This is a genomic window from Kineococcus terrestris, from assembly GCF_041020755.1.
Classification (GTDB): Bacteria; Actinomycetota; Actinomycetes; order Actinomycetales; family Kineococcaceae; genus Kineococcus; species Kineococcus terrestris.
The window spans coordinates 1-54,409 of the sequence record NZ_JBEUEI010000024.1 but is presented as its reverse complement, the minus strand read 5'-3'; the positions used below and the strand labels follow the sequence as shown (position 1 = coordinate 54,409).

The 54,409-nt window shown below is 76.0% G+C and carries 66 protein-coding genes, 2 tRNA genes and 1 pseudogene (1 of these 69 cut by a window edge); 43 read left to right on the top strand and 26 right to left on the bottom strand.

The annotated features are described in order from the left end of the window. From AB8M62_RS14620 to AB8M62_RS14480, 29 genes and pseudogenes are all read left to right on the top strand, one after another. Positions 1 to 102: the 3' portion of a hypothetical protein gene (locus AB8M62_RS14620; protein ID WP_369070023.1), read on the top strand. 234 nt of this gene lie to the left of the window's left edge; the window shows 102 of its 336 coding nt (coding positions 235-336); its start codon lies beyond the left edge, outside the window; it ends in the stop codon at positions 100 to 102. A gap of 1 nt (position 103) precedes the next feature. Continuing rightward, on the top strand, positions 104 to 535 hold the full coding sequence (locus AB8M62_RS14615) for a hypothetical protein (protein ID WP_369070022.1): 432 nt from the start codon (positions 104 to 106) through the stop codon (positions 533 to 535). Between the two features lie 21 nt (positions 536 to 556). Continuing rightward, a complete protein-coding gene (locus AB8M62_RS14610) occupies positions 557 to 970 on the top strand; it encodes a phage virion morphogenesis protein (protein WP_369070021.1) in 414 nt (137 codons plus the stop codon). Beyond that, positions 970 to 1,488 (top strand): hypothetical protein, encoded by a 519-nt coding sequence (locus AB8M62_RS14605; RefSeq protein ID WP_369070020.1) that lies wholly within the window; start codon positions 970 to 972, stop codon positions 1,486 to 1,488. The genes AB8M62_RS14610 and AB8M62_RS14605 overlap by 1 nt, the downstream gene beginning before the upstream one ends. 3 nt (positions 1,489 to 1,491) lie before the next feature. Next, positions 1,492 to 2,616: a hypothetical protein gene (locus AB8M62_RS14600; protein WP_369070019.1), complete on the top strand. Its 1,125-nt coding sequence runs from the start codon at positions 1,492 to 1,494 to the stop codon at positions 2,614 to 2,616. Further along, the gene (locus AB8M62_RS14595) at positions 2,616 to 3,023 is read left to right on the top strand and encodes a hypothetical protein (RefSeq protein ID WP_369070018.1); all 408 of its coding nucleotides are present in this window, start codon (positions 2,616 to 2,618) and stop codon (positions 3,021 to 3,023) included. The genes AB8M62_RS14600 and AB8M62_RS14595 overlap by 1 nt, the downstream gene beginning before the upstream one ends. Then, the gene (locus tag AB8M62_RS14590) at positions 3,020 to 3,502 is read left to right on the top strand and encodes a hypothetical protein (RefSeq protein ID WP_369070017.1); all 483 of its coding nucleotides are present in this window, start codon (positions 3,020 to 3,022) and stop codon (positions 3,500 to 3,502) included. Before AB8M62_RS14595 ends, AB8M62_RS14590 begins: the two co-directional genes overlap by 4 nt. A gap of 74 nt (positions 3,503 to 3,576) precedes the next feature. Continuing rightward, positions 3,577 to 3,747, top strand: a complete 171-nt coding sequence (locus tag AB8M62_RS14585) for a hypothetical protein (protein WP_369070016.1) — start codon at positions 3,577 to 3,579, stop codon at positions 3,745 to 3,747. Positions 3,748 to 3,762: 15 nt separating this feature from the next. Continuing rightward, positions 3,763 to 6,093 carry a tape measure protein gene (locus tag AB8M62_RS14580; protein WP_369070015.1) on the top strand — a complete coding sequence of 777 codons (2,331 nt, stop codon included), beginning with the start codon at positions 3,763 to 3,765 and terminating at the stop codon, positions 6,091 to 6,093. Beyond that, entirely contained in the window at positions 6,093 to 6,806 is a 714-nt protein-coding gene (locus tag AB8M62_RS14575; protein ID WP_369070014.1) for a LysM peptidoglycan-binding domain-containing protein, read from the top strand. Before AB8M62_RS14580 ends, AB8M62_RS14575 begins: the two co-directional genes overlap by 1 nt. An 866-nt stretch (positions 6,807 to 7,672) precedes the next feature. Then, positions 7,673 to 7,927, top strand: a pseudogene (locus AB8M62_RS14570) (transglycosylase family protein); the annotation flags it as partial. A 69-nt stretch (positions 7,928 to 7,996) separates the two neighbouring features. Continuing rightward, positions 7,997 to 8,356: a C40 family peptidase gene (locus AB8M62_RS14565; RefSeq protein ID WP_369070034.1), complete on the top strand. Its 360-nt coding sequence runs from the start codon at positions 7,997 to 7,999 to the stop codon at positions 8,354 to 8,356. Positions 8,357 to 8,366: 10 nt separating this feature from the next. Next, positions 8,367 to 8,651 (top strand): hypothetical protein, encoded by a 285-nt coding sequence (locus AB8M62_RS14560; RefSeq protein ID WP_369070013.1) that lies wholly within the window; start codon positions 8,367 to 8,369, stop codon positions 8,649 to 8,651. Next, complete coding sequence (locus tag AB8M62_RS14555; protein ID WP_369070012.1) at positions 8,651 to 8,947, top strand: GPW/gp25 family protein; 297 nt, start codon at positions 8,651 to 8,653, stop codon at positions 8,945 to 8,947. The genes AB8M62_RS14560 and AB8M62_RS14555 overlap by 1 nt, the downstream gene beginning before the upstream one ends. Then, complete coding sequence (locus tag AB8M62_RS14550; protein ID WP_369070011.1) at positions 8,947 to 10,092, top strand: baseplate J/gp47 family protein; 1,146 nt, start codon at positions 8,947 to 8,949, stop codon at positions 10,090 to 10,092. The genes AB8M62_RS14555 and AB8M62_RS14550 overlap by 1 nt, the downstream gene beginning before the upstream one ends. Beyond that, positions 10,089 to 10,661, top strand: a complete 573-nt coding sequence (locus tag AB8M62_RS14545; protein ID WP_369070010.1) for a hypothetical protein — start codon at positions 10,089 to 10,091, stop codon at positions 10,659 to 10,661. Before AB8M62_RS14550 ends, AB8M62_RS14545 begins: the two co-directional genes overlap by 4 nt. Beyond that, a complete protein-coding gene (locus AB8M62_RS14540; RefSeq protein WP_369070009.1) occupies positions 10,654 to 11,316 on the top strand; it encodes a hypothetical protein in 663 nt (220 codons plus the stop codon). Before AB8M62_RS14545 ends, AB8M62_RS14540 begins: the two co-directional genes overlap by 8 nt. After that, complete coding sequence (locus tag AB8M62_RS14535) at positions 11,301 to 11,672, top strand: hypothetical protein (protein WP_369070008.1); 372 nt, start codon at positions 11,301 to 11,303, stop codon at positions 11,670 to 11,672. Before AB8M62_RS14540 ends, AB8M62_RS14535 begins: the two co-directional genes overlap by 16 nt. Further along, on the top strand, positions 11,669 to 11,890 hold the full coding sequence (locus AB8M62_RS14530; RefSeq protein WP_369070007.1) for a hypothetical protein: 222 nt from the start codon (positions 11,669 to 11,671) through the stop codon (positions 11,888 to 11,890). Before AB8M62_RS14535 ends, AB8M62_RS14530 begins: the two co-directional genes overlap by 4 nt. A gap of 76 nt (positions 11,891 to 11,966) precedes the next feature. Continuing rightward, entirely contained in the window at positions 11,967 to 15,047 is a 3,081-nt protein-coding gene (locus tag AB8M62_RS14525) for a fibronectin type III domain-containing protein (protein ID WP_369070005.1), read from the top strand. A gap of 75 nt (positions 15,048 to 15,122) precedes the next feature. Continuing rightward, a complete protein-coding gene (locus AB8M62_RS14520) occupies positions 15,123 to 16,211 on the top strand; it encodes a glycosyl hydrolase (protein ID WP_369070004.1) in 1,089 nt (362 codons plus the stop codon). Continuing rightward, positions 16,208 to 16,690 (top strand): hypothetical protein, encoded by a 483-nt coding sequence (locus tag AB8M62_RS14515; protein ID WP_369070002.1) that lies wholly within the window; start codon positions 16,208 to 16,210, stop codon positions 16,688 to 16,690. Before AB8M62_RS14520 ends, AB8M62_RS14515 begins: the two co-directional genes overlap by 4 nt. A 17-nt stretch (positions 16,691 to 16,707) precedes the next feature. Then, complete coding sequence (locus AB8M62_RS14510) at positions 16,708 to 17,082, top strand: hypothetical protein (RefSeq protein WP_369070001.1); 375 nt, start codon at positions 16,708 to 16,710, stop codon at positions 17,080 to 17,082. Further along, on the top strand, positions 17,079 to 17,906 hold the full coding sequence (locus AB8M62_RS14505) for a hypothetical protein (protein WP_369070000.1): 828 nt from the start codon (positions 17,079 to 17,081) through the stop codon (positions 17,904 to 17,906). Before AB8M62_RS14510 ends, AB8M62_RS14505 begins: the two co-directional genes overlap by 4 nt. Then, entirely contained in the window at positions 17,903 to 18,145 is a 243-nt protein-coding gene (locus tag AB8M62_RS14500; RefSeq protein WP_369069999.1) for a hypothetical protein, read from the top strand. The genes AB8M62_RS14505 and AB8M62_RS14500 overlap by 4 nt, the downstream gene beginning before the upstream one ends. Continuing rightward, entirely contained in the window at positions 18,145 to 19,038 is an 894-nt protein-coding gene (locus AB8M62_RS14495) for a peptidoglycan recognition protein family protein (RefSeq protein WP_369069998.1), read from the top strand. Before AB8M62_RS14500 ends, AB8M62_RS14495 begins: the two co-directional genes overlap by 1 nt. Before the next feature lie 13 nt (positions 19,039 to 19,051). After that, the gene (locus AB8M62_RS14490) at positions 19,052 to 20,410 is read left to right on the top strand and encodes a sialate O-acetylesterase (RefSeq protein WP_369069997.1); all 1,359 of its coding nucleotides are present in this window, start codon (positions 19,052 to 19,054) and stop codon (positions 20,408 to 20,410) included. Positions 20,411 to 20,426: 16 nt separating this feature from the next. Beyond that, positions 20,427 to 20,678 carry a hypothetical protein gene (locus AB8M62_RS14485; protein ID WP_369069996.1) on the top strand — a complete coding sequence of 84 codons (252 nt, stop codon included), beginning with the start codon at positions 20,427 to 20,429 and terminating at the stop codon, positions 20,676 to 20,678. A 46-nt stretch (positions 20,679 to 20,724) separates the two neighbouring features. Next, entirely contained in the window at positions 20,725 to 20,967 is a 243-nt protein-coding gene (locus AB8M62_RS14480; RefSeq protein ID WP_369069995.1) for a hypothetical protein, read from the top strand. A gap of 67 nt (positions 20,968 to 21,034) precedes the next feature. On the opposite strand, the gene AB8M62_RS14475 is transcribed toward AB8M62_RS14480, so the two are convergent. Continuing rightward, positions 21,035 to 21,631 carry a hypothetical protein gene (locus AB8M62_RS14475; protein WP_369069994.1) on the bottom strand — a complete coding sequence of 199 codons (597 nt, stop codon included), beginning with the start codon at positions 21,629 to 21,631 and terminating at the stop codon, positions 21,035 to 21,037. 262 nt (positions 21,632 to 21,893) lie between these two features. Between AB8M62_RS14475 and AB8M62_RS14470 the strand changes: the two genes are divergently transcribed. Then, on the top strand, positions 21,894 to 22,925 hold the full coding sequence (locus tag AB8M62_RS14470) for a zinc-dependent alcohol dehydrogenase family protein (RefSeq protein ID WP_369052524.1): 1,032 nt from the start codon (positions 21,894 to 21,896) through the stop codon (positions 22,923 to 22,925). 10 nt (positions 22,926 to 22,935) lie between these two features. Here the strand turns inward: AB8M62_RS14470 and AB8M62_RS14465 are convergent, their stop codons facing one another. Further along, positions 22,936 to 23,583, bottom strand: coding sequence for a hypothetical protein (locus AB8M62_RS14465; protein WP_369069993.1), 648 nt, complete (start codon positions 23,581 to 23,583; stop codon positions 22,936 to 22,938). 107 nt (positions 23,584 to 23,690) lie between these two features. Between AB8M62_RS14465 and AB8M62_RS14460 the strand changes: the two genes are divergently transcribed. The 3 genes from AB8M62_RS14460 (at position 23,691) to AB8M62_RS14450 (ending at position 24,312) form a co-directional block, all read left to right on the top strand. Further along, entirely contained in the window at positions 23,691 to 23,894 is a 204-nt protein-coding gene (locus AB8M62_RS14460; RefSeq protein ID WP_369052526.1) for a hypothetical protein, read from the top strand. Positions 23,895 to 23,962: 68 nt separating this feature from the next. After that, positions 23,963 to 24,145 (top strand): hypothetical protein, encoded by a 183-nt coding sequence (locus tag AB8M62_RS14455; RefSeq protein ID WP_369052527.1) that lies wholly within the window; start codon positions 23,963 to 23,965, stop codon positions 24,143 to 24,145. Positions 24,146 to 24,239: 94 nt separating this feature from the next. After that, positions 24,240 to 24,312: transfer RNA gene (locus tag AB8M62_RS14450), tRNA-Lys, on the top strand. A gap of 91 nt (positions 24,313 to 24,403) precedes the next feature. Here AB8M62_RS14450 and AB8M62_RS14445 read toward each other — a convergent pair. The 3 genes from AB8M62_RS14445 to AB8M62_RS14435 are packed head-to-tail and all read right to left on the bottom strand — an operon-like array spanning position 24,404 to position 26,929. Then, positions 24,404 to 25,267 (bottom strand): LLM class flavin-dependent oxidoreductase, encoded by an 864-nt coding sequence (locus AB8M62_RS14445; protein WP_373694954.1) that lies wholly within the window; start codon positions 25,265 to 25,267, stop codon positions 24,404 to 24,406. Between the two features lie 10 nt (positions 25,268 to 25,277). Continuing rightward, a complete protein-coding gene (locus tag AB8M62_RS14440) occupies positions 25,278 to 26,216 on the bottom strand; it encodes a metal ABC transporter permease (protein ID WP_369052528.1) in 939 nt (312 codons plus the stop codon). After that, positions 26,213 to 26,929 carry a metal ABC transporter ATP-binding protein gene (locus tag AB8M62_RS14435; protein ID WP_369069992.1) on the bottom strand — a complete coding sequence of 239 codons (717 nt, stop codon included), beginning with the start codon at positions 26,927 to 26,929 and terminating at the stop codon, positions 26,213 to 26,215. Before AB8M62_RS14435 ends, AB8M62_RS14440 begins: the two co-directional genes overlap by 4 nt. 83 nt (positions 26,930 to 27,012) lie before the next feature. Between AB8M62_RS14435 and aztD the strand changes: the two genes are divergently transcribed. The 3 genes from aztD (at position 27,013) to AB8M62_RS14420 (ending at position 29,870) form a co-directional block, all read left to right on the top strand. Then, on the top strand, positions 27,013 to 28,386 hold the full coding sequence (gene aztD / locus AB8M62_RS14430; RefSeq protein ID WP_369069991.1) for a zinc metallochaperone AztD: 1,374 nt from the start codon (positions 27,013 to 27,015) through the stop codon (positions 28,384 to 28,386). A gap of 65 nt (positions 28,387 to 28,451) precedes the next feature. Next, the gene (locus AB8M62_RS14425) at positions 28,452 to 29,294 is read left to right on the top strand and encodes a metal ABC transporter substrate-binding protein (RefSeq protein ID WP_369069990.1); all 843 of its coding nucleotides are present in this window, start codon (positions 28,452 to 28,454) and stop codon (positions 29,292 to 29,294) included. A gap of 90 nt (positions 29,295 to 29,384) precedes the next feature. Further along, the gene (locus AB8M62_RS14420; RefSeq protein ID WP_369069989.1) at positions 29,385 to 29,870 is read left to right on the top strand and encodes a hypothetical protein; all 486 of its coding nucleotides are present in this window, start codon (positions 29,385 to 29,387) and stop codon (positions 29,868 to 29,870) included. A 25-nt stretch (positions 29,871 to 29,895) separates the two neighbouring features. Here AB8M62_RS14420 and AB8M62_RS14415 read toward each other — a convergent pair whose 3' ends face one another. Continuing rightward, positions 29,896 to 31,296: a diguanylate cyclase gene (locus AB8M62_RS14415; protein WP_369069988.1), complete on the bottom strand. Its 1,401-nt coding sequence runs from the start codon at positions 31,294 to 31,296 to the stop codon at positions 29,896 to 29,898. 175 nt (positions 31,297 to 31,471) lie between these two features. Between AB8M62_RS14415 and AB8M62_RS14410 the strand changes: the two genes are divergently transcribed. Further along, the gene (locus AB8M62_RS14410; protein WP_369069987.1) at positions 31,472 to 32,122 is read left to right on the top strand and encodes a hypothetical protein; all 651 of its coding nucleotides are present in this window, start codon (positions 31,472 to 31,474) and stop codon (positions 32,120 to 32,122) included. Here AB8M62_RS14410 and AB8M62_RS14405 read toward each other — a convergent pair. The 3 genes from AB8M62_RS14405 to AB8M62_RS14395 form a co-directional block, all read right to left on the bottom strand. After that, on the bottom strand, positions 32,091 to 33,428 hold the full coding sequence (locus AB8M62_RS14405) for a cytochrome P450 (protein WP_369070031.1): 1,338 nt from the start codon (positions 33,426 to 33,428) through the stop codon (positions 32,091 to 32,093). The genes AB8M62_RS14410 and AB8M62_RS14405 overlap by 32 nt on opposite strands. Before the next feature lie 104 nt (positions 33,429 to 33,532). After that, entirely contained in the window at positions 33,533 to 33,826 is a 294-nt protein-coding gene (locus AB8M62_RS14400; protein ID WP_369052584.1) for a GroES family chaperonin, read from the bottom strand. Between the two features lie 91 nt (positions 33,827 to 33,917). Next, positions 33,918 to 34,208 (bottom strand): DUF3618 domain-containing protein, encoded by a 291-nt coding sequence (locus AB8M62_RS14395; protein WP_369052535.1) that lies wholly within the window; start codon positions 34,206 to 34,208, stop codon positions 33,918 to 33,920. Positions 34,209 to 34,490: 282 nt separating this feature from the next. Between AB8M62_RS14395 and bcp the strand changes: the two genes are divergently transcribed. Together bcp and AB8M62_RS14385 are read left to right on the top strand one after the other, a co-directional pair. Continuing rightward, positions 34,491 to 34,979: a thioredoxin-dependent thiol peroxidase gene (gene bcp / locus AB8M62_RS14390; protein ID WP_369052536.1), complete on the top strand. Its 489-nt coding sequence runs from the start codon at positions 34,491 to 34,493 to the stop codon at positions 34,977 to 34,979. A 76-nt stretch (positions 34,980 to 35,055) separates the two neighbouring features. Further along, a tRNA-Leu gene (locus AB8M62_RS14385) sits at positions 35,056 to 35,137 on the top strand. A 24-nt stretch (positions 35,138 to 35,161) separates the two neighbouring features. On the opposite strand, the gene AB8M62_RS14380 is transcribed toward AB8M62_RS14385, so the two are convergent. From AB8M62_RS14380 to AB8M62_RS14370, 3 genes are all read right to left on the bottom strand, one after another. Further along, positions 35,162 to 36,130 carry an ATP-grasp domain-containing protein gene (locus AB8M62_RS14380; protein ID WP_369052537.1) on the bottom strand — a complete coding sequence of 323 codons (969 nt, stop codon included), beginning with the start codon at positions 36,128 to 36,130 and terminating at the stop codon, positions 35,162 to 35,164. Between the two features lie 64 nt (positions 36,131 to 36,194). Beyond that, positions 36,195 to 37,328, bottom strand: coding sequence for a glycosyltransferase (locus tag AB8M62_RS14375; protein WP_369052538.1), 1,134 nt, complete (start codon positions 37,326 to 37,328; stop codon positions 36,195 to 36,197). Positions 37,329 to 37,573: 245 nt separating this feature from the next. Beyond that, on the bottom strand, positions 37,574 to 38,365 hold the full coding sequence (locus AB8M62_RS14370; protein ID WP_369052539.1) for a TetR/AcrR family transcriptional regulator: 792 nt from the start codon (positions 38,363 to 38,365) through the stop codon (positions 37,574 to 37,576). 122 nt (positions 38,366 to 38,487) lie between these two features. On the opposite strand from AB8M62_RS14370, the gene AB8M62_RS14365 reads away from it, so the two are divergent. Beyond that, a complete protein-coding gene (locus tag AB8M62_RS14365; protein WP_369052540.1) occupies positions 38,488 to 39,501 on the top strand; it encodes an NAD-dependent epimerase/dehydratase family protein in 1,014 nt (337 codons plus the stop codon). Between the two features lie 29 nt (positions 39,502 to 39,530). Here AB8M62_RS14365 and AB8M62_RS14360 read toward each other — a convergent pair whose 3' ends face one another. From AB8M62_RS14360 to rph, 5 genes are all read right to left on the bottom strand, one after another. Next, a complete protein-coding gene (locus AB8M62_RS14360) occupies positions 39,531 to 40,385 on the bottom strand; it encodes an anti-sigma factor (RefSeq protein WP_369052541.1) in 855 nt (284 codons plus the stop codon). Then, positions 40,382 to 40,954: an ECF RNA polymerase sigma factor SigK gene (gene sigK, locus AB8M62_RS14355; RefSeq protein WP_369052542.1), complete on the bottom strand. Its 573-nt coding sequence runs from the start codon at positions 40,952 to 40,954 to the stop codon at positions 40,382 to 40,384. Before sigK ends, AB8M62_RS14360 begins: the two co-directional genes overlap by 4 nt. Positions 40,955 to 40,991: 37 nt before the next feature. After that, positions 40,992 to 42,464: a molybdopterin-dependent oxidoreductase gene (locus AB8M62_RS14350; RefSeq protein ID WP_438822174.1), complete on the bottom strand. Its 1,473-nt coding sequence runs from the start codon at positions 42,462 to 42,464 to the stop codon at positions 40,992 to 40,994. 95 nt (positions 42,465 to 42,559) lie between these two features. Next, the gene (gene rdgB, locus AB8M62_RS14345; RefSeq protein ID WP_369052543.1) at positions 42,560 to 43,258 is read right to left on the bottom strand and encodes an RdgB/HAM1 family non-canonical purine NTP pyrophosphatase; all 699 of its coding nucleotides are present in this window, start codon (positions 43,256 to 43,258) and stop codon (positions 42,560 to 42,562) included. Positions 43,259 to 43,307: 49 nt separating this feature from the next. After that, positions 43,308 to 44,108, bottom strand: a complete 801-nt coding sequence (gene rph / locus AB8M62_RS14340) for a ribonuclease PH (protein ID WP_369052544.1) — start codon at positions 44,106 to 44,108, stop codon at positions 43,308 to 43,310. A gap of 207 nt (positions 44,109 to 44,315) precedes the next feature. On the opposite strand from rph, the gene AB8M62_RS14335 reads away from it, so the two are divergent. Beyond that, a complete protein-coding gene (locus AB8M62_RS14335) occupies positions 44,316 to 44,741 on the top strand; it encodes a hypothetical protein (protein WP_369052545.1) in 426 nt (141 codons plus the stop codon). Here AB8M62_RS14335 and murI read toward each other — a convergent pair. The 3 genes from murI to clpS all read right to left on the bottom strand — a co-directional run bounded on the left by murI (position 44,659) and on the right by clpS (position 46,469). Further along, positions 44,659 to 45,474: a glutamate racemase gene (gene murI, locus AB8M62_RS14330; protein ID WP_369052546.1), complete on the bottom strand. Its 816-nt coding sequence runs from the start codon at positions 45,472 to 45,474 to the stop codon at positions 44,659 to 44,661. The two genes, AB8M62_RS14335 and murI, sit on opposite strands and share 83 nt — an antisense overlap. Before the next feature lie 83 nt (positions 45,475 to 45,557). Next, the gene (locus AB8M62_RS14325) at positions 45,558 to 46,151 is read right to left on the bottom strand and encodes a DUF2017 domain-containing protein (protein WP_369052547.1); all 594 of its coding nucleotides are present in this window, start codon (positions 46,149 to 46,151) and stop codon (positions 45,558 to 45,560) included. Between the two features lie 15 nt (positions 46,152 to 46,166). Further along, positions 46,167 to 46,469 (bottom strand): ATP-dependent Clp protease adapter ClpS, encoded by a 303-nt coding sequence (gene clpS, locus AB8M62_RS14320; RefSeq protein ID WP_369052548.1) that lies wholly within the window; start codon positions 46,467 to 46,469, stop codon positions 46,167 to 46,169. A 90-nt stretch (positions 46,470 to 46,559) separates the two neighbouring features. Between clpS and AB8M62_RS14315 the strand changes: the two genes are divergently transcribed. After that, complete coding sequence (locus tag AB8M62_RS14315) at positions 46,560 to 47,837, top strand: nicotinate phosphoribosyltransferase (protein ID WP_369052549.1); 1,278 nt, start codon at positions 46,560 to 46,562, stop codon at positions 47,835 to 47,837. 40 nt (positions 47,838 to 47,877) lie between these two features. Continuing rightward, on the top strand, positions 47,878 to 48,516 hold the full coding sequence (locus AB8M62_RS14310) for a nicotinamidase (protein ID WP_369052550.1): 639 nt from the start codon (positions 47,878 to 47,880) through the stop codon (positions 48,514 to 48,516). A gap of 13 nt (positions 48,517 to 48,529) precedes the next feature. Here the strand turns inward: AB8M62_RS14310 and AB8M62_RS14305 are convergent, their stop codons facing one another. The 6 genes from AB8M62_RS14305 to AB8M62_RS14280 form a co-directional block, all read right to left on the bottom strand. Next, positions 48,530 to 49,396 (bottom strand): RDD family protein, encoded by an 867-nt coding sequence (locus tag AB8M62_RS14305; RefSeq protein ID WP_369052551.1) that lies wholly within the window; start codon positions 49,394 to 49,396, stop codon positions 48,530 to 48,532. A 124-nt stretch (positions 49,397 to 49,520) separates the two neighbouring features. Next, complete coding sequence (locus tag AB8M62_RS14300; RefSeq protein WP_369052552.1) at positions 49,521 to 49,979, bottom strand: SRPBCC family protein; 459 nt, start codon at positions 49,977 to 49,979, stop codon at positions 49,521 to 49,523. A gap of 25 nt (positions 49,980 to 50,004) precedes the next feature. Continuing rightward, a complete protein-coding gene (locus tag AB8M62_RS14295) occupies positions 50,005 to 51,771 on the bottom strand; it encodes a DEAD/DEAH box helicase family protein (RefSeq protein ID WP_373694955.1) in 1,767 nt (588 codons plus the stop codon). Positions 51,772 to 51,887: 116 nt separating this feature from the next. Further along, positions 51,888 to 53,312 (bottom strand): MFS transporter, encoded by a 1,425-nt coding sequence (locus AB8M62_RS14290; RefSeq protein WP_369052555.1) that lies wholly within the window; start codon positions 53,310 to 53,312, stop codon positions 51,888 to 51,890. After that, entirely contained in the window at positions 53,312 to 53,626 is a 315-nt protein-coding gene (locus AB8M62_RS14285) for a DUF3039 domain-containing protein (RefSeq protein ID WP_369052557.1), read from the bottom strand. The genes AB8M62_RS14290 and AB8M62_RS14285 overlap by 1 nt, the downstream gene beginning before the upstream one ends. Positions 53,627 to 53,699: 73 nt before the next feature. After that, positions 53,700 to 54,287 (bottom strand): YqgE/AlgH family protein, encoded by a 588-nt coding sequence (locus tag AB8M62_RS14280; RefSeq protein WP_369052558.1) that lies wholly within the window; start codon positions 54,285 to 54,287, stop codon positions 53,700 to 53,702. Between the last annotated feature and the right edge of the window lie 122 nt (positions 54,288 to 54,409).

The window sequence follows — 54,409 nt, the reverse complement described above, 5'->3', positions numbered from 1 at the left end:
TCCAAGGACGAGTGGGTCGCCTACGCGGTCGCGCTCGGCGCCGACCGGGCCACCGTCGAGGCGCTGAGCAAGGACGAGATCCTCGCCGAGTACGGGGGCTGACGTGAGCGACCAGACCGGTGACGCCCCCCAGCGCCTGAAGGACCTCTTCGACCTGAAGCAGGTGCAGGCGCTGCTCATCGAGCGGCCGCCGCAGGCCCTGACCGGGCGTCCCGAGCTGGTCGACACGCTGGCCGCCGGCATCATCACCGAGGTCGCCGCCGTCGTCGGCGACCCCCCGCCGCTGGAGAAGGCCGAGCGCGCCGCCTGGTGCGTCGCGCTCGGCACCGCGGCCGCCCTGGAGCGGTCCCTGTTCCCCTCCCAGCAGAACGGGGCCGAGTCGCGCGCGGAGGCCCTGCGCGCGAACTACCTGGCCGTCAAGGCCGAGCTGGCCGGCGCCGCGGGCAGCCCCGGCGGCGGGCCCGCAGCCCGGCCCCGGTTCTCCTTCCCGCCCGCCACCGCGTGGCCCGACACCCGCACGGGCCGGGCCTACTGACCAGCCGAGGAGGTGAGCGGCATGCTGCGCCTGCACCTCACCTCCGACGCCGAGCAGGCCGGGCAGGAGCTGCTCGAGCGCGCTCGTGACGCCGAGGACCTGCGCCCGGTCGCCGAGGACGTCCTGGACGTCCTGCAGCGCGCCTCGGCCCGGCAGTTCGCCACCGGCGCCGGGTGGCCACGCAGCGAGAAGGCCGGCGGCCTCACCCTGGTCAAGAGCGGGCGGCTGCGGGACTCCCTGACCCGCGGCACCTCCTACACCCGCACCCGCGAGGGCGCCGGGTCCGTGGAGATCGAGACGACGGTCCCCTACGCCGAGTACCTGGCCGCCGGGGCCCGCGGCATGCCCGCCCGCGACCCCGCCCGGGTCGACGAGTGGCGGGTGCGCCGTGACGTCGCCGAGGTCCTCGCACGGCACCTGACCGGAGGCTCGTGATGGCCACCACCGCCAGCGACGTCCTCGAGCCGGTCAAGGACCACCTCGAGGTCCACCTGAGCGCCTTCCTGCCGCCCGACCTCCCGCTGCCCGCCCTGTGGCGCACGCTGCCCGACCCCGACCGGATGGACACCGTCTCCTACCCGGCCGTGGCCGTGGCCACCAACGGCACGAGCGGCGAGTTCCAGCGCCGCGGCCGCGTGCTGGAGGCCACCTGGCCGGTCGTGGTCGCCGTGTGGGTGCAGAGCTACGGCTACGACGAGACCACCACCGCCGTGCACGGCTACGTCGCGGCTCTGCGCGACTGCCTGCGCGCGGCCGTCCGCACCGACTGGCGCCTGGTCCGCGAGGACTACACCGACCTCACCGACCCCGACCACGGCCTGACCCTGGGCGGCGGCCGCGTGTTCCTCAACGTCACCGCGCCCCTGGCCGACCCTCCGGCCCTCACCGAGCCCCCCGGCGCGTCTCTGCCGGTCCTCACGCAGCACTCCACCACCGTCACCCCGAAGGAGTAGGCCATGCCTCGCCCCCAGGTGGTCGTCTCCGTCGCAGCGGCACCGCCGCGGCGCGGCATCGACTCCGACACCGGCCGCACGTTCCTCATCTGGCCCGGCACCACGGGCCCGCAGAACCCGGTCCGCTGCCGCGCGGCGACCGAGGCCACGGACGCCGGCATCCCCCAGCCCTACGCGCAGTACGTCGCCGACGCGCTTGCCGAGGGATCCCCTGAGGTCATCGCCGTGCGCGCCGACATCGCCGCCCTGGACGCCGCCGGCGCGCAGGTGTCGGTGTGGGCCAACGCCCTGGCCAAGGCCGACGTCGCCACCTACGGCATCGGGCAGGTCATCATCCCCGGCGTCGCCTCCCAGAACGCCCACGACGCCCTCCTCGCGCACGCCGACGCCACGAACCGCTGCGTGCTCCTGGACGGCGACGTGGACTCCACCGTCGCCGAGCTCACCGCCTTCGCCGCTGCGCAGGAGGCCAAGCCCGGCGCCGTGCGCGCCGGCCTCATCGCCGGGTGGGTCAGCGCCGTGGGCACCGCCGGCGTCGACCGGCAGATCCCCGGCTCGGTCATCGTCGCCGGCCTCGTCGGCCGCCGCGACGGCCTCCTCGGCCACGCCGGCGGTGTGCCCGCCGGCAGCCAGAACGGCGCCGGCATCTCGCGCCTGGCCACCAACGTCTCCCTGACGTTCACCGACGCCCAGCAGGACGTCCTGGCCGACAACGGCATCAACCCGCTCGTGCGCCGCCCCGGGCAGGTCCTGCTCGGCAACTGGCGCTCCCTGAGCGCGGACAGCCGCTGGACGCAGCTGCAGTTCGGGCGCCTGGCCATGCAGATCGGCAACGGCGCCGCCGGCGTCCTCGACGAGTTCCTCTTCCGCACCATCGACGCGCGCGGGCAGCTGGCCAACGAGATCGAGGCCGCCGTCGTGTCGCTGCTCGCGCAGCTGGAGGCCTCCGACGCCCTCTACGGCACCAACGGCTCCAGCTACCGGGTCGTCGTCTCCGACTCGCCCGCCGACGCCGCCGCCGGCCTGGTGCGCGTGTCCATCGAGGCCGCGTTCAGCAAGTACGCCGAGCGGCTCGTCTTCGACGTCGTCGTGCAGCAGCCCGGCGCGCTCACGGAGGAGGTGGCCTGATGGCCAGCCAGGACAACTACCAGGTCGTCGTCTCCTACGACGGCCGCCCCGCCGGCACGTGGGACTCGCACTCCGGCGGCGGCAAGACCCACGACAACCAGACCTACCGCCGCGGCGGCATGGGCGGTCGCGTCGCGCAGCCCTCCCAGGCCACCTACGACGACCTGACCATCAGCCGGCTGGCCGGGGACGACCCCGCCCTGGAGCGGCGCATGCTCACCGACCCGATCTCGCGGGCGATGACGGTCACCGTCTACCCCCTGGGCGTCGACGGCGTGCGCGACCCCCGCCGCCAGCCCACCGTCTACCGCGGCCGCTTCGCCGGGTGCACCCCGCCCGACAGCGACTCCAACGGCACCGACACCTCCGTCTTCGAGGTCACCATGACCGTGGAGGACGTGCAGTGACCCACGAGCACCCCCACTCCCCGATGGCCGGGCTGCTCGCCGCCGCCGAGCGGCGCGTGCGCACCCGCGAGGTGGGCCTGTCCATCCCGGAGACCAACGTCGTCGTGCGCTACCGCGCCGCCGATCAGAAGGAGCTCGCGCGCCTGTCCGGGCCCGTGCAGAAGGCGCAGCAGTCGGGCAACACCGAGCGGACCGCCAAGGCCAACGTGGCCTTCGCCAAGAAACTCATGGCCTCCACCTGCACCGGCATCTACCTGCGCGACGACGCCGGCCAGCTGGTCTCCGCCGACCCCGACGGCGACGCGCCCACCTTCGACGCGCGCCTGTGCGAGCTGCTGGGCAAGGACGTGCCCGAGCAGGGCAGCGACATCGTCGGCTACCTGTACACCGACGTCGACGTCCTCCTGGTCTCCGCGCACCTGCAGGAGTTCGCCACCGGCGGGGAGATCGAGGTCATCGAGGCGCTGCCGGGAAACTGAGCGGCGACCCGGCCGTCGAGACGGCCGCGGTCGCCCTCTCCCTCGGCTGGGCCGACCCCCTGGCCCTGCTCGCCTTGGACCCCGTCCGGTTCCAGATCGCCGCCGCGGTCATCACCCGCGCGCAGGAGCTGACCAACCGGCGGGCCAAGGCCGAGCTGGACTACGGCGCGGCCCAGACCGCAGCGCTCACCGTCCGCCCGCTGGCGCGGCACCTGACCCGGCTGGTGCGCGCCATGACCCCCTGACCTGGAGGTGCCGACGTGGCGGAGATCAGCATCCGGCTGGCCGTGGAGGGACGCGACCGCGTCTCGCGCGGCCTGCGCGACACCGCCGCCGACGTCGAGCGCGTCGACACGCGCCTGTCGCGGGTCTCCCGCTCGGCGCTCGGCGCGGCCCGCGGCCTGGCCGGCCTGGCCGGGCGCGGCATCGCCTCCGGGGTCCGGGCCACCGCCACCGGCGTGGGCCTGCTGGCCACCGGGCTGGGCACCCTGGCCACCGCCGGTGCCGCTGTCGGCCTGAAGACGGCCGCCGACATGGAGCAGGCGCAGATCGCGTTCACCACCATGCTCGGCTCCGGGGAGCGGGCGCAGGCCTTCCTGCAGGACCTGTCGAACTTCGCGGCCAAGACGCCGTTCGACTTCCCCGGCCTGCAGACCGCCGCCTCCTCGCTGATCTCCGCCGGGATCGACGCGAACAAGGTCATCCCCATCATGACCAGCCTGGGCAACGCCACGTCCGGGATGGGCACCGGCGCCGAGGGCGTGCAGCGCGCGACCGTCGCGCTGCAGCAGATGAACGCCGCCCAGCGCATCACCGGTGAGGACCTGAACCAGCTGCGCGACGCGGGCATCCCCGTGTTCGACCTGCTGGCAGCCGCGACCGGCAAGTCCAAGGAGGCCGTCGCCGAACTTGCCCAGGCCGGCAAGCTCGGCAAGACCGAGCTCGAGCAGCTCATGGGCGCGCTGGAGTCCGGCGCCGGGCTGGAGAAGTTCAACGGCCTCATGGAGGCGCAGTCGGAGTCCCTGTCCGGCATGGTCTCCACCTTCAAGGACACCGTCGGCATGGGACTGGCGCAGGCCATGCAGCCGGCCATCCCGCTGGTCAAGACCATCCTCGGGGACGCGAACACGCTCGTGGCCGGCGCCCTGCCCAAGGTCATCGACGGCGTCGGGAAGGTCACCGCGGCCCTCGGCGGCGCCTACGAGATCTTCGTGCGCGGGGACTTCAACGGCGGCTGGTGGAGCCAGCTGGGCATCGAAGAGGACTCCGGGGTCATCGACACCCTCTTCAAGATCCGTGAGACGGCGCAGGGCCTGTTCACCATCCTGTTCCAGGGCGACTACAGCACCCCGATCTGGGGGCAGCTGGAGGACTCCGAGGTCGTCGGGATCCTGTTCTCCATCCGCGAGGCGGCCATGAACCTGCCCGCGGTCTTCGACCAGGTCCGCGGCGCCCTGGCCGGCGTGGACTTCTCCCGCATCGGCGAGGCGCTGCGCTCCTTCGGCCAGGCCGCCGGGGACAGCTCCGCGCCGATGGACGCCCTGAAGGTGACCGCCTCCGCGCTGGGCACCGTCCTCGGGTTCGTCTCCGAGCACGCCGACACGATCATCCGCTGGATGCCGGCCCTGGTCGCCGGATTCGTCGCGTGGAAGGTCGCCCAGCAGGGCCTGCTGCTCGTGCAGATCGCCGGGCTGCCCATCAAGGCCGCCGAGGTGGCCGCCGCCTTCGCCACGGCCGCCGCGAACCTGGCGCTGGCCATGTCCTACCGCTCGATGTCGACGACCCTGCTGCTCATCAACGGCATCACGCCGGTCACCACCCTGCAGCGCATCCGCGACACCGCGGCCACCGTCGCGCACCGGGTGGCCACCATCGCCAGCACGGCCGCCACCCGCGCCGCCGCGGCCGGCACCTGGCTGCTGAACGCGGCCCTGACCGCCAACCCCATCGGCCTGGTCATCGCCGCCGTCGCCGCGCTCGCCGCCGGCCTGGTGTGGTTCTTCACCAAGACCGAGATCGGGCGCCGCGCCTGGGACTCCCTCACGGGCGCCTTCCGCTCCGCCATCGACTGGATCAAGGGCACCGCGGTGCCCGTCATCAAGGCCGGCTTCGCCATGGCCGTCGACTTCGCCAAGGGCAAGTTCGACTCCATCGCCGGGGCCATCGGCTCCTTCGTCGGCAAGCTGCGCGACGCCTGGGACTGGGTCAAGAAGCTCGGCGACCGCCTGAGCAACAGCGCCCTCGGCCAGGCCATCGGCACCGTCTCCAGCGGCATCAGCGGCCTGTTCGGCGGCGGCCGCGCCACCGGCGGCCCCGTGCGCCGCGGCACCACCTACCTCGTGGGTGAGAACGGCCCCGAGCTGTACACCGCCGGCGCCGCCGGGCAGATCACCAGCCACGAGAACCTCCTGCGGGCGGTGGCCCCGGCCACGATCGACCCCGCGCCGCTGTCCCTGACCCGGGAGGACTACGGGCTGCCCTCCGGCGCGCAGCTGCCCGCCCGCCGCATCGAGGTGCCCGTCATCCTCGACGGCCGCGAGATCGCCCGAGCCGTGTACGACGACGCCAACCGGCAGATGGCGAGGGGATGATGGCGGCGGTCGAACGGCGAGAGCGCACCCCGCAGCGGCTGACCTCGGTGACCCTGGCGCCGGCGGACTCCCCGCTGGCGCCGGTCACCGTGGAGCTCATCGGCGCGGCCCGGCTCAGCCCGCCGAACTCCACGTGGGACGAGGTCGCCCGGCCCCGCCGGCAGAGCTACCTGGAGTGGACCGGCTACGGCATCCAGCGCCAGAGCTTCACGTGCCTGTTCGCCGGAGAGCTGCGCGGCGACGAGCTGGCCGACATCACCGCCGAGACGGTCAAGCTGCACCACCTGGCCATCCCGCCCGGCGCGCGGACCCCGCCGCCGCTGGTGCGCCTGTCCGGGCCCCTGTACGGCATCGGCCCGGGCGACCTGTGGGTCATCGAGTCCATCACCCCCGGCGCGCCGTGGCGGCGGGACTCCGACGGGCGCGTGTGCCTGAACACCTACGAGGTGGCCCTGGCCCAGCACGTCGCCCACGACGTCATCACCAACTCCACCAAGGCCGCCGCCACCTCCCCCGCCCGGGAAGCCGCCGACCGGCAGGGCGCCCCCGCGCCCGGCCCGGCCCGCACCTACACCGTCGTGGCCGGCGACACCCTGTCCGGGATCGCCGCCCGCCTGCTGGGTGCGGCCTCGCGCTGGCCGGACATCGCCAACCTCAACGGGGTCCGCGACCCCCGCAGCATCCGTCCCGGGCAGGTCCTCAAGCTGCCCTGACCTCACCGGGAGGGCACGTGCTCGCCGACCTCGACCTGACCGGCCTGCGCCTGGTCGGCGCCGACTACGCCTCCGACCTGACCGAGGCGATCAGCTCCCCGCCACGGCTGGACCGCAAGGTCGACGGCGGCTCCACCCTCACCCTCGAGGTGGCCGACTACCGGCGCCTGCTCATCACCAGCCGCAGCATCGCCGGCAAGGCCTACGCCGACGTGTCCGGCCTGCGCTTCGAGCTGGTCGCCGTCGCCAAGCGCGACAACGTGGTCGTCCTCACCTTCGAGGACGCCGTCACCGTGCAGATGAAGCGCCCCCGCGGGCCCCTGCTCATCCCCGCCTCCACCTCCACCCGCGCGCAGATCGCCCAGCGTCTGTGCAGCGAGGCCGGGGTGCGTGTCAGCGTCGACCCCGCCGCCCGCGGCGTCGTCAACAGCGAGGTCAAGCGCGAGCAGGACGGCTCCTCCTGGGAGCTGCTCAAGCAGCTGGCCGGCGACGTCGGCTGGCGCTGCTTCTCCGACGGCTGGCAGGTCCTCGTCGGCTCCGACGAGTGGCTGGCAGGCCTGTCCCAGCCGCTCGCGCTCAGCGAGGACTCCGACGTCGTGCTGTCCCCCATCAACTTCGAGATGGACGTCGCCCAGCCCGCGTCCAAGGCCTCCTTCACCGTCGCCGCCGAGCGGTGGGCCCTGCCACCCGGCCGGGCGGTGCGCCTGTCCCGCCTCGGGTGGGCCGACGGCGACTGGCTCGTCTCCTCCTTCGAGCGCTCCCTGACCAGCCCCCGCGGTTCCGTGGACCTGGTGCGCCGGCAGCTGGTGCTCGCCGAGCCGCCCCCGCAGAAGGTCGACGGCGCCGACCCGGGCGAGGAGGGGTTCCTGCCCGAGGACAACGGCGACATCAGCGCCGACCTGGCGCGGCTGCGCCAGTGCGAGTCCGGCGGGAACTACCGCACGAACACCGGCAACGGCTACTACGGCGCCTACCAGTTCGACCTGCGCACCTGGCGCGGGCTCGGCTACTCCGGCTACCCGCACGAGGCAGCCCCCGCCACCCAGGACGAGGCCGCCACCAAGCTGTACCAGCAGCGCGGGTGGAAGCCCTGGCCGGCGTGCAGCAAGAAGCTGGGCCTGGTCGACCGCCGCTCCAGCGGCAAGGTCGTGGGCACCGCCACCAGCACCGGCAACGCCGACCGCGACCGGATGCTCGCCTTCGCCCTCTCCCAGCGCGGCAAGCCCTACGTGTGGGGCGGCAAGAACGGCCGGCCCGGCTACGACTGCTCCGGCCTGGTCGCCGCGGCCACCGCCCACGCCGGCCGCCAGCTGGCCGGCGGGTCCAAGCAGCAGTTCGCCACCTGCAAGAACCAGGGCCGCCTCATCTCCGTCGCCGAGGGGCTGCGCACCCGCGGCGCGGTCCTGTTCCGCATGACCGGCGACCCCACGCACGTCGCGTTCAGCCTCGGCGACGGCTCGACGATGGAGGCGCGCGGCAAGTCCACCGGCGTGAACGTCTTCGGCGGCGCCGCCAAGCGCACCTGGACGCACGCCGCCATCTGGATCTGAGGAGGCCCGCGTGCCCAGCCCCTTCGAGCAGGCCGTCCTGCGCCGCCCCACGGCCCCCGCCCCGGCGCCGGTGCAGACCGGGCGGGTCACCCGCTCCGACTCCACCGGCGTGTGGATCACCACCGCCGGGCAGTCCGAGGCCCACCCCTCCGGCCCCTGCCGAGGCGGGCACCGCCCCGCCCTGGCCACCGTCGACGGCACCCCGCGGCTGCAGCGCGAGCAGCTGCCCGTCGGCGTGACCGTCGCGTTTGTCTCCACCACCACCGGCCCCTGGATCCTCGCCTGGGAGGGCTGATGCGCCACCTCAAGCTGCCCCTGACGCTGGGCGCCGGCGGGCAGCTGTCCACCGTCGCCCAGGACAGCTCCGCCGACATCGCACAGTCCCTCGGCGTGCTGCTGGCCACCCGCCCCGGGGAGCGGCTGTCCGTGCCCGGCTACGGCACCCCCGACCCCCTGTTCCAGGGACCGGACCTGAGCGCCACCCACGCCGCCGCCAGCGAGTGGGAGCCCCGCGGCGCCGACTTCACCCTCACCGTCGACGGCCCGCTCGAGCAGCGCACCGTCACCATCACCGCCGGAGGCGACACCTGATGGCCGGCTACGTCGACTTCCCCTTCGCCGAGGACCCCGACGACGTCACCCGACGCATCCTCGACGGCCTGGCCGCCCGCATCCCCGGCTGGACCCCCGGCGGAGAGGGCACCCTCGAGGTCGCGCTCGCCGAGGAGATCGGCCGCGAGGTCGCCGACCTGCGACGCCTGGCCGTCGACGTCGCCGCGGCCGCCGTGCGCCAGCTGGGGCAGACGCTGTTCGGGGTCACGTACCTGCCCGGCGCCGCCGCCACCCTCCAGGCGCGCATCACCTCCAGCGTCCCGGGCATCACCATCCCCGCCGGGTTCACCGCCGTGGGCGTCACCGCCGACGAGGTGCCCGTCGCGTTCACCCTGCCCGCCGACGTCAAGATGGCCACCGGCACCTCCACCCGCGCGGTCACCCTCGTGGCCAGCGACACCGGCACCTACGCCAACGGCGTGCCCACCGGGCCGCTGACCATCGCCACCTCCACCCCCAGCATCACCTCAGTCGTCGCCGAGACCGGCCCCTCCGCCGGCGGCGCGGACCCCGAGGCCGACGCCGACTACCTCGACCGGCTCGTCGCCACCCTCTCGACGCTGACCCGCACCCCGATCCTGCCCGCCGACTTCGCCGTGCGCGCCAAGGACGTCGCCGGCGTGCACCGCGCCGTGGCCCTCGACGGGTACGACCCGGACACCGGCGCCACCAACGCCGAGCGGACCGTCACCGTCGTCGCCGTCGACGAGGCCGGCCAGCCCGTCGGCGCCCCCGTGCGCGCGGCCGTCACCGGCCTGCTCGCCGGGCTGCGCGAGGCGAACTTCGTCGTCAAGACCGCCGCACCCACCTACACCGCCGTCAACGTCGTCTACCAGGTGCGGGCCCTGCCGGGCTTCGCCCCCGCCGACGTGCAGGCCGCCGTCACCGCCCGTGCCCGCCAGTACCTCTCGCCCGCGGTGTGGGCCGGCGGCGCGCAGGAGCCGCCCGTGTGGCGCGACGAGCGCATCGTCTACTACCTCGACCTGGCCGCCGAGCTGGACCGGGTCACCGGCGTCGACCGCGTCGTCTCCCTGACCGTCAACGGCGCCGCCGCCGACTTCACCCTGCCCGGCCCGGCCGGGCTGCCCTCCGCGGCCTCCACCATCACCGGGACCGTCTCGTGAGCGCGGCCGACCGCGTCATGGACGCCCTCGGCCCCGGGCTGGCCGAGCGGGCCGGGCCGCTGCTGCGCGTCCTCGTCGAGGCGCTCACCGAGCCGCTCGACGACGTCGGCGACCTCGTCACCGGCGAGGACGGCTGGGCCAGCGCCTTCGACCTGGTAACGACCCCCGCACCCGGGTGGCTGGGCCAGCTGGCCGGGGTGCCGCCCACCGGCGGCAGCGTGGACGAGCAGCGGGCCGCCGTCGCCTCCCGCGGCTACGCGCGCGGCACCGTGGACGCGCTCGCCGCGGCCGCCCGCGCCACCCTGACCGGCGGGCGGCGGGTCACCATCACCGAGCGCGCGGACGGCGCGTACCGCCTCGAGGTGACCACCTACGCCCCCGAGACCCCGGACAAGGACCGCACCCGCGCGGCGCTGCTGGCCGTCAAGCCCGCCGGCCTGCGCCTGGCCTACGACGCGCCCATCGGGCAGACGTGGCGGGACCTGCAGAACACCGGCCGCACCTGGGCGGACGTGACCGCGTCCGGCATGACGTGGGACCAACTCGAGAAGGAGCTGCCGCATGGGTAGCACGACCCCCTACGGGCTGCGCTGGCCCGAGCCCAGCGCCGGCGCCAACGGCCCCCAAGCCCTCCGCAACCTCGCCGAGGACGTCGCCCCCCGCCTGCACCGCGCCGAACCCCTCACCCCGGCGCAGATCACCGCCATCGCCTCCCCGCGCATCGGGCAGCTGGTGCTGAACACCGACACCGGGCGCGTGCAGTTCTGGAACGGCACCGCCTGGCGCGCCGTCGGCGGCGGCGCCAGCGGCAGCTCCGTGCTGGGCGCCGTCGTCATCCCCGCCAACAACGCGACGACGTGGCTGACGCTCAGCGTGTTCCTCGGGCTGGGCTTTGACGAGGTCACGTTCATGATCGCGTCTAGCGTCATCGGCGCTGGCATCTATGGACCGGGCGCGCAGTTCACAGCCAGCGCCGACGCCTCACGAGCCTTCGGCATCTCGGTCGCCGGGAACACCACCACAGCGCCCGTCATGTTCGCTGCCACCAACTCCAGCGACTTCGTGCCGGTCCCGGTCAGCCCTAGCAGCGGCGGCAGCGCTCAGATCGAGACGCGGAACATCCGCATCGACGCCGACGGTTACCTCCGCTTCGAGATGCGGAACCAGACCTCTGCAACCGTCACCGCCAGCACCAACTTCCGCGTGACGTGGAGGGCCCGCTGATGCTCCTGGCCTACGACAAGAGCACCGGAAAGGTGCTGTGGAACTCTGGCACGAACAGCGCTTTCCCCGACGGCCCGCCCGACGAGGTCGCCTACCGCGCCACCAACGTCAGCGTCGGTCTGCTGCGCCTGAACGACCTGGCCGACGCCCAGCTCGTCGCGCTCGTCATGACCCAGCCGACCCTCGTCAAGGACGGCAAGGTCGTCATCGGCGAGAGCACCTACACGCCGATCCGGGAGAACCCCGACCCGGCCCGCCCGCCCCTGCCCCTGGACCAGCAACTCGCGCGCATGCAGGCCGAGATCGACCAGCTGCGCGAACTCGTCATGCTCACCACCCTCGGAGGACTCTCGTGACCTGGTTCGACACGCTCCTGGGCGCCCGCTACCGCGGCGCCTGCTCCGACGCCATGCTCGCCGCGGCCGTGCGGCTGAACCTCATCACCGCCGAGGAGGCCGAGCTCATCAAGCAGGTCCCCAACGGCGGCTTCCGCCTGGCCGCCAGCCCCGCCCCGGTCCCCACCGCGGCTGCCCCGGCCGAGCCGGGCGCCAGCGAGTCGACGCCCACCAACTGACCGCCCGCCCCGGACAGCCCGCCCACCACCTCGTGGGCGGGCTGTCCGGCGTGCCCCCACACCACGAGGAGTCCCCATGGCGCTCGGCGCTGACGGCAAGCTCACCCTGGTCGGCGACGTCGACCTGCCCGGCAGCACCGCTGCCGCCGGCACCCTGACGGTCACCCCTTCGGCCACCTTCACCGCCGCCGACGGCAAGACCTACCCGGCCCTGGCCCGCGACTTCCCCCTGGACGCCACCGACGGAACCTTCGGGGTCAAGCTGCCCCCCACCCCGCCGGGCATCACCTACGACCTGCAGCTGGAGGTGCGCGACACCAGCGTCGTGCCCTCCCGGCGCACCACGGAGCGCAAGCACACCACCCTGGCCGCCGAGGACGGCGACGCCGACGGCATCGTGCAGTGGGCCGCCCTGCAGCCGCTCCAGCCGGCTGCCGCCGCCCCGCAGGGCTTCCTGACCCGGGAGCGCGCGGACACCCGCTACCTGCTCAAGGGCGACCTGCCCGAGCTGACCGGCGTCGTGCGCACCGTCAACGGCCTGGCCCCCGACGCCGCCGGCAACATCACCGTCGTCGGCGACGGCACCGCCGACCTGTCCGGCCTGGCCACCAAGACCGAGCTGACCAGCGGCCTGTCCAGCCGTGCGCTCGTCGGGCACACCCACACCAGCGCCCAGGTCACCGACTTCACCGAGGCCGTCCAGGACGCCGTCGCCGCCCTGATCTCCGGCGGCACCGGAGTCACGGTCACCTACGACGACGCGAACAACCGCCTGGTCCTCACCGCCGCCGTCAGCGGCGGCGGGACCACGGACCCCGAGGCCATCCGCGACACCATCGGCGCCGCCCTCACCGGCGTCGGCCTCGTCTCCGTCACGGCCAACGACGCCCTCGACACCATCACCATCACGACGACCGCCACTCAGAACAGCAGCGACGCGCAGCTGCGCGACCGCGCCACCCACACCGGCGCGCAGGAGATGGGCACCGTCACCGGGCTCATCGCCGCCCTGGCCGACAAGGCCAACGTCGCCGACTTCGTGCCCGTCACGGTGTACACGCGCACCGAGGTCGACGGCCAGCTGCAGGCCCTGCAGGCGCAGCTAACGCAGGTCAACCAGATGCTCGCGGCCAAGGCGGACGCAGAGCAGCTGGGCAACATCATCGACCGCGTCCAGCAGCTGGAGACCGGGGCCGGATCCACCAGTCGCGCACCGGCCGCACCGGCCGCTCTGACGTTCACCCTGACCGACAACACGGCCAACCTGTCGTGGAGCGAGCCCACCGACACCGGCACTGCCGCGCTCACCGGCTACGTGTACGGCCACGACGGCGGCGCCAGCGGCGCGCCGTGGACGTCGCCCCTGGTGCCCACCACGCAGACGACAGCCACCCTCGCCAACCTCACCGCAGGCGAGACCTACGCCGCTTTCGTGCGCGCGGTCAACGGCGTGGGTCCCGGCGCGGCGGCCACGACCAACATCTTGGTCCCCGCGGTCGGCGGCACCCGCATCGCCGACGTCCAGCCCTTCGTGCAGACCTCGCCCTGGAACCTGCCCATCGCGCAGTCCGCGACCTTCGAGCCGGTCGACTCCCCCGCAACGGTGGCGCTGCGCTCGAAGCGATCCGGCGCGGCGAACCAGGGCATCTGGGCGAACCAGACGCAGTCCTCGCACCCGGTGAACTACGCCGCCGCCAGCGACCCCCTGGTGTCCGTCACCGACCGCAACGACTCGACCCGCTCCAAGGCGAACGCCTTCCGCTCTCCGGCCGGCTCGGGAACCCTCGTCGCGAACGAGGGCTCCACCACCAGCGACCGGCACTCCCACACCGTCCAGCCGCCCGTGGACGGCATCCGCCGGATCGTGGCCGAGAACATCGGCGTCCAGCGCACCACCGACACCGAGTGGTCCGTCTCCCGCAACCACCGCGTCGACCTCTACGGCACCGGCCTCGGCCCGCAGAACGGCGTCAGGGCCTACGGCGGCTCGGCGCTCGGCGGGCTCATCCGCAAGGAGGACATCGCCGCCGGCGTCATCAAGCACCCCCTGGCCATCGCGCTTCGCGCTACTCAGCTGGGGTACATCAACAACACCGCCGGGAACTACGGCTACTACTCCTCCGGGTCGTTCACCTCCAGCGACGTCCCCGCCGGCTGGCCGGCCGGCACCAACCGCACCGGCTTCTCCGTCGCCAAGGGCTACAAGTGGCCCGCCACCGAGCAGGACTACGACGCCCCGAACTCCTACACCGGCGCCGTCTACATGGGCTCCTACGTGGCCATCCCGTCCAGCGTCGACCCCTACACACTGAACATCGGCACCACCGAGTCCTCCCCCGGCATCATCCTGTTCCGGGCCCTGCAGGACTACGGCGCCTACGTCACCGACCGCGCCGGCGACATGGCCTTCTACGTCGAGCAGGGCGGCACCACCGCCTTCCGCGACTCCCTGATCGCCAACAACGCGGACATCCTCAACAAGATCCAGGCAGTCCTGCGCGTCGTGCAGGTCAACGACCACGCCAACCCCAACGGCGGCCCCTTGGGCGCCCCCCGCCGCAAGCCGCTGGCGGATAGGCTCATCTCGCTGCCGCCGAAGACGTACACCGACGGCTTCACCACGACGTCGACGACGTCGATCCCCGGGTGGACGGGCTTCGACATCCAGGGCCTCGTCGACTCCGGCGGCGCGGGCCTGCCGGCGAGCACCACTGGCGCGGCGACGCGCTGGTTCGCGCCCGACGCTCAGCCGAACAGCGAGAACCAGTACGTCGACGTGGTCGTGGGGGCCCCCGGCACCGGCACCAACATCACTCCCAACCCCGGTGTGCGCTGCACCAAGTCGGGCACCTCCATCGGGGACGGCTACTTCCTGTCGTACAGCCACAGCAGCCAGGTCGTGCAGCTCCTCAAGCGCTCGGGTGGCACGCAGACGGTCGTGGCCACGCAGGCGCAGACCTCGCCGCCCACCCGGCTGCGTCTCACCGTCACTGCCGGTCGGCTTCGCGCCTACGTCAACGGTGCGACCACGCCTGGGATCGACATCACCGACTCCACCCCGCTGGTGGGTGGCTCCGTGTGGATGGGCCTGCGCTGGGCCGCCAGCGGCGACCAGAACATGCGCGCTCGGTCCGTCGCCTGGGGCGACGCCTCCTAGCCCCAACCACCGCCCGGGCCGTGCCACCACCCTCGTGGTGGCACGGCCCGCCGCCCGACGCGAGAGCGAGACCCCATGCCCGGGACCGTGCACCGCCTGACCCGCAGCTACGGCTCCATCCCCGCCGGCCAGCTCGTCATCCACCAGCCCGGCGGGCAGCCCACCCCCCAGCCGGAGTCCGACCCGCTGCGCCGAACCTTCCTGCTCGTGCACGCCCACGACACGGCAGCCGTCGGCGTCGACGCCATGGCCACCGAGGCGCAGCGCTCCTACGAGGGCGTCCTGCTGTTCAACGACGTCATCAGCCAGGCCTCGCAGATCTCGTCGCCGTGGTTCCTGCGCACCGACGCTCCGTACCCGCGCTGGTGGCGCACGCAGAACCCCACCGTCCGGCGCCGGTTCGTCGTCACCCAGGCGCCCATGGTCGGCACCGACGCGGCCTCCGTCATCAGCGGCTCACTGGACAGCGCCATCACCTCCTGCCTGGCGGCCATCCGCACCGCCTTCGGCGACCAGGCCATCGTCCGGCTGGGCCACGAGGCGAACACCCACGGCGCGCAGTACCCGTGGGGCAACACCCGCACCAGCGCCGCGGACTACAAGGCGGTCTGGCGGCGGTGGGTGAACCTCGCTCGCGCCGGCGGGTTCCCCTTCCAGTTCGAGTTCACCTCCATGCTCGACGGCACTCCCCTGGCCGACTGGTACCCCGGCGACGACATCGTCGACATCGTCGGCCTCGACGCCTACGGCTCCAAGTGGAAGAGCACCAACCCTAGCGAGAGCGAGCTGGTCGCGTGGGTGAAGACGCAGGCGCCGAACTCCATCGAGGACCTGACCGCCTTCTGCGCCAGCCACAACAAGCCCTTCGCGTTCAGCGAGTGGTCGATGTTCTCCTGGCAGAAGCCCTTGACCAACGCCAGCGGCGCGGCCGTGTCCGACTCGCGCGGCTCCGGCGACCACGCCTCCTACGTCGACGCGATCTTCGACACGATCGCCGCCTACCCGGTCACCTCCGGCTCCAACGTCTACTGCGCCTACCACTCCCTATGGAACGTCGGCGACGGCGGCGTCGGCACCACCCTCGAGGGCCGCGACGGGTCCCTGGCCATGCCGAACATCAGGGCCCGCTACTACCAGCGCGTCCGGGCGCTGCACCCGGCATGAGCCGCACCCGCCACCACGTCGACGTCGCGGGAGGCCTCACCGTCATCCGCCCGTCCTGGAGCGGGCGCTTCCACGACTTCGTGACCAGCCACCGCGGGCTCGTCCTGCTCCTGGCCGCCGTGGACACCCTCGTCGCCGGCTACCTGCTCCTGACCCCTGGCTTCTACTTCGCCGCGGAGGACACCTGGGCCGGCGCGCTCGACGTCGTCGCCGCGGCCGGCCTGACCCCGTCCACCGCCCCGCTCGGGATGCTCCTCGGCCTCGTGGCCGTCGGCACCTGGTGCGGCGTCCTCGGCGTGCCATGGATCGCGCGCCTGTCCCTGCTTCTGGCGCTCGCGCCGTGGGGCCTCATCGCCACCTCCTTCGCTGTCGCATGGATGCAGACGCGGATCGGGTTCATGACCGCAACCCTCTCGGGCGCGGTCGTCGTCCTCCACCTCGCGTCCGTTGGGCACTTCCCGCCCGGCCGTCGCCCCTGACCTGCCGGAGGGGTCCGATGCCCTTCGACCCGAACACCTTCGTCGTCCTGGGCGGCGCCATCGCGACCGTCCTGGGCGGTGTGGGCGCCGTGCTGGCCGGCCTGAACAAGTACCTGCGCGACCGCATCGTCTCCCTGGAGGCCGACCTGAACGGCCAGCGCGCCGAGCAGACCCGCGACCTCGCCGTCTGGGAGAAGGAACGCACCCGCCTGGAGACAGCCCTCGAGGTGTCCCGCCGCGAGACCGACGTCGCCCGGGCCAAGCAGGACGAGATCCGCCGCGACAAGGACAGCGAGATCGAGCGCATCACCGCCGCCCGCCGGGCGGACCGCCTGCAGCACGAGGCCGAGATGCAGGCGCGGGTGCGAGAGCTGGGAGGTGGTCTGCCGTGACGCTGCTGAAGGGCCTGCGCGGCTACCCGCGCCTGCTGTGGCTCATCGTCGCCGGCATCGCCCTCGTGCTCGCCGGCCTGGGCGCCGTCGTCGTCCTCGCCCTGACCAGCCAGCAGCGCAGCGACGAGCGCGATGCCTCCCAGGAGAGCGCCATCGCCGAGCTGCACACCCTGCTGACGGAGTCGGAGCAGAAGCGCGACCAGGCCGTCGAGGTCGCCGACCAGGCCAACGCCAACGCCACCGCCGCCGGCGCCAGCCCCGTGCCCGTGCCCGTCGAGGTCCGCGAGGGCGTCGCCGGTCCCCGCGGCGCGGCCGGGCCCCCCGGCCCCGCCGGCCGCGACTCGACCATCCCCGGCCCGCCAGGCCCACGAGGGGCGCCCGGCACCGACTCCACCGTGCCCGGCCCGCCCGGCCCCCGCGGTGCACCCGGCGCGGACTCCACCGTCCCGGGCCCGCCCGGCGCCCGCGGCTCCGCCGGCCGCGACTCGACCGTGCCCGGCCCCCGCGGTCTGCGCGGACCCGCCGGTCCGGTCGGCCCGCCCGGACCCGCCGGCAGCAACGGCGCCGACTCCACCGTCCCCGGACCAGCGGGCCCACCCGGGCCCGTCGGGCCCCCTGGGCCAGCGGGCAGCAACGGCGCCGATTCCACCGTCCCCGGCCCCGCGGGCCCGCCCGGTCCCGCAGGCCCACCGCCAGCCTCGTGGACCTTCACCGACGGCAGCACCACCTACCGGTGCACGCCGGCGCCCGACTTCACCGCCACCGCCCCCACCTACAGCTGCGCCGCCGAGGGCGGGCAGCCGAGCACACAGGAGCCGTCGTGAGCCTCACCTCGTACCAGGACGCCCGCCTCGCCCGCATCGAGGCCACCGTCGACCGCATCGAGCGGCAGTTCACCATCGCCCAGGCCTCCATCGCCGGCGACGGCCGCCTGGTCACCCTGCCCGACATGATCCGCGAGGTGCACCGGGAGCTGACCAAGCGCTGGGAGTTCGTGCCCGGCAAGCTGGACTCCCTCATCGCGATCATCGGCAAGCTCGCCCGCGGCGAGGTCGGCCGCTGATGCCCTACCTGCTGCAGCTGGCCGACGTCGCCCGCCGCACCGGCTTCCCCGTCGTCGAGCTCGACGGGTGGAAGACCCGAGGCCATGGGCCGATGGCCAAGGTCGAGAGCGTCGTGCCCCACCACGACGCGTCCGCCCGCGGCTCGACGACGTCCTGGCGCATCATCCGCGACGGGCACGCCGCGCTCGTCGGGCCCCTGTCGCACTACGCCCTCGGCCGCGACGGCACCATCCGCGTCGTCGCGGCCGGGCTGTGCCACCACGCCGGCAAGGTGCGCTCGCAGCTGTACGCGAACCAGCACGCCATCGGCATCGAGGCCGCCAACGACGGCCGCGGCGAGCCGTGGCCCCAGCGGCAGCTGGACGCCTACGTCGCCCTGTGCCGCGAGCTGTGCCGCGAGTACGGCCTACCGGCCAACCGCGTCGGCGGCCACCGAGAGATCTGCTCCCCCATCGGCCGCAAGATCGACCCCGCCGGCATCGACATGAACGCCTTCCGCGTCGCCGTCGCCCGCCCCGAGCCCGTCCCGCCGCCGGCGCCCGCCGCGCAGACGTACCCCTTCGAGTCCCCCGAGGAAGCCATGCACCAGGTCACCCTGCCCGCGACCGCCACCAAGCGGCTCGACGTCGTGCGCGTCCCCCAGGTCGGGCACGCCCTGTCGCTGGGCCCCAAGGGCCGCTGCTTCGTGTCCCTGTCCACGGCCCGCGACGCCCGCCTGGACCGCGTCGTCATCGCCGGCCCCGGCACCTGGCGCGAGTTCGTCGGCGAGCCCCTCAAGGCCGGCCTGCCGCGCATCTACGAGATGCCGCCCGGCGCCGTGCAGGTCGAGGTCGAGTACACCTCGCCGAACTCCCCCGTCGTCGCGCTCGTCGAGCCCCTGCCTGCAGCCTGAACAGGAGAAGTCGGTGGCGCGCATCTCCTCGCCCAACCACCCCGTCGCAGGCTCCGACTCCCGTGACCTCGGGTACGACCTCATCCTGCTGATGGGGCAGTCGAACATGCAGGGTGCCGACGGCAGCATCGACCCGCTGGTCGACGTCCCCGACCCCCGCGTGTGGGCCTACCCGTCCAGCGGCCCGGCCGCTGGGCGGATCGTCCAAGCATCCGACCCCCTGGGGCACCTGAACCCCAGCCAGTCCGGTGTCGGACCCGGCATGAGCTTCGCCCGCTGGTACGCCGGGACCATCCCCGGCAACCGGCGCGTCCTGCTGGTGCCGTGCGCGTCGTCCAGCACCGGCTTCACCGCCGGCAACGGCCCCGCCCGCTGGGACCCCCTCCTGCCCGACCGCGGCAACAACCTGTACGAGCGGACCATCACCCAGACCCGCGACGCGCTGCAGGCGGCGGGCAGCAACGCCCGCATCGTGTGCGCGCTGTGGGCGCAGGGTGAGGCGGACGGCGGGCTCACGTCGACCGCCTACCGCACCTACCTGGAGTCGCTGATCGACGGGCTGCGCGACCGCCTCGAGCGGCCCGAGCTGCCGTTCGTCATCGGCTCGATGCTGCCCGAGTACGCCGCTGTCGCGGACAACATCCACTCCGTCCACCGTGACACCGTCACCCGCAAGCCCTACACCGCGTTCGTTCAGGGCACCGAGGGCTACCTCCTCGACGACGGGCTCGGCGTCCACTACACCGCCGAGGGGCAGCGTGAGCAGGGCAGGCGCATGGTCACCGCTCTGATGGCGGCCCGCGCCAACGTCTCCCCCATCGCCGAGGTGCCGTCGAACCCCCCGCCGCCGCTGCCCGCGGCCGGCTTCGACCTCAGCAGCTGGTACGGCGCCGAGACGCTGAGCGTGCAGGACGGCGTCCTGCGGGTGCCTACGACGTCCGCCTACGGCGTCCACGCCGCGCCCATCGTCGACCTCACGCAGGTGTCCGTGACGTGGCGCGTCATCGGCAACCAGGCCGCGACCAGCGCTGACACCGTCATCGGCGTCACCCTCGACCCGAGCAACGGCAACAACATGATCGGCGTCCACATCGACTACAGCAGCAACCCGTGGACGCAGGCGTGGGTCGTCGCGGCCGGCGCCCGCACCAACTACAACGGCGCCAACCGCGCCCTCGGCTGGTACCGCGTCGCCACCGACGCCGCGCAGGTCGTCATCTCCTACTCCGCCGACGGCGCCACCTACACCGAGCTGCACCGGCAGGCCGCGCCCTTCGCGCTCACCGCCGTGCGCCCCGTCATCTCGACCGGGCACTGGGACGGCGCCGAGCCCGACGGAGTCCTGTCCATCGACTCCTTAACCATCGCCTGACCCCCTGGAGACCGTCATGTCCAAGACCACCAGCGAGCCCCTCGTCACCGCCGCCGGCATCTCCGCCGCCGTCGCCGCCGTCATCGCGTTGCTCGTCGCGTTCGGTATCGATCTCACCGAGGAGCAGACCGCCGCCATCCTCGGCGTCGTCGCCGTCCTGGCGCCCATCGCCGTGGCCGCCGCTGCGCGCGGGAAGGTCACCCCGACCGCGAACCCGCGGGCCGACGACGGCACGGCGCTCGCGCCGTCCACCGTCGACCTGGGCTGACCAGCACGCTCGGTAACGGCGCGGGTGCGGGCGCCGATGGAGGGGCATGACCCCCGAGGAGCAGAACGAGCGGCTCATGGCGCCCCTACGGCACCCCGTCGTCGCGCCCGCCGCCCGCGCCTACCGCGCCGTCACCGGCGTCGGCCTGGCCGTCATGGTCCTCGCGGGCATCCTGCTCGCCGCGGCCCTGCTGACCGCCTTCTGGTCGATCCCGGTTGCTGCGGTGCTCGCCGTGCCCGGCCTCGTGGCCGGCTACATCGGCTACCGGCTCTACACCGTGCTCACCTGACCGAGCACACCTGCACGACCAGCGCCCCCACCGCCCTGCTCGGGCCGTGGGGGCGCTTTCGTCGTTCTCAGCCCGATAGCTTGTCGAGCGTGGAGTCGATTACGTAGACCACACCACCCAGCGCGCTGATCGCCGAGCTGACGGCCACCAGGGCCTTGGAGACGTTGACGGTGAACTTGGAGTAGCTCTCGACTGCGTCGTTGCTGCCGTCTACGAAGCGCAGGAGCTTCCTGTGTACAGCGAGCAGCTGGCGGAGGACCTCAAGCACCCGAGCCCGAGCAGTCAGTAGTAGCGCTCGCCGCTCAGCCGGAGTGCCCGCCTGGTCTGCGTCCACCAGCTCGGCGTCGACCTCGTCCGTAACGCTACGGGCCGAGGCCAGCGCAGCCTCGACATCGTCGTCAACGTCCGGTGCACTCGCGATGAAGTCGAACGCCTTGGTCAAGGAGGCCCGCAAGGGCGCCAGGGGATCAGGCAGCTGGAGAAGGTCCCCGGTCGAGTACAGGTTCTGGAGTGCGTCGAGGGCCTGCTGGACCCCGCCGTCCCACAGCGGCGCCTCCTGCCAGCCGAGCAGCGCCTGCTCGATGCTCCGGTGGTGCGGCAGCAGCAACTCTGCGGTCAGCGAGCCCACGTGGCGCTCCCACTCGTCGATCGGGTCGTTGCTCACGGTCTTCACCATGCCACGGCACCCGACACAGCCTGCGTTTCTTCTTGCCTGGGCAACGGATGAGCGTCAACAACGGTCAGCGGATAGCGGTTAGCGGCGTCGAGGGATGCCCTCTGACCTGCGGTTCTGCTAGCTTCCCAGGTGACGAAGGGGTCCGCCAACGGGTTCAAGTCCCGTCACTCACCCCGCTCCGGAGGGGCGGTCCCGCGCGGGGCCGCCCCTCCGTCGTCGTCAGCGCTGCCGACCAGACAGGAGACCGCCCGTGCGCGCCGCCTTCCTCCCCGGGAACCGCGAGGTCGAGCTGCGGGAGGTGCCCGACCCCTCCCCCGGCCACGGGCAGGTGGTGGTGGCGGTGCGGGCCTCGACGATCTGCGGCTCGGACCTGCGGGCCATCTACCGCGAGCACCTGGGCGAGGGCCCGGAGGCGTACCAGGGCGTGGCAGGCGGGCACGAGCCGGCCGGGCGGGTCGTCGCCGTCGGCGAGGGCGTGCACCGGATCGGCGTGGGCGACCGCGTCGTCGTCTACCACATCTCCGGCTGCGGGCAGTGCGACGACTGCCGCCGCGGCTACCAGATCAGCTGCACCTCCGAGCGGCGCGCGGCCTACGGCTGGCAGCGCGACGGCGGGCACGCGGACCTGCTGCTGGCCGAGGAGCGCGACCTGCTCGTGCTGCCCGAGGAGCTGACGTTCCTGGACGGCGCGTGCGTGGCGTGCGGGTTCGGCACCGCCTACGAGGCGCTGTGCCGGCTGGGGGTGTCCGGGCGCGACCGGCTGCTGGTGACCGGGCTCGGGCCCGTGGGGCTGGCCGCCGGGCTGCTGGGCAGGGCGATGGGCGCCACGACGGTCGTGGGCACCGACCCCAGCCCGGCCCGGCGCGCGCTGGCCCTGGAGCTGGGCGCGGTCGACCACGCGGTCGCCGGCACCGACGAGGAGCTGACCGCCCTGCTGGGCGACGGCGCCGAGACGGCCGTGGACTGCTCCGGCAGCGGCGCCGGGCAGCTGACGGCGCTGCGGCACACCCGCCGCTGGGGCCGCGCCGCGCTGGTCGGCGAGGGCGGGCGGCTGGCGGTGGACGTCAGCGAGGTCCTCATCCACCGGCAGCTCACCGTCCACGGCTCGTGGGTGTCCTCCACGGTGCGCATGGGCGAGCTGCTGGCCAACCTCGTGCGCTGGGGCCTGCACCCGGAGCGGGTCGTCACCCACACGTTCGGGCTGGCCGAGGCCGACGAGGCCTACCGGGTCGCCGACTCCGGCGCGGGCGGCAAGGTCGGCGTCGTCTGGCCCGACGCCTGAGCGCGTCCGCTCAGACGCCCGTCAGCCCGCCGTCGGAGCCGGGCACCCCGCTGCCGCCGCGCAGGCGGCCGATCGCCAGCAGCCGCTCGCGCAGCCACGCCAGGTAGGCGGAGCGGTCCGCGCGCAGCGCCAGGCTGACGACGGGCACGCCCGCCACCTCCCACGCGTGCGCGCCCGCGACCGGCAGCACGACGACGTCCAGGCGGAAGGTGCGCAGCCGGCGGCCCAGCTCGCGCTCGACCTCGCCCAGCAGGTTCGTCTCGAACAGCGCGGTGGGCACCCGCCGCAGCACGTCGGCCTCGACCTGACGGGCGCGCGCGCACCAGGCGACGGCCTCGTCGGCGTCCAGCTCGACGAACCCGCGCAGCTCCGGCATCCCCTTCAGCCCCGGGTAGCGCGGCGGCAGGATCGAGGTGAGGGCCTGCGGCCCGCCGGGGAAGGCGCCGGCCCACCAGCGGGCCCACTGCTCCCCCGCGGCCCGCGCACCGGCCAGCTCGGCGCTCGCGCCGACGAGCGGTGCGGCCGGCGGGGCCAGCGGCGGCAGGTCCGGCAGCAGGTCCGACACGGGCGGCGCCAGCCCCGCCGCGTCGCGCACGTGCAGGGCGAGCAGCAGCGCCTGGGGCATCGACAGGCGCACGCCGGCACCCTCGCTGAACATCGCACAACTGTGCTCCGCACCGGCGCGCCCGTCCACCGGTGGGAGGACGCCCGGACCCGCCCGCGGGCCGATGCGGACCGCGGCCGCCCGCGCCTAGCGTTCCGGACGTGATCAGCGCACCCGGCCCCGTGACGTCCCGGCTGCCCGACCGCGAGCGCCGGCGGCGCCGGCGGCGGGCCGCGGCGGCCGTGGCGCTGCACCGCGGCCAGCTGACCCCGCCCGCGGCCCGACCGGGGAACCAGCCCGCCGGGCGGGCACGCGCCGTCACCGAGCGCGCGGGCGGTGCTCCGGACGGGTCGAGCCTGCGCTGACGGCTCAAGACGGTGTCCCGGGGCGACGACGTCCAGTCCGTCACACCACACGCTCCTCGGGAGGACGCATGACGCAGGACACGACGGGCCGCGACGCGGCGGACCCCGCGAGGGCGATGCTCTCCGAGCACATCCCGCTCTCGCTGATCATGGACATGGCCTCGCCGGAGGGCCCGCGCTCGGCGGAGCTGCTCGAGGCGGAGGGCCTGCCCGAGGACGCGTGGTGGGAGCGGGACGCCTCCCGCTCCTGACCCCCGCGACGACGGGCGGACCCCGGACGGAGCAGTGGCGGCGGGGGCGATTTCGTCCCCGCCGCCGGTGCCTGCTAAGGTCATGTCTCGTTGCGCGCCATTAGCTCAATTGGCAGAGCAGCTGACTCTTAATCAGCGGGTTCATGGTTCGAGTCCATGATGGCGCACCCTCGAGGCCCTGCGCCGCAGCGAGTTCCGACTCCTGCGGCGCGGGGCCTCCCTCGTTCCCGGTCCCCGACGGCTCCTGCTGCGGGCGGGTCAGGAGTGGGCGGCCAGGACCGCGTCGAGCGCGGCGCGCGGCACGCCCCGGCCGTCCTCGCGCGGCCAGTGCAGCGACACCTCGTCGAACCCGGCCTCCCCCAGCGCGGCGAGCAGGTCGGCGTACGCGGTGGGGCTGGTGAACGGCGCGCGGTCCAGCAGGTCGACCTGGGCGGTGCGGCGCAGGGGGCGCGTGCGGCCGGCCGCGGCGACGACCTCGTCCAGCGCGCGGTTCTGCGCGGTGACCGCGTCGAGGAAGCCCCGCCCGGTGTCGCGCACGTCGCCGTAGGTGATCCAGGAGTCGGCGACCGCTGCGGCCAGCCGCATCCCGCGCGGGCCGGCCGCGGCGACGGTGACGGGCACCCGGGGCCGCTGCACGCAGCCGGGCACCGTGCGCGCGTCGACCGCGGACCACCAGCGCCCGCGGTGGGTGGTGACCTGCTGCTCCAGCATCGTCACCAGCAGCCGCGTCCACTCCTCGAAGCGCTCGGTGCGCTCGCGCGCCGGCCAGGGCTCGCCGCCCAGGACGGTGGCGTCGGCGCCCTCCCCGCCGCGGCCGATCCCCAGCTCGAAGCGGCCGCCGCTGACGTGGTCGAGGGTGACGACCTCCTTGGCGAACGGCACGGGGTGGCGGAAGTTCGGCGAGGCGACCTGGGTGCCCAGCCGCACCCGGTCCGTGACCGCCGCCGCGGCGGCCAGCAGGGGCACCGCCCCGAACCACGGGCCGTCGCGCATGTCCCGCCAGGACAGGTGGTCGTACGTCCACAGCGTGCGCGCGCCGGTGGCCTCCACCTCGCGCGCCGCCGCGGTGAACGCGGCCGGCAGCAGGTCGGGCAGGACGATCCAGGACAGGTCGGGGACCACCGCCGGCACGCTAGCCGCCGGCGCCGGTCCGCACCGGGAGTTCGTCCGGGTCAGGTGCCGCGGGCGGGCGCACGTCCGCGCGGCGCGGGCGGCGGCCGGCGAGGCGCCCGTGCACCGCGCCGGTCACGACCACCACGGCCAGGGACGCCAGCGAGAGCAGGACGACCGTGCCGCCCGTGGGGGTGCCCGTCCAGTAGGAGGTCACCACCCCGCCGCCGCCGGCGAGGACGCCGCCCGCGCAGGCCAGGACGAGGACGCCCAGGGAGCTGCGGGCCACGCGCTGGGCGGCGGCCACGGGCAGCACGACGAGGGCGCTGATGAGCAGCAGACCGACGGTGCGCATGGACAGCACGACGGTGACGGCCACCAGGACCCCCAGCAGGCCGTTGACCAGGCGCACCGGGACGCCGGTGGCCCGCGCGTGCTCCTCGTCGCTGGTGACGGAGAACAGCCAGGGCCGCAGCACGAGGACGACGAGGGACAGCGCGCCGGCCAGGACGGCGAAGCTGACGAGGTCGGCGGTGCTGGTGGTCGTCACGGCGCCGAACAGGTAGCTCTCCAGCGTCGGCCCGCCCGGGGGCGCGTACCCCATGAGGACGACGCCGCCGGCGATGCCGCCGTAGAAGATCACGGCGAGGGCCACGTCGCCGCCCGTGCCGCGCCGGTGGCGCACGGCCTCCATCGCCAGGGCGGCGGCGCAGGCGGCGACGAGGGCCGTGGCCACGGGGGCCCAGCCCAGCAGCAGGCCGCTGGCCACGCCGGCCAGGGCGACGTGGCCGATGCCGTCGCCGACGAGGGCCATGCCGCGCTGGACGACGAAGACGCCGACCAGCGGGGCGGTGAGCCCGACGAGGACGGCGGCGACCAGGGCGCGCTGCATGAAGGCGTGCTCCAGGCCGGTCCACACCTGCCAGGCGGGCGGGTCGGCGAGCAGGGCGAGGGCGCTCACCGGGCCACCTCCGCGGGGACGCGCGCGTCGCTGGCGGCGGGCGCCAGGCGCCCGGCGGCCAGCTCGACGACGCGGTGCACGACACCGGACAGGGCGGGCACGTCGTGGGTGACGACGAGGACGGCGGTCCCGCGGTCGACGGCGGCGCGCAGCGCGCGGGCGAGCAGCTCGCGGTTGCGGGTGTCGACGCCGGCGGTGGGCTCGTCCAGGAGCACGACGGCGGGCCGGGAGGCCAGGGCGCGGGCGACCAGCGCGCGGCGCTGCTGCCCGCCGGACAGCTCCCCGATCCCGGCGCGGGCGTGCTCGGCCAGGCCGACGGCCGCCAGGGCCTCGGCGACGGCCTCGCGGTCGGCGCGGCGGGCCGCGCGGCCGAAGCGGGCCAGGGGGCCGCGGGCGGCGAGCCGGCCGGCGGCGACGACCTCGGCGACGGTGGCGGGCACGGCGGCCACGGTGTGCCGCTGCGGCACGTAGCCGACGGGCCGGGTGCGCAGGCGCACCTCGCCGCCCAGGACGGGGACGAGACCGAGGCAGCAGCGCAGCAGCGTGGTCTTGCCCGAGCCGTTGGCGCCGGTCAGGGCCACACACTCCCCCGGCGCCAGCGCCAGGTCCACCCCGCGCACGACGGGGACGCCCCCGTAGCCGGCGACGAGGCCGCGCACCGCCAGGGCGGGGGAGTCGGGGCGGACGGGCGGGCTACCGGTGGGAGGACGCACGGACGACAGGTTAGTCGATAACGATTCTCAGAGGTGTTAGCGTCTGCGCCGTCGAAGTCACCGGTCAGAACAGGAGCGTCCCCGTGCACCGCCCTCCCCTCCGCCGACCCCTCGCCCTGGCGGCGGCCCTCTCCCTCGCGCTGGTCGCCGGCTGCTCGAGCACCGGCACGACCGCCTCCCCCGAGCAGGCCGCGAGCGGGACCCCCACCGCGACCAGCACCCCCGAGCCCACCGAGGCCGCCGCCAGCCAGCCGCGCCTGGCGATCACGTACGACGGCGGTGTGCAGGTCCTCGACGCCACGTCCCTGGAGGTCCTCGGCGACTTCCCCTTCGACGGCTTCGCCCGCCTGAACCCGGCCGGTGACGGCCGCCACCTGCTCGTCAGCGCGCCCGGCGGCTGGCACTCCCTGGACGCCGGCGCCTGGGAGCAGGCGCACGGCGACCACTCGCACTACTACACGGCCGAGCCGCGCGTCACCGGCACCGTCTTCGCCGCCGAGGAGGGCGGCCACGTCGTCGCCCACGCCGGCCGCACCGTCCTGTTCGACGACGGCACCGGCCAGGTCGTCGCCTTCGACAGCGCCGACCTGGAGGACCCCGACCGCGAGACCCGCGAGTTCCGCACCCCCTCCGCGCACCACGGCGTCGCCGTCGAGCTGTCCGACGGCCGGATGGTCGTCTCCGAGGGCGACGAGGAGTCCCGGAACGGGATCCGCGTCCTGGACGCCGACGGGAACGAGATCGCCGCGAACGACCAGTGCCCGAACGTGCACGGCGAGACCGTGGCCGCCGACGAGGTCGTCGTCATCGGCTGCACCGACGGCGTCCTGGTGTACCGGGACGGGCAGATCACCAAGATTGACAGCCCCGACGAGTACGGCCGCATCGGCAACCAGTGGGGCCTGGACGACTCGCCGGTCGTCGTCGGCGACTACCGCTCCGAGCAGGACACCCCCGCCGACGCCGTGGGCCGGATCTCGCTCATCGACACCGCGACCGGCGAGCTGCGCCTGGTGGAGCTGCCCGCCTCGTACTGGTACCGGTCCATCGGCCGCGGGGAGGACGGCGAGGCCGTCGTCCTCGGCACCGACGGGCAGCTGCACGTCGTCGACACCGCCACCGGCACCCTCGTCCGCTCCGTCCCCGTGATGAGCGCGTGGGAGGTCGAGGAGGACTGGCAGACCCCGCAGCCGCAGGTGTTCACCATGGAGGGCACCGCCTACGTCAGCGACCCGGTGGACGACAAGGTGCACGCGGTCGACATCGAGACCGGTGAGGTGTGGGCCAGCGCCGACCTGTCGGTGACGCCCAACGAGCTCAAGGGCGTGACGGGCTCGGCCGACGAGAACCCCGCCCACGACGGCGAGCACGGTCACGATCACGCCGGCGAGGACCACGAGGGCCACGACCACGAGGGCGAAGACCACGACCACGAGGGCGAGCAGCAGCGGTCGTGACCGTCCGCACCACAGCACGCCCGTCCCGACGGGCCGCTCTCCTGGCCGGCGCCGCGCTCCTCGCGGTGTCTGCCGGGGGCTGCGGCGCGGCCGGCGGCCCGGGCGGCAGCGACGCCACGCAGGTCGTCGCCTCCTCCTACCCGCTGGCGTTCGTCGTCGAGCGGGTGGCGGCCGAGCGGATCGGCAGCGGCGACGTGGCGCTGGAGAACCTCGTCCCGCCCGGCGCCGACAGCCACGATCTGGAGCTGTCCCCGCAGCAGGTCGCCGGGCTCGGCGCCGCCGACCTCGTCGTCCACCTCGGCGGGCTGCAGCCGGCCGTCGACTCCGCGCTCGAGCAGGACCCGCCGGAGCACCTGGTGGACACCGAGCGCCTGGCCGACCTCGGGGCCGACCCGCACTTCTGGCTCGACCCGGTGCGGATGGTCGAGGTGACCCGCGAGGTCGCCGAGGAGCTGGCCCACGTGGACCCCGACGGCGCCGACTCCTACGCGAGCGCCGCCGCGGACCTGGAGGAGGACCTGCGGGCGCTGGACGCCGAGTACGCCGAGGCCCTCGCCGGCTGCGCCGGTGCCACGCTCGTCACCTCGCACGAGGCGTTCGGCTACCTCGCCGACCGCTACGGCCTGGAGCAGCTCGGCATCACCGGCATCGACCCGCACGTCGAGCCGTCCCCCGCCCGCCTGCGGGAGGTCGTGCGGACCGTCTCCGGCCGCGGCGTCGAGACGGTCTTCTTCGAGGCCGCCGCCGGAGAGGGCGTCGCCGCGGCGCTGGCCGACGACCTCGGCGTGCGCACCGGGGTCCTGCACCCGATCGAGCGGGTCGGCGGGGACGCGGAGGACGCTGACTACCTGGGCCTCATGGAGTCCAACCTCGCCGCGCTGCGCGACGGGCTGGCCTGCGGCGCCTGACCCGCCGCGCCGGCGGCCCGACCGAGCGGCCCGTCCCCGCCGCCGTGGGGGCGGGGCGCTCGTGTCGGAGGGGTGCGCCACCATCGCGGCATGTCCCCCGGCACCTCCCCGCGCACGTCCCCGACCCGCCTGTCCCGCCTCCTGGGGCGCGGCGTGGACGCCGCCGCGGCCGGTGACGCGCAGGAGCTGCGCGCCGCGGCCAGCGCGCTGGCCGAGCTCGACGCCGAGCAGGTGCGCACGGTGACCGGCGACGTCCTGCGCGACCTGCTGGAGGGGCTGCACCCGGACGGCCTGGACGCCGACGACCTGCGCGCCGTCGTCGCGCGCACCGCCCGGTCCGCGTCCTGGCTGCCGGACCTGTCGCCGGACCTGCTGGTGCTCGTGCTCACGGGCGCGCTGGGCGCCCACCCGGACACCGCCGACGGCGGACCGCCGCCGGTGCCGCACGCGCCCCTCGTGGCGCACGCCCTGCTGCTGCTGGAGGACCTGCTGCGCGCCGCGGGTCGGCCGCTGGCCCCGCACCTGGCCGCCGCCCTGGCGGAGGTGCACCGCCGGGAGACCGTCGAGGCGCCCTGAGCGGGACGCGCTCGGCCCGCCCGCCTCAGCGGGCGGCGACCCGGTCGCGTCCGCCGCGCTTGGCCGCGTACAGGGCGGCGTCGGCGCGCGCCACCAGCTCCGCGGCGCTCTCGGCGCCGTCCCAGCGCGCCACCCCGGCCGAGGCGGTCTGCGGCGCGGGGGTGGCGCGGCGCAGGTCCTCCACGAGGTCCAGGGCGTCGGGCACGGCCGCGCCGGTCAGCAGCACCGCGAACTCCTCCCCGCCGTAGCGGGCGATCATCGCCGCGGGCGGCAGCAGGTCGCGCCAGGCGCCCGCCGCCGAGCGCAGCACGCGGTCGCCCGCGGCGTGACCGGCGGTGTCGTTGAGCCGCTTGAAGTGGTCCAGGTCCAGCAGCGCGACGGCCACCGGGCCGCCGCCGGCCAGCGCGCGCTGCAGGCAGGCGTCCCACGTGCGGCGGTTGGGCAGCCCGGTCAGCGCGTCGGTGCGCGCGACCTCGGCGAGCTGGCGGGCCTGCTCCTCGACCCTGCGCACGAGCTGGCGCACCCGGGCCAGGGTCAGCGCGGACAGCACGAGGGAGCCGGTGCCCACGACGGCCCAGTCGACGGGCAGCCCCGCCAGGCCCTGCCCCAGCAGGACCGCGGGCGCCAGGCACGCCGCGCCGCCGACCAGCAGCCAGCGCCACAGCGGCCAGCCGGTCGTCGTCTCGTCCGGGACGGCGGGCGCGAGGCGCGTCGAGGTCAGTGCCGCGGCCGCGAGGAGCGACAGGCACCACGAGAAGGGCAGCAACTGCCACGGACCGCCCAGCTCCGGGCCGAGGAGCACCACGGCGCCCGACAGGACGTCCCCGGCCAGCAGGCACGCGTAGGCGGCCGCGGCCAGCACCGACGGGACGCGGGCGGACCGTCCCGACAGCAGCCAGTGCAGCGCCAGGCCGAGCAGCAGCAGGTCGAAGAGCGGGTAGACGACGACGAGGACCGCGCCCGTGCCGGACAGCCCGGTCTGCGCCAGGGCCGGCCGGACGACGAGGGCACCGATGGCGACGGCGGCACCGGTCGCGGCGATGGCGGTGTCCAGCAGCGCTCCGGAGTCGAACCGTCGCCAGCTGAGGCGGGCGAGCGCGGTGAGGACCAGCGCGTTGCCGAGCACGAAGAGGACGTCGGCGGCGCTCCCCGACCACGCACCGCCCTGGTGCAGCGCGACGTGGAAGAGGACGTGGCCGGCCGTCACGCAGGCCAGGCCCAGGCCGTGCAGCACCCACGGCGGCCGGTGCGAGCGCGGGCGCCGCGGCAGGCCCGCTGCGACCGCGCCGACGGCCAGGACGCCGGGGGCCACGGCGGCGACGGCCTGCGGCACCGGTCCCGCTCCGGCGAGGACGACGGCCAGCGCACCCAGGGCCGTGAGCGCGGGCAGCGCGAAGCGCCACCACCCCGCCCCCGGACGCCTCACCCCGTGGTCGTCGGCCCCCGCGGGGCGCCCCTTGAGCACGGGTGAGCGCTTACCCGCCGCCCGGGCGCACTCCCCCACCGGTGACTCCGAAGGGTGGCTTGCCGGTCACGCACCGTGGGACGAGACTGCGTGCCGCCGAGCACCGACGCCGGCAGACCTCACCGTGGAGGCACCCGTGAACGAGCGCACGCGCACCACCGGTCCCACCCGCCGCACCACCCTGAGCCCCGTCCGACACCCCGCCCTCGCCCTGGCCGCGGTCGCCGCCCTGACCGCGGGGCTCGCCGCGGCACCCGCCGCGGGCGCCGCCACCGCGCCGCCGGGCGTGCGGGCGGCACCCGGTGCCGTGACGCTCTCCCCGCGCCCCGCCGTCCTGCCCGAGACGTGCCGCACCGCGACCCCGCCGGTCAGCCCCTGCGGGTACGGCACGATCGACGTCCGCGTCAGCGGCCTGGCCGCGACCGGGGACCGCGCCGGCGGCGGGATCGGCTTCGGCGGGGCCGCCGGCGTCACCCTGGAGGTGCGCTGCGGCACCTCGACCCGCTCGTCGTGGGTGCGCACCCAGGTCCCCGTCGGGCCGGTGTGGCCGCGCTCGGCCTCGACGATCGGCCCGGCCACCCGGGTGGACGCCGACACCGCCGTCCTGCGCGCCGGGTTCACGCTGCCCTCCGGCGGCGCGCTGGGCGCCTGCCGCTCCACCACCACCGTGGTCCGGGCCTGGTTCACCGGCGCCTCCGTCGTCCTGGACGGCCTGCCGCCGACGGCGTCCGGGGCGACGTCCACGACCGTGCGGGTCAGCGGGACGCCGCAGTTCCCCCGGGCCTGAGCCCGTCGCGCCCGCGCACCAGCAGGTGCAGCCCGCCCCGCGGCCGCAGCGTCACGAGCGACTCGACCGCGGGGCGCGGCCCCGGCGCGGGCGCCAGCGAGCGCGTGCGCAGCAGCTCGGCCAGCAGCAGCACCGACTCCACGAGCGCCAGGTCGCGGCCGATGCACAGCCGCGGCCCCGCCCCGAACGGCACGTAGCCCCGCTCGCGGCGGGCGGCGTCCAGGAAGCGCTCGGGCCGGAACTCCTCCGGCTCCTCCCACACCGCCGGGTGCCGGTGCAGCGCCCACGTGCAGACGATGACGAGCGTGCCCGCGGGCACCTCGACGCCCGCGACGACGTCGTCCTCCAGCGCCCGGCGGGTGATGACCCACGCCGGCGGGTACAGCCGCAGCGACTCCTCCAGCACCGCGCGCGTGTACCGCAGCGCGCGCAGGTCCTCCCAGCCCGGCGAGCGGCGCCCGCCGTCGAGGACCTCGTCCAGCTCGGCGTGCAGCCGCTCCTGCGCGCCCGGGTGGCGGGCCAGCAGGTCCAGCGTCCACGTCAGCGACGAGGCGACCGTCTCGTGGCCGGCGACGACGAAGGTGACCAGCTCGTCGCGCACCTCGGCGTCGCTGAGCCCGGCGCGCAGCATGAGGCCCACCACGTCCTCGCGCTCGTCGCCCTCCGCCGCGGCCGGGCGGGCCCTCCGGGCGGCGACGATCCGCGCGCAGACGGCGTCGACGCGCGCCGTCTCGCGCTCCAGCAGCCGCCGCGAGCGCGTGGGCCACGAGACCGGCACGGGGCTGGCGGCGCGGGCCACGAGCAGCTCCAGCGCCCGCCCGACGGCGTCGACGAGCTGCTGCGCCACCCCGGACAGGTCGGCGTCGGCCAGCGTGTGCCCGACGACCTCCAGGCTCGCGCGGGAGGTGGCGTCCAGGACCTCCAGCGGCGCCCCGCCCCGCGCGTCGGCCTCGGCGCCCAGCCGGGCGCCGGCCGCGACGGAGCGCTCGGCCACGTCGCTGAGCGCCCCGTGGTGGAACGCCGGCTGCACGGTGCGCCGGTGCCGCCGCCACGTCTCCCCGTCGCTGGCGAGCAGGCCCTGGCCGGTCACCGTGGCCAGCGCCGAGTACTGCGGGGTCGCCCGCCCGTAGCGGCGGTGGGCGTCGACGAGGACGTGCTTGACGCCCGCGGGGTCGTTGAGCAGCAGCACCGGCGTGCGCGGCAGCGGGAACGCGGCCAGGTCGCCGTAGCGGGCGGCCGTGGCGGTGAGGAAGTCCACCGGGCTGCGCCGGATCGCCGGGACCGCGCGGACCATGTCCCACGGCAGCGGGCCGTCGGCCGCCAGCGGCGTGTAGCGGGCGTTGCGACGGGCGCCCGACGCGGTGCCCGACGTGGTGCCCGAGGGCGTGCCCGACGGGGTGCCGGTGCGCCTCAGAGGTACAGCCCGGTCTGGCCGTCGTCCACGCGCGGGGCGGCGACGGCGTGCAGGTCGCGCTCGCGCAGCAGCACGTACCCCTTGCCGTGCAGCTCGACCTCGGCCTTGTCGTCGGGGTCGAACAGCACGCGGTCGCCGGTCTGCACCTGGCGCACGTGCGGGCCCACGGCCACGACGGTCGCCCAGGACAGGCGACGGCCCACGGCGGCCGTGGCGGGGATGACGATGCCGGCGGAGGACCTGCGCTCGGAGGCGTCGTCGGCCGAGACGAGCACCCGGTCGTGCAGCATCCGCACCGGCAGGCGGCTGGGGTCGGGCGCGCTGGTCACGCAGGGACCGTACAGGCGGGCCCCCGCGCGCGGCCCGGGCGGGTCCGCCCGCTCAGCGGCGCTTCTTCACGGCGCGGACGACGAGCACGACCCCCACGCCCACGACGACGGCGGCCACGGCGGCCACCCGCTCGGTGCGCAGCCCGCCGCGGCGGTCGGTGACGAACCCGAGGGCGGACGTCTGCGCCGAGGCCAGGCCCCGGCGGGCGATCTCGGAGGGCTGCAGGCGGTCGTGCAGCTCCTCGAGGGTGGCGGCCAGCCGGTCCCGGCGCACCTGGACCTCCCGCTCGAGCGCACGGGGGTCCGTGGTGGTGATCTCGACCTTGCCGTCGCTGCCCGCCACGGTGCCTCCTGCCGACCGGTGTGGTCCTCGTGCCTGGTTCCTGCTGCGTTCGTGCTGCGTTCCTGCTGCGCCTGGTGCTGCGGCCCGCGCACCGGCCCGGGGGGGCGGCGGGGCGACCCGACCGTACCGGAGGGGCGTGCCGCCGCACGCGCGGGCGGCCCCGCCGCGACTCCGTGTCGGCCACGCGTCGGCCCCGCGTCGGCCGCGTGTCGGCCCGGGAGCGGGTTCCCCGCCCGGTCGCGGTCCGGTCGCGGGCCGGGCCCCGGCGGCTACGGTGACGCCGTGACCGACCGCCCCGCAGGCCGGCTGACGCCCGGCGAGACCGCCCCCGACTTCACCCTCACCGCGCACGACGGCAGCACCGTGACGCTGTCGCAGCTGCGCGGCGACCACGTCGTCGTCTACTTCTACCCGGCGGCGATGACGCCGGGCTGCACGACGCAGGCGTGCGACTTCCGCGACTCCCTGGACGCGCTGGCGGCGTCCGGGTACCGGGTCCTGGGCGTCTCGCCCGACCCGGTCGCGAAGCTGGCCGAGTTCGCCGAGCGCGACGGCCTGACGTTCCCGCTGCTGTCCGACCCCGACCACGCGGTGCTCGAGGCGTGGGGGGCGTGGGGCGAGAAGACGATGTACGGGCGCACGTCCGTGGGCGTGGTGCGCTCGACGGTCGTCGTGGACCCGCAGGGCCTCGTGCAGCTGGCGCAGTACAACGTGCGCGCCACCGGCCACGTCGCCAAGCTGCGCCGCGACCTGGGCCTCGACGCCGCCTGACGCGCGGTCCGGGGAGCGCCCCGGACGCCGGTGCACCCGCCTCCTCCCGCCCGTCCCGGTTAGGCTGCCGGGGCGAGCGGGAGTGGTGTAACTGGCAGCCACGCAGGACTTAGGATCCTGTGCCTCCGGGCGTGCGGGTTCGAGTCCCGCCTCCCGCACTCGCGGTGCGCCCGCGCGGCGCTTCAGCCGCGCAGCAGGCGCCCGAGGTACCGGGCGATCTCGCGGGGCCCCGAGCGCGGCGCCGCGGCGTCCACGGCCGCGTTGTAGTTCGTGTTCGTGTTGACGTCGTAGGTGACCAGCCGGCCGTCGGCCGTCTCGATGAACTCCACCCCGGCGACCTCGACGCCCTGCTCGCGCAGGAACCGCGCGTGCTGCGCGAGCACCGGGTGCTCGAACCCCTCGCGCAGGCTGAACACGGTGTCGCCGGGTTCCTGCGGGACCGTCGCCCCCGGCGGCAGGACGGGCCGGCCGGTCACCGGGTCCAGCTCGCAGGCGTCGGCCGGGCACAGCTGGAAACCGCCCTTGGCGGTGTCGGCGCGCACGGCGTACAGGAACTCCCCGCCGACGAACTCCGCGCGGGTGATCGAGGCGTCGGCGGGTTCGACGTGCTCCTGCAGCAGCCACACGCCGTCCGCGGGCTCGTCGAGGTCGGCGAACCCGTCCTCGAACTCCTCGGCGGAGTCGAACCGCGCCACGCCCAGGCCCTTGCCGCCCTGGGAGTGCTTGGTGACGAACGGCCCGCCCAGCTCGCGCGCGAACGCGAGCGCCGCCGCGCGCAGCCGGTCGGTGCCGACGACGGCGACGGTGCGGGGCACGTCGATCCCGGCGGCGGCCAGCGCGGTCAGCTGCTGCACCTTGCTCAGCTCCAGCTCCAGCACGCGCCGGCCGTTGACGGTGCGCCGCCCCGCGGCCTCCAGCCACGACAGCACGGCGCGGGTGTGGGCGACGGAGGCGGTGTGCCCGCGGGTGTGCGCGGACGCCGACATCCGCGACCACCACACCCCCGGCTCCGGGGCCGCGGCCAGGTCCAGCTCGCCGCCGGTCAGGACGTGCTCGCGCAGCGGCACCCCCTCGGCCGCGAAGGCCTCGACGAACGGCGGCAGCCACTCGGGGTTCTCGTGCAGGACGTGGACGACGGGCTCCGGGCTCACCGCGCCATCATCCCCCGCCCGGCTCCAGCGCACCCGCCCGGTGCTCAGCGCACCCGCCCGGTGCTCAGCGCATCCTCTTGGTCCACACCCCCGACTGCCCGCGCACGGCGCGCGGCAGGGCGCGGCAGAACACCACCAGCGGCATCCCCACGGCCTGCCCGGCCAGCCGCAGCGGCGCGCTGGCCCGCCCGTGCAGGCGGTCACCGCGCGCGTAGGCGAGCACGGCCAGCGCGTGGCCGGCCAGGACGAGCTGGGAGGTGCGCCGCCGCGGCGCGGCGGCCGCGCCGGCCAGCAGCGCGACCTGGGCGGCCGGGCCGACGGTCGAGCGCCACACCTTGTGGGCGGCGAACCGGCGGAACTCCACCGGCCCGCTGGCGAACTGCGCGCGGTAGCGCCAGAACAGGCGCAGCTGCCCGGCCATGATGCGCACCCGGCGCTCCAGCTGGTCGCCGCGCGGGGCGGAGTCCTCCACGACGAGGCAGCGCGGCTCGACACCGACGGCGTACCCGCGCGAGGCGACGTCGAAGGCCAGCCACAGGTCGTCGTTGGCGGTCCCGGCGGGGATGGGCCGGAACACCGGCCGGCGGAACGCGACGGCCTCGCCGACCAGCGCCAGCGACCCGCCGCGCGCGGCCTCGGTCGTCTTGATCCAGTTCTCGTAGCGCCAGTACAGGCCCTCGTCGGCGGCGCCGCGCTCGCGGCGCAGGCCGGAGACGAGGTCGTACCGGGCGGCGCAGGTGTTCAGCAGGGCCCGCAGGCCGTCCTGGTCGAGGGTGGCGTTGGCGTCGACCACGACGACGTACGGCGCCTTCGTGCCGTCCACGCCGCGGTTGACGGCGGCGGCCTTGCCGGCGCGCCGCTCGGCGTAGTCGACCCGGAACCCGTGCGCCAGGCACAGGTCGCGGGTGCGCTCGTCCTCGTCGACGACGACGGTGACGCAGGACAGCGGCACGCGGCAGGTCTCGACGAGGGTGCGCAGGGTCTCGAGGATCACGCCGGCCTCGCCGTGGGCGGGGACGAGGACGTCGACGTCCTCCCACGTCCAGCCGTGCTCGGCGACGGGCCCCTCGGCGGTCGCGGCGATCGCGGCGCGCTGCGCGCGCGGCGGCCGGTGCGCCAGCAGCCACGCCGGGTAGGCGACGTGGCCGGCGAACGCGGCGACGACGAGCGCGGGCAGCGCGGTGCGGGTGGTGCTCACGGTCTCCCCCAGACCCCCGGGTTCGCGGCGGCCCGGGACCCGGGCACCGTAACGGTGCGGAAGGACTGCGCTGCAACGATTTCACCGCCGTCCCCCGACCGGCGGACCTCGCCCGGCACGTTCTCGACGCATCGTCAGGAGGCCGTCACGGCCCGTCGACGGAACTCCGTCGCGGTTCGTGAGGAACCGCGCACGGGCGGTTCCGGGGGCGGCGTCCGGGGTTTCCGCGCGGCGTGGCGGGACGACTACGCCGGGTTCTCCGCCACCCCCGGACGGGGGTTCCCGGTCCCCGGCAGCAGGACGTCGAGCCAGCCGTCGACGAGGACGTCGAACCACGCCGCGCGGTCGCCGACGACGTTGGTGAGCGCGCCGTCCAGCTCCAGCACCACGGCGCCGGTCACCTGCTGCCAGGCGGCCAGCCCGTGCGCGGCCAGCGCCACGAGCGCGTCCTCGCCCTCGACCGGCCCGGCGCCGGCGGGCAGCAGCCCGAAGACCGGCTGGGCCGCGAGCGCGCGCAGGTCCGCGCGCAGGGCGGCGGGGGTCGCGGCCGGCAGGGGGCGGACGGCGGCGGGGTCGACGACGCCGGCGGCCACGGCCTCGCGCAGCAGGCGGCCCATCACCGCGGGCGCCCGGCCCGCGGGGCGCACCGTCTCCGCCGGCGCGGCGTACCCGGGCACGGGGCTGCCGTGGACGAGGGCGAACTCGTGCGGGTGCGCCAGCGCCCACGCGCGCGTCGCCCGGCACACCGCCCGCCAGCGGCCCGCGGCGTCCCCGGACGCGCAGGCGGCGTCGGCGCGCTCGGCGGCCTCGCCCAGGGCGTCGTACGCCTCGACGATGAGGTGGGTCAGCAGCTCGTCGCGGGTGGCGACGTAGCGGTAGACGGCTGAGGAGACCATGCCCAGCTCGCGGGCGACGGCTCGCAGCGACAGTCCGGCGGCGCCGACCTCGGCGAGCTGGCGGCGGCCGGCCCCGACGATGCGGCGCACGACGTCCTCGCGGGCGCGGGCGCGGGCCTCGGCGGCGGCGGAAGGGCTCATAGCGCCATCCTCGCACGGACGAGAGCGCCGCTCACCACTGAGAGCACTGCTCTTGACAGTCGACCCGCGACGCGTGAACACTGCTCTCGTCCGAGAGCACTGCTCACATCCAGGAGCCCGCCATGTCCTCCCAGTCCTCCCAACCCGTCCAGCCCACCCCCGCCCGCCACGTCGTCGCCGGTGCCGGTCCCGTCGGCACCCGCCTGGCCCTCGCGCTGGCCGGCCGCGGCGACGAGGTCGTCCTCGTCAGCCGCTCCGGCCGCGGCCCCGACCACGAGCGCGTGCGCCGCCTGGCCCTCGACGTCGCCGCCGACCACCGCTCCGGCGCCGGCGCCCTCGCCGCCGCCGTGCGCGGGGCCGCCACCCTCGTCAACGCCGTCAACCCCGCCTACCACCGGTGGCCGCAGGAGTGGCCCGGTCTCACCGCGGCCTTCCTCGACGCCGCCGAGGCCGGTGGCGCCCGCTACGTCGCCTTCTCCAACCTCTACGGCTACGGACCCCGCACCGCGCCGATGACCGAGGACGCCCCCCTGGCCGCCGCCCCCGGCACCAAGGGCGCCGTGCGGGCGCGCACCTGGCTCGACGCCCTGGCCCGCCACGAGGCCGGGCGCCTGCGCGCCAGCGAGGTGCGCGCCTCCGACTACTTCGGCGGCGGACCCGGGGCCAACAGCCACCTCGACCTGGAGGTCGTGCCGCGCGCCGCGCGCGGGCGCGTCCCGTTCGCGCTGCTCGGCGACCCCGCCGCCCCGCACGCCTGGACGTTCCTGCCCGACGCCGTCACGACCCTGCTCGCCGTCGTGGACGACGAGCGCGCCGACGGGCGGGCCTGGCTCGTACCGTCCCCCGCGCGCTCGATGCACCAGGTGGCCGCCGACGTCGCCCGCCTGCGCGGGGTGCGGCCGCACCGGGTGCGCGTGGCCCCCCGCCTCCTGCTGCGCGCCGCCGCGCGCGTGTCCGCGAGCGCGGCCGCGATGGAGGCCGAGCGCTGGCAGTTCGCCGCGCCCTTCCTCGTCGACGCCACCCGCACCGAGCAGGTCCTCGGCGTGCGCGCCACGCCCTGGGAGGACGCCCTGCGCGCCGACCTGGAGCTGCTGGGGCTGCCCGCGCGGGCGCCGCGCGCGGTGCCCGTGGGCTGAGCGCGCGGGGCCGACCGGCCCCGCAGTCTTCAGGCGCCGGGCAGCGGCGCCACGACGACCGGCGTGGTCGTCGGCTGCTCCGAGCCGCCGGCCGGCTCGACCGAGATGCCCACCCCGCCCGCGCCCGCCAGGTCGGCGACGAACCGGACGCCCCCCTCGGCGTCGCCGGGCAGCATCGTCCCCGCGGAGCGCAGGGCGTCGCCCTCGACCAGCCACAGCTGGTACTCCCGGCCCGCCCCGACGTCCGGCATCCCCGCGGCCAGCACCGCCGCCGACGTGCCGTCGGTGACCACGGTGGCCGTGCCGCCGCCGGTGGCCGCGACCGTGACGACCCGCGCGGCGGGGCTGCCCAGCAGGTCGGCGACCCGCCGCGCCTGCTCGGCGTCGCGCCGCTCGGCGGCCGCCACGGCCCGCGCGTCGGCGGCGTCGCGGCGCGCGTCGACCGCGGTGGCCACGCCCGCGACGGCCACCGCGACGCTCGCGGCCACGGCCACCAGCGGCCCGGTCGCCCAGCCCCGGCGGCGGCGCGAGCGCTCGCGCAGGTCCACGACCGGCGCGGGGTCCTCCTGCTCGCCGGCCGCCGCGGGCGCGGCGGGGACGGGGGACGCGGCGGGGAGTTCGTCCCCGGGCCGCTCCTGCGGCGTGCGGGCCACCTCGGCCAGCAGCCGCTCGCGCAGCCCCGGCGGCGGGGGCACGTCACCGGCCAGCCGCGAGGCCGTCGCGCGCAGCGCGTCCGCCTCCCGGCGCACGGCCGGCGAGGTGCGCAGGTGCTCCTCCACGGCAGCGCGCTCGTCCTCGTCCACGGCGTCCAGCGCCCAGGCCGCCAGGTCCTCCTCCGGCAGCCCGCCCCCGCGCCCGTCCCCGCGCCCGTCGCCCGCGCTCACGCCCGCACCCCCAGCGCGTCGCGCAGCCGGAACAGCGCCTCGCGCAGCCGGCTCTTGACGGTGCCCAGCGGCAGGTCCAGCCGCTCGGCCACCTCCCGCTGCGTGCAGCCGCCGAAGTAGGCCAGGTCCACGGCCTCGCGCTGCACCGGCGACAGGGCGGCCAGCGCCCGGCGGACCTCGTCGTGCTCGAGGAGCACCTCGACCTCCTCGCTCACGCTGTCGTAGGGGTCCGGCTCGCGCCGGGCGGCGCGGTCGTCGCGGGCGGCGCCCGCCTGCGCCGAGCGCACGCGGTCCACGGCCCGGCGGTGGGCCACGGTGACGGCCCACGCGCGCGCCGAGCCGCGGGCCGCGTCGAAGCGGGCGGCGGTGCGCCACACCTCCAGGAACACCTCCTGCACCACCTCCTCCGACTGCGCCGGGTCGCGCAGGACCCGCAGGACGGTGCCGTGGACGGCGGCGGCCGTGGCGTCGTAGAAGCGCGCGAACGCCTCCTGGTCGCCGCCGGCGGCCGCGACGAGGTCGTCCTCGGGCGAGCCGCCCGGCGGGACCTCGGGACGGGGTGCGGTCACCAGGCCCACCCTGTCACCCCCCTCCCGGCGGCCCGGCTCAGCCCACGCTCACGGTGACGGTGTGCCAGCCGCTGGCGCCGTCGGGCACCGGGGCGGCGCGCTCCTGCGTCTGCACCTCGCCGGTGCCGTCGGTGGCGCGCACCGCCAGCCGGTGGCTGCCCGCCTCGGCCGCGTCCCAGTCGAAGACCCACTGGCACCACGTGTCGTCGGAGACGGACGGGACGATCCGCGCCTCGCGCCACGGCTCGTCGTCGACGCGCACCTCCACGCGCTCGATCCCGCGGTCCTGAGCCCAGGCGACGCCCGCGACGGTCACCGGGCCCGCCTCCAGCCGGGCGAAGGAGCGCGGCACGTCGATGCGCGAGGCCGTCTTCACCGGCCCGCGCTCCGCCCAGCCGCGCTCGGTCCAGTAGGCGGTGCGGTCGGCGAAGCGCGTGACCTCCAGGTCGACGACCCACTTGCACGCCGACACGTACCCGTACAGGCCGGAGACGACCATCCGCACCGGGAAGCCGTGCTCGCGCGGCAGGGGCTCGCCGTTCATCCCGACGGCCAGCAGGGCGTCGCGGCCGTCGACGACGTCGGCCAGCGGCGCGCCCAGGGTGAACCCGTCGACGCTCGTGGCCAGCAGCATGTCGGCGCCCTCGCGGGGGCGCACCCGGGCCAGCAGGTCGGCCAGCGGGTACCCCAGCCAGCGCGCGTTGCCGGCCAGGTCGCCGCCGACCTCGTTGCTGACGCACGTCATGGTGATCCAGCGCTCGGTCAGGGGCAGGGCGAGCAGCTCGTCGAAGCCGATCTCCAGCTCCTCCTCGACCATCCCGTGCACGCGCAGCCGCCAGGTCTCGGCCGGGACGTCGGGGACCACCAGGGCGGTGTCGATCCGGTAGAAGTCCGCGTTCGGGGTGACGTAGGGGGTCAGGTCCCCGCCGAGGGGGTCCACCCCCGGCGGCAGCGGCGCCGCCGGCGAGGCCGGGGACGGCAGGACGACGGCGGCGCGCGAGGCCTCGGCGCTGCGCCGGCCGGAGACCAGCCGCCCGGCGCCCGCGGCGACCAGCCCGCCGGCGGCGAACCCCCCGACCAGCAGCGCCCGCCGGCCCGCGGGCGCGGGCCGCCCGACGCGCGGCACGAGGCCGACCAGCGCCAGCGCCCCGGCCACCGCCCCCAGGGCGGACGGCAGCGGGGTCAGCGGCCCGGCGTCGGGACGGGTCAGCGCCGCGAGCACCCCCACGGCCCCCAGGGCGGCGACCACCGCGACCCCGGCGGCCGGGCGGCGGCGGGCCAGCAGCCCGGCCACCGCGGCCAGCACGGCCACGAGCGCGCCGACCGTGGCGAGCAGCACGGCCTTGTCGGCCGTGCCGAACCAGGCGATGGCCAGGTCCTTCAGCCACGGCGGCACGAGGTCGACGACCGCGTCGCCCACGACGACGAGGGGGGCGGCCGACGGCGACGTCAGCGCCGCCGCCAGCTGCCCCACCCCCAGCGTGAGGACGGCCGACGCGATCCCGGCCAGGGCCGCCCAGCCCCGTCCGGCGCGGGACGCCGCGCGTCCCGCGCTCCCCTCCACCTCCGGCGCCGGGCCGCTCACCGGACCACGCTCGTCTGTCCTCACACCCCGTCTTCGGAGCCGGCGGCCCCGCGGACGACTCCGTCCGGGTGGTGCTCGTCACGACGCCCGTCCGGCCCGCCCAGCACCCGCGCGACGTGCGGGGCCAGCAGGGCGAAGGCGCGGCCGCGGTGGCTGACGGCGTTCTTCTCGGCCGCCGAGAACTGCGCGAGGGTGCGCTCGTCGCCCTCGGGCACGAAGGCGGGGTCGTAGCCGAACCCGCCCGAGCCGGCGGGCGCGTCCGCGAGCCGGCCGCGCAGCTCGCCCAGCTCCACGTGCTCGCCCGCCGCACCCCCGCCGGGCGCGGCCAGCGCTGCCGCGCACACGAACGCGGCGCCGCGGTGCGCCGCGGGCACGTCGGCCACCTGCGCCAGCAGCAGCGCCAGGTTGGCGGCGTCGTCGCCGTGCCGGCCGGCCCAGCGGGCGGAGAAGATGCCCGGCGCGCCGCCGAGGACGTCCACGGCGATGCCGGAGTCGTCGGCCACCGCGACCAGGCCGGTGGCCGCCGCGACGGCGCGCGCCTTGAGCAGCGCGTTCTCGGCGAAGGTGACGCCCGTCTCGGCGACCTCGGGCACGTCGGCGCCGGTCTCCTCGATGCCCAGGACCTCCACGCCGGGCAGCAGGGGGGCCAGCACGGCGCGCAGCTCGCCGACCTTGTGGGCGTTGCGGGTGGCCAGCACCACCCGGCCCGCGCCGCTCACGCGCCCGCCCCGGGCAGCAGGGGGGCCGGCACGGCACGCAGCTCGCCGCTCACGCGCCCGCCCCGGGCAGGGGCGCGGCCAGCGCCTCCTCCTGCAACCGCGCCAGCTGCGCGCAGCCGCCGACGGCGAGGTCGAGCAGGGCGTCCAGCTCGGCGCGGTCGAAGGGCACGCCCTCGGCGGTGCCCTGCACCTCGACGAACCGCCCGTCGCCGGTGACGACGACGTTCATGTCGGTGCCGGCGCGCACGTCCTCCTCGTAGGGCAGGTCCAGGACGGGACGGCCGCCGACGACGCCGACGCTGACCGCGCTGACGGACCCGGTCAGCGGCTGCCTGGACGGGCGCACCAGTCCGCGCCCCTTCGCCCAGGCCACCGCGTCGGCGAGGGCCACGTACGCACCGGTCACCGCGGCGGTGCGGGTGCCGCCGTCGGCCTGCAGCACGTCGCAGTCCAGGACGACGGTGTTCTCCCCCAGCGCCCGCGTGTCGACGACGGCGCGCAGGCTGCGGCCGATGAGGCGGCTGATCTCGTGGGTGCGCCCGCCGATGCGGCCCTTGACGGACTCGCGGTCGCCGCGGGTGTCGGTGGCGCGCGGCAGCATCGCGTACTCGGCGGTCACCCAGCCCTGCCCGGAGCCCTTGCGCCAGCGGGGCACGCCCTCGGTGAAGGAGGCCGCGCACAGGACGCGGGTGCGGCCGAACTCGACGAGGACGCTGCCCTCGGCGTGGTCGAGCCAGCCGCGGGTGATGCGCACGGGGCGCAGCTCGTCGGGGGCGCGCCCGTCGGCCCGGGGTGCGGACGCGGGGCCGGGCTGCGGCTCGGGCGCGGCAGTCGTGCTGGAGGTCGTCACGCGCCCAGCCTGCCACCCGCGGGCCGGGCGCCGGCGGCCGCCCGCGACCGCCCAACCCCACCGACCGGGCACCCTGAGCGACCAGTGAGCGACGTTGCGTCGCAACGGCATCACCCGGGCGGCGCACGCTGCGCCGATCGGGTCACGCTGAGGTCACGAGGGGCGATATCGAGCGCCAACCGCCCCGGGGCGGGGCACGATGAGCCCATGTCGCGCACCACCCGGCAGCTGGTCCCCGGGGACCGGGTCCGCACCAGCACCGCCGACCACGAGGGCGTCGTCCTGCGGCCGCTGCGCCTGCCCGGCGCCACTCGCCACCGGCTCGTCGAGCGCCAGGTCGCCGCCGTCACCGCGGTCGGGCCCGCGCTGCCCGGTCTGCGCCGCCTCGTCGTGGAGTTCACCGACGGCGCCGTCTCCCAGCCCGTCTCCCCGCGCGCCACCTGGCCGCTGGCCCCGGCGCGCGTCATCGACCTGACCGCCCTGGAGCGCGACGGCGAGCGGGACGCCCGGCGGCCCGCGCCCCTGGCCGTCGTCGGCGAGGACGCCGCCGCTACAGCACGCCGAGGTGCAGCGGCCCGGTCTCCTCGACCGAGACGACCTGCGGCCCGAGGAAGCGCTGCGCGAGCCCGGTGAACAGGCCCTTGTCGCCCGTCGAGGTGAACCGGTGCCGCGGCGCCGGGCGCTCGTCCGGGCGCAGCATCCCGCGCGCCGACAGCACCCGGTAGACGTCCGAGGCGGTCTCCTCCGCGCTGGAGACCAGCGTCACCCCGTCGCCCACGACGCTGCGCAGGACCGCCTGCAGCAGCGGGTAGTGCGTGCAGCCCAGCACGAGGGTGTCCACGCCCGCCGCGATGACGGGTTCCAGGTACTCCTCCGCCGCCGACAGCAGCTCCGGCCCGCTGGTGACGCCGCGCTCGACGAACTCCACGAACCGCGGGCAGGCCGCCGTCGTCAGCGTCAGGTCCGGCGCGGCCGCGAAGGCGTCCTCGTAGGCGCGCGAGGAGATCGTCGCCCGGGTGCCGATCACCCCGACGCGGCCGTTGCGGGTGGCCCGCACGGCCCGGCGCACGGCCGGCTGGATGACCTCCACCACCGGCACGTCGTAGCGCTCGCGCGCGTCGCGCAGCATCGCGGCCGAGGCGGAGTTGCAGGCGATGACGAGCATCTTCACGCCCGACTCCACCAGCACGTCCAGCACGTCCAGCGCGTAGCGGCGCACCTCGGCGATCGGCTTGGGCCCGTAGGGGCTGTGCGCGGTGTCGCCGATGTAGTGGACCGGCTCGTGCGGCAACTGGTCCAGCACGGCCCGCGCGACGGTCAGCCCGCCGACGCCGGAGTCGAAGATGCCGATGGGTGCGTCGTCCACGACGGGACACAGTAGGACAGCGCTGCGGGTCCCGGCCGTGGGTCAGCGGGCGGGTCGGCACGGGCGCGCCGGCGCCCGGCGCGTCAGCCCAGCGAGCGGACCAGCGTCTCCTGCAGGTGGGTGGCGAAGTCGTACACCGCCCACGCGTAGCGCTCCGGGTCCTCCTCGGCCAGCGCGTCGAACGGGTCCTCGTCCGGGTCGTCGCTGACGCCCAGCCGGGTGCCCAGCGCCAGGCGGATGTCGTTGAGGGCCGCCAGCCAGGTGCGCGCGCCGTCGGCGTCCAGCTTCACCCGCCCGCCCTGCCCGGCCACGGGCTCCAGCGTGGCCAGCAGACCCCGCGCGGCGCGGGCCTTGCGCTCGCGCAGCCCCGCCTCGGTCAGGCGGCGGAACTCCGCCGCGGCCTGCGGGTCGTCCTCGCCGTAGGCGTCGGGCAGCAGCCGGCGCAGGACCTCGTCCTCCGGCGGGACCGCGGGCGAGGCGCCCTCGTGGTCGCCGAAGGACGGCAGGTCGGCCAGGCCCAGCTCCTCGGCCAGCGGGTCCACGGCGCGCTGCGCCGGCTCGCCCGGCGCGCCGAGCAGCTCGAGGACCTCGCGGGCCAGCGAGGCCAGCACGTCGGCCTCGACCGGGCGCAGGTCGAGGGTCAGGAGGCCGTCGCGGGAACGGCGGAAGGTGGCCACGGGGTGCTGGGCTCCTCAGTCGTCCTTCTGCAGGGTCGCCCACAGGCCGTAGCCGTGCATGGCCTCCACGTCGCGCTCCATCTGCTCGCGCGTGCCCGAGGACACGACCGCGCGGCCGCGCTGGTGCACGTCGAGCATGAGCGCGTCCGCCTTCTGCTCCGAGTACCCGAAGTGGGTGCGGAAGACGTAGGAGACGTAGGACATGAGGTTGACCGGGTCGTTCCAGACGATCGTGACCCACGGCGGCGAGACCTCCTGCGAGAGGTCCGTCTCCGGTCGCTCCAGCTCCACGGGAGCGGTCAGGACGGTCGCCGGCACGCGGCCAGTGTACGGAGGGCGCGCGGGCCCCCGGTCCGCCCGGACGGCGGGCGCGGGCGGGTGCGCGCCCCGCCCGCTAGGTTCGGCCGGGTGAGCACGAGCACCGCGCTGCTGACCGACCGCTACGAGCTGACGATGCTGCAGGCCGCCCTGGCCGACGGCACCGCGCAGCGCCGGTGCGTCTTCGAGGTCTTCGCCCGCCGGCTGCCGGAGGGCCGCCGCTACGGCGTCGTGGCCGGCACCGCCCGCGTGCTCGACGCCCTGGAGCGCTTCCGCTTCAGCGAGGAGGACCTCGCGCCGTTCACCGGCGCCCTGGACGAGCGCACCCTGGACTTCCTGCGCTCCTACCGCTTCGGCGGCGACGTCGACGGCTACCCCGAGGGCGAGCTGTTCTTCCCCGGCTCCCCCGTGCTCACCGTGACCGGCACCTTCGCCGAGGCCGTCGTCCTGGAGACCGTGGTCCTGTCGATCCTCAACCACGACTGCGCCATCGCCTCGGCGGCCGCGCGCATGGTCACCGCCGCCCGCGAACGCCCCCTGGTGGAGATGGGCTCGCGGCGCACCCACGAGGGGGCGGCCGTGGCCGCGGCCCGCGCCGCCTACCTGGCCGGCTTCGCCAGCACCTCCAACCTGCGCGCCGGCGCCGAGCACGGCATCCCCACCTCCGGCACCGCCGCGCACGCCTTCACGCTGCTGCACGACAGCGAGGAGGACGCCTTCCGCGCGCAGGTGCGGGCGCTGGGCACCGGCACCACGCTGCTGGTCGACACCTACGACATCACCCGCGGCATCGAGACGGCCGTGCGGGTGGCCGGCCCGCGGCTGGGCGCGGTGCGCATCGACTCCGGCGACCTGGCGGTGCTGGCCGTGCAGGCGCGCGCGCAGCTGGACTCCCTGGGTGCCACGAGCACGGGGGTCGTCCTGTCCGGGGACCTGGACGAGTACGCGCTGGCGGCGCTGGCCGCCGCGCCCGTGGACCGCTACGGCGTGGGCACCTCGCTGGTGACCGGCTCCGGGGCGCCCACGGCCGGGATGGTCTACAAGCTCGTCGAGGTCGAGGGCCGGCCCGTCGCCAAGCGCTCGACGTCCAAGACGACGCAGGGCGGGCGCAAGGTCGCCGTGCGCCGGCACCGCCCCACCGGCACCGCCACCGAGGAGGTCCTGGGCACCGGCCGGGCCCCCGAGCCGGAGGACGGCGACCGCGTCCTGCAGGTGCCGCTGGTGCGCGCCGGCCGGGTCGTGGAGGACCTGCCGACGCTGGAGGAGTCCCGCGAGCACCTGCGCCGCGCCCTGGTGACGCTGCCCTGGGACGGCCTCGCGCTGTCCAGGGGGGAGCCGGCCGTGCCCACCACCGTCCTGCCCGCCTGAGCGACCCGCACCCGCCCGACCCGATCCCGGAGGGACGACCGTGACCCGCTGCCTCGTCGTCGTCGACGTCCAGAACGACTTCTGCCCCGGCGGCGCCCTCGGCGTGGCCGGCGGGGACGAGGTGGCCGCCGCGACCAGCCAGCTGCTGGCGCGCGGCGGCATCAGCTTCGACCACGTCGTCGCCACCCAGGACTTCCACGTCGACCCGGGCGACCACTTCTCCGACACCCCGGACTTCGTGGACTCCTGGCCGCCGCACTGCCGCGCCGGCAGCCGGGGCGCCCTCCTGCACGACGCGCTGGACACCTCGCGCGTGGAGGCGGTCTTCCGCAAGGGCCAGTACGCCGCGGCCTACTCCGGCTTCGAGGGCCACACCTCCACCGTCACCGCCGAGGGCGGCGAGCTGGCGACCGGGCTGGCGGACTGGCTGCGCGAGCGGGGCGTGGACGAGGTGCACGTGGTGGGCATCGCCACCGACCACTGCGTGCGGGCCACCGCCCTGGACGCGGTGCGCGAGGGCTTCCGCACGACCGTCCTGCTGGGGCTGACGGCGGGCATCTCGCGCCCGACCGTGGACGCGGCCCTGGAGCAGATGCGCGCCGCGGGCGTCGTCCTCGTCGGCGACCCGGTCGTCGCCGACGCCCAGCCCGACGCCGAGCCCGGGCCCGACGCCGGCTGAGCGGCCCGGCGGCTCAGCGCCGCCGGGCGCGCACCACCACGGTCCCGCCGACCTTGTCGTGCAGGCCCTGGCGGCGCTTGTCCCACACCGGCCACAGCGAGTCCAGCATCCACCAGGCCAGGCCGAAGACGCTCAGCAGCTGGCTGGGCAGGTCGCGGGTGGCCCAGCGGGCGATCGAGGGCCACCAGCCGGGCAGGCCCGCGCCGTCCCAGCGGCGCACCCGCACGCCCATCAGCAGCTTGCCGGGCGTGGCGCCGAAGAAGCGCAGGAACAGCACGGTGTAGACGGCGCTGATCGCCAGCAGCGCCCAGGTGATCGTCGAGACGGCGTTGACGACGTTGGGGTTCACGAGCACGTCGGTGGACGGCTGGACGCCGCCCGTGGTGGCCGCGTCCAGGCTCTCCTGCCAGAAGCCGCCGGCGGCCGCGAAGACCCGCTCCAGCTGCGACTGCACGGCGACGGCCGTCACGGTGTAGACGAGGACGCCGTCGACGATCCTGGCCAGCAGGCGGGCGCCGAGCCCGGCCAGCGGCTCGCCGTCGGGCGTCGCGACGGCCCGCGCCGTGGCGAGGCCGCCCTGCTGCCCGTACTGGCCGTACTGCGCGGGCTGGCCGTGCTGGCCGGGCTGTCCCTGCTGCTCGTGCGGCGGCTCCTGGAGCCACGACGGCTCGCCGGAGCGCTGCGCGTCCCCCCACGACGAGCCCGGCCGCTGCGGGCCCGCGGGCGCCTGCCAGTCACCGGAGCCGCCGGCGCCGGTGTCCTGCCCGCCGGCCTGCGCGCCGGGCTCGGGGTGCGTGTGCTGCGTCCAGGCGGACCCGTCCCACCACCGCAGCTGCCCGGGGGTGGAGGGGTCGGCGTACCAGCCGGCGGGGGCGTTCACGCTGGCCTCGCGCGCCGGGCGGGCGCCGCCGGGACGGTCAGGGGGTCGCGCAGTCGTGCCACGCCCGGTGAACGGGCGCCCGGCGCGGGGGGTTCCACCCGGAGGCGCCCACCGGCGGTGGCCCTCAGCTGAAGCGGCGGACGATCTCGGAGTTGCGGTCGGCCAGCAGCCGGCGCAGCGTGCGCCGCACGTACAGCGCGTCGGCGAGGCGGCCCAGCGCGCCCGCGGGCGAGCGCCACACCATCCGGTCCGTCATGATCGTCATGCCCGGGCCCTCGGTCTCGAACAGGTGCTCGTGCCGGAAGGCGGCGAAGGCGCCGTCCACCATCTCGTCGACGAAGCGGCCCGGCCGCTCCAGCTCGACGATGCGCGAGGTGTGCGCGACGGGCACGACGCCCAGCAGCCGCAGCCGCCAGCGCACCTGCTCGCCCAGCCCGATGCGCCCGCTGGTGCGCCCGGCGCCCTCGACGGCGCGCACCCGGAAGCGCCGGCCCGCGACGCGCTCGACGTCGAGGTCGAGGGCGACGTCGAAGACCTCCTCGACGGGGGCGCGGACCATGGTGCGCTGGACGAGCTCGGGCACCGCTCGAACCTAGCCCAGAGCGGCCTCAGACGAGGCTGAGCAGGTGGTCGCGCCGCCGGCGCAGCACGTCGACGCCGGCGGAGGCCGACGGCGGGCCGGGCACCGCCGCCCGCACCTTCGCGTAGACGCTGGCGTGCGGCAGCTGCCGGCCGGCGGCGACGCGGCCGACGAGGCCGTGGATCTCCTTGCGCAGCAGCGCCGCGGTGTGCCACACCGCCTCGTCCGGCTCCTCCGGCGCGGGCCCGGGCGCTGCGGCGCCGTCCTCCTCGTCCGCGGCGCGAGGGGCGGCGGTGCGCTTGCGGATCTCCGCGTCGCGCTGGGCGAGCAGGGCGGCCGTCTGCTCCGGGGACAGCAGCCCGGGCAGGCCGAGGAAGTCCTCCTCGTCCTCGCTCAGCGGCCCGGCGGGCCCGGCGCCGCCGGCGGTCACCGCGCGCCCGCCGTGCAGGACGTGGGCGAACTCGGCCTGCGCCTCCAGCGCCTCGTACTCCCCCGCCGCGCCGGGCTCGCGCTCCGGCGGCGGCAGCGGGTCCAGCTCGCCCGGGTCGAGGGCCTCGCCGGACGGCGGCGGGGCGACGACGTGGTCGCGGTCGCTCTCCAGCTCGGCGGCCAGCGCCAGCAGCGGCCGCACGGCGGGCAGGAAGACGGTGGCGGACTCCCCGCGGCGGCGGGCGCGCACGACGCGCCCGACGGCCTGGGCGAAGAACAGCGGCGTGCGGTACGAGGTCATCCACGCCAGGCAGGCGGCGCGGGGCACGTCGACGCCCTCGGAGACCATCCGCACGCACACCGCGAACCGCTGGTCGCCCTCGGCGAAGTCGGTGATCTTCTGCGACGCCTTGGGGTCGTCGGACAGGATCAGCACGGGCTTCTCCCCCGTGACCCGCTGCACGATCTTCGCGTAGGCGCGGGCGTCGTCCTGGTCGGAGGCCAGCACGAGGCCGCCGGCGTCGTGCATGCCGTGCTCGCGCAGGTGGTTCAGCCGCTCGTCCATGGCGGCGACGACGTGCGGCACCCAGTCCCCGCGCGGGTCCAGCGCGGTGCGCCAGGCCAGCGCCTCCACCGACTTGGTCGTCGCGTCGGTCAGGGAGGCGGCCACGACCTCCCCGGCGCTGTTGCGCCAGCGCGAGGTGCCCGTGTACGCGGCGAAGACGACGGGGCGCACGACGCCGTCGGCCAGCGCCTCGCGGTAGCCGTAGGTGTAGTCGGCGACGCTGCGCAGGCCGCCCTCGGCGTCGGGGGCGTCGTCCTCGACGTAGCGGACGAAGGGGATGCGCTCGTCGGCCTTGGTGCGGAACGGCGTCCCGGTCAGCGACAGGCGGCGGCGGGCGTCGTCGAAGGCCTCCAGGACGGCGTCGCCCCACGACAGCCCGTCGCCGGCGTGGTGGATCTCGTCCATGATCACCAGGGACTTCTTCGCCGTCGAGCGGGCCCGGTGCAGCATCGGGTGCCCGGCGACCTGCGCGTACGTGGTGACGTAGCCGCGCACGTCGGGGCGCACGGGGCCCACGGCGTTGCTCATCGTGGGGTCCAGCTCGATGCCGGCGCGGTGGGCGGCCTCGGCCCACTGGGTGCGCAGGTGGTCGGTGGGGGCCACGACGACGACGCGGTCCACGCGCCGGGAGTCCAGCAGCCGGCGCGCCAGCGCCAGCGCGAACGTCGTCTTGCCGGCGCCGGGGGTCGCGGTGACGAGGAAGTCGCGCGGGTCCTCGCGGCCGGGGTCGAAGTAGCGCTCCAGGGCGGCGTTCTGCCAGGCGCGCAGCGGACGGGCCGCGGGCGCGCCGGGCGCGTCCACGACCGGGCCCGCCGTGGTGCCGGCCAGCGCCAGCGCGGGGTGCGACTGCGGGTCCGCCGGCAGGTCGCGGGCGGTGCCTGCGGTGCCGGTGGCGCGGGGGGCGGGGCTGGTCGTGCTCACGGTGCTCCGACGGTAGTCGACCCGGGCGCCGGTGCCTGCGCACCCGGTGCCCGTCCGCGCGCCCCCGTGGCGGCGGACAGCAGGGCGACGAGCAGCAGACCGGCGAACATGCCGGCGAACAGGGGCGCGTCACCGCCGCGCCCGGCGCTGCCGACGGCGGCGTAGACGGAGCCGACGACGGCGATGCCCAGGACGCCGCCGAGGTTGTCGGACAGCTGCAGCGCCGAGGAGGCCAGGCCGCGCTCGGCGGGCGCGGCCATCCGCAGCGTCAGGACGCTGGTGGTGGCCATGCCCACCCCCATGCCGCAGCCGGCCAGCGCCCACACGCCGACGACGAGCCAGCCGCTGGCCCCGGACAGGACGAGCGCGACGAGGCAGCCGATCGCGCCGGCCACGACGAGGCCGCCGACGACGAGGAGGCGGTGGCGCGGCCAGCCCGACAGCGAGCGGCCCTGCAGCGTGGACCCGGTGAACCAGCCGATCGCCCCGCCGGTCAGGGCGAGCCCGGCCTGGGCGGGGTCCATGCCGCGCTCGGTGACCAGGAACAGCGGGACGAAGGACTCGGTGCCGAAGAAGGCCGCCGTGTACAGGCCGCGGACGGCGATGACGCTGGGCAGCCCGCGCGCGGCGCGCAGCGTGCCGCGCGGCAGCAGCCCGGGCAGGGCGACGGCCACGAGGGCGGCACCGGCGACGGTGAGGACCACGGCGGGCGCCCCGCCGCCGGACAGGTCCTCGGCGCCGACCTGCAGGGCACCGGCGCCGGCGGCCAGGAGGGTGCCGCGCAGGGCCCGCCCGCGCGTGGTGGGGTCCAGGACGCCGGTGCCGCCGGTGGGCACGCGCGGCAGGATGACGAGCGCCACGAGCGCGGCCAGCGGCACGACGCCGCCGAAGACGGCCCGCCAGGACAGGTGCTGGGCCACCGCCCCGGCCACGGCCGGACCGAGGACCGCCGGCAGCACCCAGGCGGCCGCCATGAACCCGAACATCCGCGGGCGCACCGCGTCGGGGTAGGCGGCGCCGACGACGACGTACAGGCTGACGACGACCAGCCCGCCACCGCCCCCGGCCAGCAGCCGCCCGGCCAGCAGCAGGGGGAACGTGGGCGCCAGCGCGCACAGCAGCTGCCCGGCGGCGAACAGGGCGGCGCCGGCGGCCAGCGGGGCGCGCGGGCCGCGGGCGTCGGCCCAGGGCCCCGCGACGACGTTGCCGAGCAGGGAGGCGGTGAGGAAGGAGGAGAAGGCCAGCCCGTACGCGCGCACCCCGTCCAGGGCCTCGGCCGCCACGGGCATGGCCGTGGCCACGGCCATGTTCTCGAAGGCGACCAGGGTGATGAACGCGACGATCGAGATCGTCGTCGCGCGGTGCGCGCGCGAGAGCGGCCCGGGGGCGGGTCCCTCCCCCGCCGGTGCGGGGGAGCTCATCAGCGGCCGGAGTCGTCCCCGCCGCCGCCCTGCAGACCCTCGTAGATCTCCTTGCAGGTGGGGCACACCGGGAAGCGCTTGGGGTCGCGCCCGGGCACCCACACCTTCCCGCACAGGGCGATCACGGGGTCCCCGGACAGCGCCGAGGCCATGATCTTGTCCTTCTGCACGTAGTGCGCGAAGCGCTCGTGGTCGCCGGGCTCGGCGCGCTCCTCGACCCGCTCCTCGCGGTCCAGGACGGCGGTGCGCTGCGGCGTCGACGACGGCGACTCGAGGGGCTGGGGGCTGGTCGGGTCGTCCGTCGGCGAGCTCATGGCGAGCATGCTACGTCGAGGCCGCCGAGCCGGTCCCGGGGCGCGGCGGGGCGGGCGGGTCGGTCGGGGACCGTCAGTTGAGGGCGGGGTCGGCGGGGAAGCTGGCGACCAGGGCCAGGTCGCCGCCCTGGCGGCGCAGCACGTCGGCCCACAGCCGCTGGGGGGCGTCGCTGAAGGCGTCGCGCGCCTCGGCGGGCAGGACGAACCAGGCGCCCTCGGCGATCTCGGCCTCGAGCTGGGCGGCGCTCCAGCCCGCGTAGCCGGCGAAGATGCGCAGGCCCGCCAGCTCGGGGACGACGGCCTCGGGCGGGGTGTCCAGGTCGACGAGCCCGACGGAGCCGAGCCCCACGGAGCCGAAGACGCGGCGCACGCCGACGGGGTCGGGGCGGTCGCCGGGGACGGCGACGAGGCCGAGCGCGGAGTCCAGCGCGACGGGGCCGCCCTGGAACAGCTTGCCGGGGCTGGTGGTGAAGGGCTGCCAGCTGGGCAGGACGACGTCGACGTCGACGTCGAGGGGGCGGTTGACCACGACGCCCAGCGCGCCGTCGTCGTCGTGGTTGAGCAGGAGCACGACGGTGCGGTGGAAGTCGGGGTCGGTGAGGGAGGGGGTGGCCAGCAGCAGCTTCCCCGTCAGCCCGGCCTCGCGGTGCGCTCGGTCCACCCGGTCATCCTCCCGCGCGGCGGCCGCCGCGCACCACCGAGCCGCCGGTCCGTGGCGGAAAGACAATCCTTCACATTTCGGAAGGGGATGGGCTCCCCCCGGGCGCAGTCGCTGCTCGTCCC

Bases quoted from the DNA above. Each gene is read 5' to 3' on its own strand.
- AB8M62_RS14605 (WP_369070020.1), top strand. From the start codon at position 970: ATGGCCACCACCGCCAGCGACGTCCTCGAGCCGGTCAAGGACCACCTC.
- AB8M62_RS14455 (WP_369052527.1), top strand. From the start codon at position 23,963: ATGACGCAGGACACGACGGGCCGCGACGCGGCGGACCCCGCGAGGGCG.
- AB8M62_RS14575 (WP_369070014.1), top strand. From the start codon at position 6,093: ATGGCGGCGGTCGAACGGCGAGAGCGCACCCCGCAGCGGCTGACCTCG.
- AB8M62_RS14365 (WP_369052540.1), top strand. From the start codon at position 38,488: ATGTCCTCCCAGTCCTCCCAACCCGTCCAGCCCACCCCCGCCCGCCAC.
- AB8M62_RS14485 (WP_369069996.1), top strand. From the start codon at position 20,427: ATGTCCAAGACCACCAGCGAGCCCCTCGTCACCGCCGCCGGCATCTCC.
- AB8M62_RS14550 (WP_369070011.1), top strand. From the start codon at position 8,947: ATGGCCGGCTACGTCGACTTCCCCTTCGCCGAGGACCCCGACGACGTC.
- AB8M62_RS14400 (WP_369052584.1), bottom strand. From the start codon at position 33,826: ATGCTGCACGACCGGGTGCTCGTCTCGGCCGACGACGCCTCCGAGCGC.
- AB8M62_RS14555 (WP_369070012.1), top strand. From the start codon at position 8,651: ATGCGCCACCTCAAGCTGCCCCTGACGCTGGGCGCCGGCGGGCAGCTG.
- AB8M62_RS14480 (WP_369069995.1), top strand. From the start codon at position 20,725: ATGACCCCCGAGGAGCAGAACGAGCGGCTCATGGCGCCCCTACGGCAC.
- AB8M62_RS14540 (WP_369070009.1), top strand. From the start codon at position 10,654: ATGGGTAGCACGACCCCCTACGGGCTGCGCTGGCCCGAGCCCAGCGCC.
- AB8M62_RS14290 (WP_369052555.1), bottom strand. From the start codon at position 53,312: ATGAGCTCCCCCGCACCGGCGGGGGAGGGACCCGCCCCCGGGCCGCTC.
- AB8M62_RS14595 (WP_369070018.1), top strand. From the start codon at position 2,616: ATGGCCAGCCAGGACAACTACCAGGTCGTCGTCTCCTACGACGGCCGC.
- AB8M62_RS14465 (WP_369069993.1), bottom strand. From the start codon at position 23,583: ATGTTCAGCGAGGGTGCCGGCGTGCGCCTGTCGATGCCCCAGGCGCTG.
- AB8M62_RS14515 (WP_369070002.1), top strand. From the start codon at position 16,208: ATGAGCCGCACCCGCCACCACGTCGACGTCGCGGGAGGCCTCACCGTC.
- AB8M62_RS14600 (WP_369070019.1), top strand. From the start codon at position 1,492: ATGCCTCGCCCCCAGGTGGTCGTCTCCGTCGCAGCGGCACCGCCGCGG.
- AB8M62_RS14335 (WP_369052545.1), top strand. From the start codon at position 44,316: ATGTCGCGCACCACCCGGCAGCTGGTCCCCGGGGACCGGGTCCGCACC.
- AB8M62_RS14420 (WP_369069989.1), top strand. From the start codon at position 29,385: ATGTCCCCCGGCACCTCCCCGCGCACGTCCCCGACCCGCCTGTCCCGC.
- AB8M62_RS14520 (WP_369070004.1), top strand. From the start codon at position 15,123: ATGCCCGGGACCGTGCACCGCCTGACCCGCAGCTACGGCTCCATCCCC.
- AB8M62_RS14285 (WP_369052557.1), bottom strand. From the start codon at position 53,626: ATGAGCTCGCCGACGGACGACCCGACCAGCCCCCAGCCCCTCGAGTCG.
- AB8M62_RS14610 (WP_369070021.1), top strand. From the start codon at position 557: ATGCTGCGCCTGCACCTCACCTCCGACGCCGAGCAGGCCGGGCAGGAG.
- AB8M62_RS14370 (WP_369052539.1), bottom strand. From the start codon at position 38,365: ATGAGCCCTTCCGCCGCCGCCGAGGCCCGCGCCCGCGCCCGCGAGGAC.
- AB8M62_RS14565 (WP_369070034.1), top strand. From the start codon at position 7,997: ATGCTCGCCTTCGCCCTCTCCCAGCGCGGCAAGCCCTACGTGTGGGGC.
- AB8M62_RS14510 (WP_369070001.1), top strand. From the start codon at position 16,708: ATGCCCTTCGACCCGAACACCTTCGTCGTCCTGGGCGGCGCCATCGCG.
- AB8M62_RS14495 (WP_369069998.1), top strand. From the start codon at position 18,145: ATGCCCTACCTGCTGCAGCTGGCCGACGTCGCCCGCCGCACCGGCTTC.
- AB8M62_RS14525 (WP_369070005.1), top strand. From the start codon at position 11,967: ATGGCGCTCGGCGCTGACGGCAAGCTCACCCTGGTCGGCGACGTCGAC.